At 67.1% G+C, this 57083-nt stretch carries 50 protein-coding genes and 4 tRNA genes (1 of these 54 only partly in view); 32 read left to right on the forward strand and 22 right to left on the reverse strand.

Features of this window, described 5'->3' with window-relative positions; all coding sequences use genetic code 11:
• Window positions 1-315 precede the first annotated feature (315 nt).
• Window positions 316-549: a phosphoribosylformylglycinamidine synthase subunit PurS gene (purS, locus tag ACIA76_RS23860; protein WP_062507976.1), complete on the forward strand. Its 234-nt coding sequence runs from the start codon at window positions 316-318 to the stop codon at window positions 547-549.
• Complete coding sequence (purQ, locus tag ACIA76_RS23865; RefSeq protein ID WP_397154190.1) at window positions 546-1223, forward strand: phosphoribosylformylglycinamidine synthase subunit PurQ; 678 nt, start codon at window positions 546-548, stop codon at window positions 1221-1223. The genes purS and purQ overlap by 4 nt, the downstream gene beginning before the upstream one ends.
• Before the next feature lie 18 nt (window positions 1224-1241).
• Here purQ and ACIA76_RS23870 read toward each other — a convergent pair whose 3' ends face one another.
• Complete coding sequence (locus tag ACIA76_RS23870; protein WP_397154192.1) at window positions 1242-2369, reverse strand: substrate-binding domain-containing protein; 1128 nt, start codon at window positions 2367-2369, stop codon at window positions 1242-1244.
• Between ACIA76_RS23870 and ACIA76_RS23875 the strand changes: the two genes are divergently transcribed.
• From ACIA76_RS23875 to ACIA76_RS23885, 3 genes are all read left to right on the forward strand, one after another.
• The gene (locus ACIA76_RS23875; protein ID WP_195112459.1) at window positions 2359-2796 is read left to right on the forward strand and encodes a MarR family transcriptional regulator; all 438 of its coding nucleotides are present in this window, start codon (window positions 2359-2361) and stop codon (window positions 2794-2796) included. The two genes, ACIA76_RS23870 and ACIA76_RS23875, sit on opposite strands and share 11 nt — an antisense overlap.
• A 113-nt stretch (window positions 2797-2909) precedes the next feature.
• Window positions 2910-3887 (forward strand): aliphatic amidase, encoded by a 978-nt coding sequence (locus tag ACIA76_RS23880; protein WP_397154194.1) that lies wholly within the window; start codon window positions 2910-2912, stop codon window positions 3885-3887.
• 10 nt (window positions 3888-3897) lie between these two features.
• Window positions 3898-5193 carry a M18 family aminopeptidase gene (locus tag ACIA76_RS23885; protein ID WP_397154196.1) on the forward strand — a complete coding sequence of 432 codons (1296 nt, stop codon included), beginning with the start codon at window positions 3898-3900 and terminating at the stop codon, window positions 5191-5193.
• Here ACIA76_RS23885 and ACIA76_RS23890 read toward each other — a convergent pair.
• Window positions 5142-6467, reverse strand: a complete 1326-nt coding sequence (locus ACIA76_RS23890; RefSeq protein ID WP_397154198.1) for a glycosyltransferase 87 family protein — start codon at window positions 6465-6467, stop codon at window positions 5142-5144. The genes ACIA76_RS23885 and ACIA76_RS23890 overlap by 52 nt on opposite strands.
• Before the next feature lie 69 nt (window positions 6468-6536).
• Between ACIA76_RS23890 and purL the strand changes: the two genes are divergently transcribed.
• From purL to ACIA76_RS23910, 4 genes are all read left to right on the forward strand, one after another.
• On the forward strand, window positions 6537-8819 hold the full coding sequence (gene purL, locus ACIA76_RS23895) for a phosphoribosylformylglycinamidine synthase subunit PurL (RefSeq protein WP_397154200.1): 2283 nt from the start codon (window positions 6537-6539) through the stop codon (window positions 8817-8819).
• Window positions 8820-8890: 71 nt separating this feature from the next.
• The gene (locus ACIA76_RS23900) at window positions 8891-10648 is read left to right on the forward strand and encodes an alpha/beta hydrolase (protein ID WP_397154202.1); all 1758 of its coding nucleotides are present in this window, start codon (window positions 8891-8893) and stop codon (window positions 10646-10648) included.
• A 32-nt stretch (window positions 10649-10680) separates the two neighbouring features.
• A complete protein-coding gene (locus ACIA76_RS23905; protein WP_397154204.1) occupies window positions 10681-11283 on the forward strand; it encodes a lysostaphin resistance A-like protein in 603 nt (200 codons plus the stop codon).
• Between the two features lie 10 nt (window positions 11284-11293).
• Entirely contained in the window at window positions 11294-11680 is a 387-nt protein-coding gene (locus tag ACIA76_RS23910; RefSeq protein ID WP_397154206.1) for a sterol carrier family protein, read from the forward strand.
• Here ACIA76_RS23910 and ACIA76_RS23915 read toward each other — a convergent pair.
• Window positions 11677-12957, reverse strand: a complete 1281-nt coding sequence (locus ACIA76_RS23915) for a YhgE/Pip domain-containing protein (RefSeq protein ID WP_397154520.1) — start codon at window positions 12955-12957, stop codon at window positions 11677-11679. The two genes, ACIA76_RS23910 and ACIA76_RS23915, sit on opposite strands and share 4 nt — an antisense overlap.
• A gap of 166 nt (window positions 12958-13123) precedes the next feature.
• Between ACIA76_RS23915 and purF the strand changes: the two genes are divergently transcribed.
• The 5 genes from purF to ACIA76_RS23940 all read left to right on the forward strand — a co-directional run bounded on the left by purF (window position 13124) and on the right by ACIA76_RS23940 (window position 20367).
• Window positions 13124-14725, forward strand: a complete 1602-nt coding sequence (purF, locus tag ACIA76_RS23920) for an amidophosphoribosyltransferase (RefSeq protein WP_397154208.1) — start codon at window positions 13124-13126, stop codon at window positions 14723-14725.
• Between the two features lie 183 nt (window positions 14726-14908).
• Window positions 14909-16528, forward strand: a complete 1620-nt coding sequence (locus ACIA76_RS23925; protein WP_397154210.1) for an ABC transporter substrate-binding protein — start codon at window positions 14909-14911, stop codon at window positions 16526-16528.
• An 80-nt stretch (window positions 16529-16608) separates the two neighbouring features.
• Complete coding sequence (locus ACIA76_RS23930; RefSeq protein WP_397154521.1) at window positions 16609-17622, forward strand: ABC transporter permease; 1014 nt, start codon at window positions 16609-16611, stop codon at window positions 17620-17622.
• Between the two features lie 86 nt (window positions 17623-17708).
• Window positions 17709-18614, forward strand: coding sequence for an ABC transporter permease (locus ACIA76_RS23935; protein ID WP_397154523.1), 906 nt, complete (start codon window positions 17709-17711; stop codon window positions 18612-18614).
• Complete coding sequence (locus ACIA76_RS23940; protein WP_397154212.1) at window positions 18607-20367, forward strand: ABC transporter ATP-binding protein; 1761 nt, start codon at window positions 18607-18609, stop codon at window positions 20365-20367. The genes ACIA76_RS23935 and ACIA76_RS23940 overlap by 8 nt, the downstream gene beginning before the upstream one ends.
• A gap of 162 nt (window positions 20368-20529) precedes the next feature.
• Here the strand turns inward: ACIA76_RS23940 and ACIA76_RS23945 are convergent, their stop codons facing one another.
• Window positions 20530-21135, reverse strand: coding sequence for a TetR/AcrR family transcriptional regulator (locus ACIA76_RS23945; protein ID WP_397154214.1), 606 nt, complete (start codon window positions 21133-21135; stop codon window positions 20530-20532).
• The gene (locus tag ACIA76_RS23950) at window positions 21122-21988 is read right to left on the reverse strand and encodes an alpha/beta fold hydrolase (protein WP_397154216.1); all 867 of its coding nucleotides are present in this window, start codon (window positions 21986-21988) and stop codon (window positions 21122-21124) included. The genes ACIA76_RS23945 and ACIA76_RS23950 overlap by 14 nt, the downstream gene beginning before the upstream one ends.
• 222 nt (window positions 21989-22210) lie before the next feature.
• Between ACIA76_RS23950 and purM the strand changes: the two genes are divergently transcribed.
• Entirely contained in the window at window positions 22211-23302 is a 1092-nt protein-coding gene (gene purM, locus ACIA76_RS23955; RefSeq protein ID WP_397154218.1) for a phosphoribosylformylglycinamidine cyclo-ligase, read from the forward strand.
• A 279-nt stretch (window positions 23303-23581) separates the two neighbouring features.
• Here purM and ACIA76_RS23960 read toward each other — a convergent pair whose 3' ends face one another.
• The 4 genes from ACIA76_RS23960 to ACIA76_RS23975 form a co-directional block, all read right to left on the reverse strand.
• On the reverse strand, window positions 23582-23821 hold the full coding sequence (locus ACIA76_RS23960) for a DUF3073 domain-containing protein (RefSeq protein ID WP_397154221.1): 240 nt from the start codon (window positions 23819-23821) through the stop codon (window positions 23582-23584).
• 175 nt (window positions 23822-23996) lie between these two features.
• Window positions 23997-24959, reverse strand: a complete 963-nt coding sequence (locus ACIA76_RS23965; protein WP_397154223.1) for an asparaginase — start codon at window positions 24957-24959, stop codon at window positions 23997-23999.
• Window positions 24956-25654, reverse strand: coding sequence for an MOSC domain-containing protein (locus ACIA76_RS23970; protein WP_397154226.1), 699 nt, complete (start codon window positions 25652-25654; stop codon window positions 24956-24958). Before ACIA76_RS23970 ends, ACIA76_RS23965 begins: the two co-directional genes overlap by 4 nt.
• The gene (locus tag ACIA76_RS23975) at window positions 25651-26766 is read right to left on the reverse strand and encodes a YgfZ/GcvT domain-containing protein (RefSeq protein WP_397154228.1); all 1116 of its coding nucleotides are present in this window, start codon (window positions 26764-26766) and stop codon (window positions 25651-25653) included. Before ACIA76_RS23975 ends, ACIA76_RS23970 begins: the two co-directional genes overlap by 4 nt.
• A 239-nt stretch (window positions 26767-27005) precedes the next feature.
• On the opposite strand from ACIA76_RS23975, the gene ACIA76_RS23980 reads away from it, so the two are divergent.
• The 6 genes from ACIA76_RS23980 to ACIA76_RS24005 all read left to right on the forward strand — a co-directional run bounded on the left by ACIA76_RS23980 (window position 27006) and on the right by ACIA76_RS24005 (window position 34914).
• Window positions 27006-27884 (forward strand): aminodeoxychorismate lyase, encoded by an 879-nt coding sequence (locus ACIA76_RS23980; protein WP_397154230.1) that lies wholly within the window; start codon window positions 27006-27008, stop codon window positions 27882-27884.
• Window positions 27885-27985: 101 nt separating this feature from the next.
• The gene (locus ACIA76_RS23985; protein ID WP_397154233.1) at window positions 27986-29434 is read left to right on the forward strand and encodes a cytochrome ubiquinol oxidase subunit I; all 1449 of its coding nucleotides are present in this window, start codon (window positions 27986-27988) and stop codon (window positions 29432-29434) included.
• A 12-nt stretch (window positions 29435-29446) separates the two neighbouring features.
• The gene (cydB, locus tag ACIA76_RS23990) at window positions 29447-30517 is read left to right on the forward strand and encodes a cytochrome d ubiquinol oxidase subunit II (RefSeq protein ID WP_397154235.1); all 1071 of its coding nucleotides are present in this window, start codon (window positions 29447-29449) and stop codon (window positions 30515-30517) included.
• 2 nt (window positions 30518-30519) lie between these two features.
• Window positions 30520-32244, forward strand: a complete 1725-nt coding sequence (gene cydD / locus ACIA76_RS23995; RefSeq protein ID WP_397154238.1) for a thiol reductant ABC exporter subunit CydD — start codon at window positions 30520-30522, stop codon at window positions 32242-32244.
• Window positions 32241-33926, forward strand: a complete 1686-nt coding sequence (locus ACIA76_RS24000) for an ATP-binding cassette domain-containing protein (RefSeq protein WP_397154240.1) — start codon at window positions 32241-32243, stop codon at window positions 33924-33926. The genes cydD and ACIA76_RS24000 overlap by 4 nt, the downstream gene beginning before the upstream one ends.
• Before the next feature lie 397 nt (window positions 33927-34323).
• Complete coding sequence (locus ACIA76_RS24005; RefSeq protein ID WP_397154243.1) at window positions 34324-34914, forward strand: Uma2 family endonuclease; 591 nt, start codon at window positions 34324-34326, stop codon at window positions 34912-34914.
• On the opposite strand, the gene ACIA76_RS24010 is transcribed toward ACIA76_RS24005, so the two are convergent.
• The 6 genes from ACIA76_RS24010 to ACIA76_RS24035 form a co-directional block, all read right to left on the reverse strand.
• Window positions 34902-35624, reverse strand: coding sequence for an FABP family protein (locus tag ACIA76_RS24010; RefSeq protein ID WP_397154245.1), 723 nt, complete (start codon window positions 35622-35624; stop codon window positions 34902-34904). The genes ACIA76_RS24005 and ACIA76_RS24010 overlap by 13 nt on opposite strands.
• Window positions 35625-35822: 198 nt before the next feature.
• On the reverse strand, window positions 35823-36128 hold the full coding sequence (locus ACIA76_RS24015; RefSeq protein WP_397154248.1) for a DUF1416 domain-containing protein: 306 nt from the start codon (window positions 36126-36128) through the stop codon (window positions 35823-35825).
• Between the two features lie 4 nt (window positions 36129-36132).
• Window positions 36133-36966, reverse strand: a complete 834-nt coding sequence (locus tag ACIA76_RS24020) for a sulfurtransferase (RefSeq protein ID WP_397154251.1) — start codon at window positions 36964-36966, stop codon at window positions 36133-36135.
• Between the two features lie 30 nt (window positions 36967-36996).
• Complete coding sequence (locus tag ACIA76_RS24025) at window positions 36997-37506, reverse strand: DUF4395 domain-containing protein (RefSeq protein ID WP_397154253.1); 510 nt, start codon at window positions 37504-37506, stop codon at window positions 36997-36999.
• A gap of 272 nt (window positions 37507-37778) precedes the next feature.
• Window positions 37779-38231 (reverse strand): thioredoxin family protein, encoded by a 453-nt coding sequence (locus ACIA76_RS24030; protein WP_397154255.1) that lies wholly within the window; start codon window positions 38229-38231, stop codon window positions 37779-37781.
• Window positions 38228-39028, reverse strand: a complete 801-nt coding sequence (locus ACIA76_RS24035) for an LmeA family phospholipid-binding protein (RefSeq protein ID WP_397154258.1) — start codon at window positions 39026-39028, stop codon at window positions 38228-38230. The genes ACIA76_RS24030 and ACIA76_RS24035 overlap by 4 nt, the downstream gene beginning before the upstream one ends.
• Window positions 39029-39316: 288 nt before the next feature.
• On the opposite strand from ACIA76_RS24035, the gene ACIA76_RS24040 reads away from it, so the two are divergent.
• The 7 genes from ACIA76_RS24040 to ACIA76_RS24070 all read left to right on the forward strand — a co-directional run bounded on the left by ACIA76_RS24040 (window position 39317) and on the right by ACIA76_RS24070 (window position 46999).
• A complete protein-coding gene (locus tag ACIA76_RS24040; protein WP_397154260.1) occupies window positions 39317-40087 on the forward strand; it encodes a winged-helix domain-containing protein in 771 nt (256 codons plus the stop codon).
• Window positions 40084-40989, forward strand: coding sequence for a mycothiol synthase (gene mshD / locus ACIA76_RS24045; RefSeq protein WP_397154262.1), 906 nt, complete (start codon window positions 40084-40086; stop codon window positions 40987-40989). Before ACIA76_RS24040 ends, mshD begins: the two co-directional genes overlap by 4 nt.
• Window positions 40990-41284: 295 nt before the next feature.
• The gene (pstS, locus tag ACIA76_RS24050) at window positions 41285-42415 is read left to right on the forward strand and encodes a phosphate ABC transporter substrate-binding protein PstS (protein ID WP_397154264.1); all 1131 of its coding nucleotides are present in this window, start codon (window positions 41285-41287) and stop codon (window positions 42413-42415) included.
• 162 nt (window positions 42416-42577) lie between these two features.
• Window positions 42578-43483 (forward strand): phosphate ABC transporter permease subunit PstC, encoded by a 906-nt coding sequence (gene pstC, locus ACIA76_RS24055; RefSeq protein ID WP_397154525.1) that lies wholly within the window; start codon window positions 42578-42580, stop codon window positions 43481-43483.
• A complete protein-coding gene (gene pstA / locus ACIA76_RS24060) occupies window positions 43483-44385 on the forward strand; it encodes a phosphate ABC transporter permease PstA (RefSeq protein WP_397154266.1) in 903 nt (300 codons plus the stop codon). Before pstC ends, pstA begins: the two co-directional genes overlap by 1 nt.
• Window positions 44386-44406: 21 nt before the next feature.
• Entirely contained in the window at window positions 44407-45183 is a 777-nt protein-coding gene (pstB, locus tag ACIA76_RS24065) for a phosphate ABC transporter ATP-binding protein PstB (RefSeq protein WP_397154268.1), read from the forward strand.
• Window positions 45184-45379: 196 nt separating this feature from the next.
• Window positions 45380-46999, forward strand: coding sequence for an MFS transporter (locus tag ACIA76_RS24070; RefSeq protein ID WP_397154270.1), 1620 nt, complete (start codon window positions 45380-45382; stop codon window positions 46997-46999).
• A 14-nt stretch (window positions 47000-47013) separates the two neighbouring features.
• On the opposite strand, the gene phoU is transcribed toward ACIA76_RS24070, so the two are convergent.
• From phoU to ACIA76_RS24100, 6 genes are all read right to left on the reverse strand, one after another.
• Window positions 47014-47685, reverse strand: a complete 672-nt coding sequence (phoU, locus tag ACIA76_RS24075; RefSeq protein ID WP_397154272.1) for a phosphate signaling complex protein PhoU — start codon at window positions 47683-47685, stop codon at window positions 47014-47016.
• 99 nt (window positions 47686-47784) lie between these two features.
• Window positions 47785-49791: an LCP family protein gene (locus ACIA76_RS24080; protein ID WP_397154274.1), complete on the reverse strand. Its 2007-nt coding sequence runs from the start codon at window positions 49789-49791 to the stop codon at window positions 47785-47787.
• A 205-nt stretch (window positions 49792-49996) separates the two neighbouring features.
• Window positions 49997-51145 carry a tRNA dihydrouridine synthase DusB gene (dusB, locus tag ACIA76_RS24085; RefSeq protein ID WP_397154275.1) on the reverse strand — a complete coding sequence of 383 codons (1149 nt, stop codon included), beginning with the start codon at window positions 51143-51145 and terminating at the stop codon, window positions 49997-49999.
• 126 nt (window positions 51146-51271) lie between these two features.
• Window positions 51272-52255 carry an acyl-ACP desaturase gene (locus ACIA76_RS24090; protein WP_397154277.1) on the reverse strand — a complete coding sequence of 328 codons (984 nt, stop codon included), beginning with the start codon at window positions 52253-52255 and terminating at the stop codon, window positions 51272-51274.
• 299 nt (window positions 52256-52554) lie between these two features.
• The gene (locus ACIA76_RS24095; protein ID WP_397154279.1) at window positions 52555-53151 is read right to left on the reverse strand and encodes a DUF937 domain-containing protein; all 597 of its coding nucleotides are present in this window, start codon (window positions 53149-53151) and stop codon (window positions 52555-52557) included.
• Window positions 53152-53297: 146 nt separating this feature from the next.
• Window positions 53298-53370 (reverse strand) — tRNA-Lys (locus tag ACIA76_RS24100).
• A 1197-nt stretch (window positions 53371-54567) separates the two neighbouring features.
• Between ACIA76_RS24100 and ACIA76_RS24105 the strand changes: the two genes are divergently transcribed.
• From ACIA76_RS24105 to ACIA76_RS24120, 4 genes are all read left to right on the forward strand, one after another.
• Complete coding sequence (locus tag ACIA76_RS24105; protein WP_397154281.1) at window positions 54568-55227, forward strand: TetR family transcriptional regulator; 660 nt, start codon at window positions 54568-54570, stop codon at window positions 55225-55227.
• A 103-nt stretch (window positions 55228-55330) separates the two neighbouring features.
• A tRNA-Glu gene (locus tag ACIA76_RS24110) sits at window positions 55331-55403 on the forward strand.
• A gap of 29 nt (window positions 55404-55432) precedes the next feature.
• Window positions 55433-55506 (forward strand) — tRNA-Asp (locus ACIA76_RS24115).
• 37 nt (window positions 55507-55543) lie between these two features.
• A tRNA-Phe gene (locus ACIA76_RS24120) sits at window positions 55544-55617 on the forward strand.
• Between the two features lie 783 nt (window positions 55618-56400).
• Here ACIA76_RS24120 and ACIA76_RS24125 read toward each other — a convergent pair.
• On the reverse strand, window positions 56401-57083 hold the 3' portion of the coding sequence (locus ACIA76_RS24125; protein ID WP_397154282.1) for a hypothetical protein. The gene runs 10 nt beyond the window's last position; only the last 683 of its 693 coding nucleotides appear in the window; its start codon lies off the right edge, out of view — the gene reads right to left on this strand; its stop codon occupies window positions 56401-56403.

Raw genomic sequence — 57083 nt, forward strand, 5'->3', positions numbered from 1 at the left:
GCTTGTTGTCTTGGGGCCGGGGGGGGGGGGGGGGGGGGGGCCCCCCGCCCCCCGGGGGGGGGGGGGCCCCCGGGGGGGGGGGGGGGGCGCCGCCCCCCCCCCCCCCCCCCCACGGGGCGGCCGCAAACCTGCAGTGTCGCGAGTGCGCTCTCGTCGAGCAGCGAGTAGTCCACGGCCGTGCCGATCCACTACGGATCGCGGAAGCTTGTCTCTCGCTGCGGGTGAACCGGTATCGGGTGTGACCCGGCTGGGCGTGCTCGAACCGGTCCAACTAGGCTGATCAGGTAATCCCCCAGCAGCGTGAGGAGCAAGCGCGTGGCACGAGTCGTCGTCGAGGTGATGCCGAAGGCCGAGATCCTGGATCCGCAGGGTCAGGCCATCGTCGGTGCGCTGGGGCGCCTGGGACTTCCGGGTGTCTCGGATGTCCGGCAGGGCAAGCGATTCGAACTCGATGTCGACGACAGCGTGAGCGACGCGGAGCTCGAGAAGATCGCCGAGAGCCTGTTGGCCAATACGGTCATCGAGGACTGGAAGGTCGTGCGGTTGTGACCGCGCGCATCGGTGTCATCACCTTTCCGGGCACTCTCGACGATGTCGATGCCGCCCGCGCGGTGCGGCTGGCCGGCGCCGAGGCGGTCGGCCTGTGGCATGCCGACGCCGATCTGAAGAAGGTCGACGCGGTCGTCGTGCCCGGCGGCTTCTCCTACGGCGACTATCTGCGCGCCGGCGCGATCGCCCGCTTCGCCCCGGTGATGGGCGAGGTCGTCGCGGCGGCCGGGCGGGGTATGCCGGTGCTGGGGATCTGCAACGGCTTTCAGGTGCTCTGCGAGGCCGGGTTGCTGCCGGGTGCGCTGACGCGTAACGAGGGGTTGCACTTCATCTGCCGCGACGAGTGGCTGACGGTCGAGCGCACCGATACGGCGTGGACCTCGCGCTACGAATCCGGCGCCCAGATCCTCATCCCGATCAAGAACGCGGAGGGCCGCTTTCAGGCCGCGCCGCGGGTGCTCGACGAGCTGGAGGGCGAGGGCCGGGTGGTCTTCCGCTACTCCGGGGACAACCCCAACGGTTCGCAGCGCGGCATCGCGGGCATCTGCTCGGCCGATCGCCGCATCGTGGGCCTGATGCCACATCCGGAACATGCGACCGAACCGCTCACGGGTCCGAGCGACGACGGTCTCGGCATCTTCCTGTCGGCGGTCGACTCGCTCGTCTCGGCGTAGGGGTTTTCGCGCTAGGGGCTAGCGGACGCTGTCGACTATCTGCAGGTCCACGCCCTCGGCGCGGGCGATCAGCGCGGAGAACTCCTGCGAGTGATTGCCCTGGAACGCCCGTCCTCCCGAGGGCGTCTCCAGGACCACGCCGTCGTCGAGCGCGGCCTGCATGCGCGGGACATCCAGCGAGCCGCAGTTGTGCGCGAGCGACTGCAGCGTGTACATGGCCTCGTAGCTGGTATTTCCGAAGTAGGTGAGCTGCGGCGCGAAGCGGCCGTGCAGGCGGTGATAGCGGGCCATCCGGTCCGGATCGCCGGTCCGATTGTCCGGAAAGAAGCTCGAGACGACGTAGAGGTTGTCGTTGGCCTGCGGCCCGGCCGCCAGCAGTACGCCCTCGTCGATGCCCGGGCTGACCCGGACCTGCCGCTCGGAGCGCCCGGTATGGGCGAACTGCTGGTTGAACCGCACCGCATCCGTGCCGACCAGCAGCAGCACGATGCCATCGGCCCGGTCCAGCCGCGGATCGCCCAGGAACTCGCTGAAGTCCTCGGTACCCAGCGGGAAGTACTTCTCCAGCGTGATGGAGCCCTGATGGGCCATGCGGACGGCCTTACCGGTCGCCATGGGCCAGATGTAGTCGTTGCCGATGATCGCCCAGCGCCGGGCCCCGAACTCCCGCTCCAGCCACTCCATGGCCGGCAGGATGTGCCCGGCCGGGTTCTCGCCGATCATCAGCACGCCGGGCGGCTCGTTGGGCAGATCCTCGTGGGTGGTCGCGAACAGATAGGGCACCCGCCCGTCGGCGGCCCGCGCCACCGCGCGGCGGACCGCGGAGATGTGCCAGCCCGTGATCGCGTCGACCATGCCGGTCGACAACAGGGCCGAAACCTCCGACGCGACCTCCCGCGGAGCCCGGCCGCCATCGAGGGTCGTGACACGCACCTCACGGCCGAGAATTCCTGCGCCGCTGTTGATTTCTTCGACGGCGAGTGCAATTGCCGCCTCACAGGAGGGGGCAACAATTCCCGCCGGACCCTGGAGTGGGACGATGTTGAGGACCTCGATCACGTCGTCCGGACTCTCGCTGAACGGGAACATTCGGTACCCTCTTCTTGTCCGAGCGAAAATGATGGGCGGGAAAAATATGTCGACCATTGTAAGCGGCTTTTCCACTTTGCATGGAGCGCTGCGTGCTGCCGAGCGCAGTTGGCTACGTCACCTCGACGCGGCGCTGTGCGCGCGGCAGCTGTCGGCCGACCAGTGGTCGATGCTGTCCAACCTGTCCGACCAGGCAGGTATCACGATGAGCGAGCTTGCTGCGCGTTCGCAGCTGCCGCCGTCGTCGGCCACCCGGCATGCCGATGCCCTGGCCGAACGCGGTCTGATCTTCCGGATCGCCGCCGAGGATGACCGGCGTCGAATCCTGATCGGCCTCACCAAACGCGGCGCCGAGCTGGTGGATTCGGTGCGGGCCGAGGAGCGGCGTGCGGAGGAGGATCTGCGTAAGCGCATCGGCGCCCGCAACCACACCGACCTGCTGCGGCTGCTCGAGCTCGTCGCGGAGATGCCCGTCGCCGACTGACGCTCGGCCTCGAGTGCGGTTGCTGACTGCTTGCCCCTCGGTAACTATGGATCCGGATGATCTTTCCGTCTGGGAGTGCCGGAGCCATTGGTACTTATTGCCGAGGAGCGAGCATGGGTTGGGAAAATGGTGCGTCTAATCCGGACACGGTTTCCGTTGCCGTGGTCAATCATCCCATGTCTCGATTGCACTCCCGGGGTGAAGTGCTCGCCAACTGCTATCGCATCGGACATATCGTCGACGGTTTGAAAACCGGACATCCGGAACTCGATCTCATTGTGCTGCCGGAGTTTTCGACCACCGGCGTCATGTACGACGAAACCGAGCTCTACTCGACGGCGATGGCCATTCCCGGCGACGAGACGGAGGTTTTCGCCGCCGCCTGCCGCCGCAACCGGGTGTGGGGTGTGTTCGCCCTGGGCGCGGAGTGCCAGGAGGCCCATCCGCTGCGCCCGCCGTACAACACCGCCGTGCTGATCGACGACCGCGGCGAGATCGTCCAGCGCTATCGCAAGATCGCCCCGGCGCCCGAGGGCGAGCTGTCCTGGCCGGGCGAGACCACCTTCGTCTGCGACGGCCCCAAGGGCCTGCAGATCTCGATCCTGCTGGGCGAGGACGGCAACTATCCCGAACTGTGGCGCGATTGCGCCATGAAGGGCGCCGAACTGATCGTGCGCTGTATGGCGCTGCGCGCCTGCGATGCCGAACAGCAGGTCGGTATGGCCAAGACGATGGCCTGGGCCAATAACGTCTACGTCGCCGCGGCCGGGGCGACCGGCTTCGACGGCGTCCATTCCTACAGCGGCCGTTCGGCTCTCGTCGGCTTCGACGGCCGGCTGCTGGGCGAATGCGGCGCCGAACCGCACGAGATGCGCTTCGCGGGCCTGTCGATGCGCGCCCTGCGCGACGCGCGCCGCTACGAACCCGGACGCAATCCACTACACGCCCTGCTGCACCGCGGCGCGACCGGACTGGGCAAGGTCAACGTCGGCGTGCGCGGCCTGGCCGAATGCCCGCTGGATTTCTATCGGACCTGGGTGACCGATGCGATCAAGGCGCAGGAGCAGGTCCACGAGATCAACGGTGTCTAGGATTTCCGGTATGCCGGTCTCCACCACCGCGACCGCGTCCGGGCTCTGTGCCTTCGTCGACGCCTCGCCCTCCCCGTTCCACGTCGTGCGTACCGCCGCAGCCGAATTGGCCGCGCGGGGCTTCACCGAACTGCCGGAGTCCCGGCCGTGGGCCGAGGTGGGCCCGGGGCGCTACTACGTGGTGCGCGGCGGATCGCTGGTCGCGTGGGCGAGTGGCGAGGCCGGTCCCGCGGATCCGTTCCGGGTGGTCGGCGCGCATACCGACAGCCCGAATCTGCGGGTCAAACAGCATCCGGATCTGGCCGTCGCGGGCTGGCAGCTGGTGGCGCTCGAGCCCTATGGCGGCCCGTGGCTGAACTCCTGGCTGGACCGTGAGCTCGGTATCTCCGGGCGGATCACGGTGCGCTCCGGAAACGGCATGGCGGAGAAGCTGATTCGCATCGATGAGCCGTTGCTGCGCATACCGCAGCTGGCCATCCACCTGTCCGAGGATCGGCGCGGGGTGACGCTGGATCCGCAGCGGCATGTGAATGCCGTATGGGGCGTGGGCGCCGAACCGCGCTCGTTCCTGGCCTATGTGGCCGAGCATGCCGGGGTCACGCCCCGCGAGCTGTTGGGCTGGGAACTCATGACCCACGATCTGACCCCGAGCCGATTGGTCGGCCGCGACGGCGATCTGGTGAGCGCGCCCCGGCTGGACAATCAGGGCACCTGTTATGCGGGCCTGCATGCCCTGCTGGCCGCCGCCGAACGTCCCGGCGCGGCGACGCCGGTGCTGGCAATCTTCGATCACGAGGAGGTCGGCAGCCAATCCGATCGCGGGGCGCAGTCGGATCTGCTGCCCGCGGTGCTGGAGCGGATCGTGCTGGCCCGCGGCGGTGGACGTTCGGAATACTTTGCGGCGCTGGCGGGCTCGATCTGCGCCTCCGGCGATATGGCCCATGCCACCCATCCGAACTATCCCGAGCGGCACGAGCCCAGCCATCGCATCGAGATCAACGGCGGTCCGGTACTGAAGGTGAATCCGAATCTGCGCTACGCCACAGATGCGGTGGGCACGGCCGCATTCGCGCTGGCCTGTGCGCGGGCCGAGGTGCCGTTGCAGCGATTCGTCAATCGCGCGGATCTGCCGTGCGGCAGCACGATCGGCCCGATGACCGCGGCCCGCACCGGCATGTCGACTGTGGATGTGGGCGCGCCGCAGCTGGCGATGCATTCGGCGCGCGAACTCATGGGCGCGCACGATGTGGCGGCCTATTCGGCCGCGCTGACGGCCTTCCTGAGCCCGGCCGAAGCCGGTCGGTAGACGAGCGCGCCGACCGCCAGCACCGCCAGGGTCACCAGCACGTAGCTGCTGCCGACGATCTGCTGCCACCACGACCAGCCCAGCTCGCGGTTGTCGTGGTGCGGCAGCAGCCACTGCGGGCCGACCATGAACAGCACGGCGATCGCGGCCGCGGCGGCGAGGAACCACGGTTGGCGCATACCCCGGGCGATCGCATCGGCGACGACCAGCAACGCCGGGGCGATCCACACCCAGTGATGCGACCACGACACCGGCGACACCAGCAGGATCGCGGCGGCGTTCACCAGGAAGGCCGATACATGCCGGTCCTCGCGGATCAACCGCCGCATCCAGACCGCCGCCAGCGCCAAGGCGATGAGCGACAACAGGATCCAGATCGCGGTCGCGGTCGAATCGGCGACGCCGAGACGGAAGGCGAAGCCCTTCAGCGACTGGTTGCCCGCGAACTGGGGCGGCCCGATCCGGCCGGTGTCGAACAGGGTGTGGAACCAGTAGTTGGACGAATCCCGCGGGAACAGCAGGAATCCGAGCGCGATCGCCCCGGCCGCCGAGGCGATCAGGGTGACGATCGCCTTACCCGCCTCGCCCCGCAGCACGTGTCGGTCCCGGCGCAGGATGGCCCGCCAGTCCAGGCAGAGCAGGAAGTACAGCAGATATCCGGCCGGAATCAGCTTGACCGACACCGCGACGCCGATCAGCATTCCGCGCGGCCAGAAGGGCTTGCGCACCAGGGCATCCAGGGTGACCGCCGCCATCAGCACCAGATTGATCTGCCCGAAGTTGTAGGTCTGCCGGATCGGCTCCGACAGTCCCAGGATCGCGACCGCCCCGATCACGAACGCCCACTGGGTGGTTCGGTCCAGGGTCGGGCGCAGCCGATTCAGCACCACCCACAGCGTGGCGCCCAGGCAGGTGATCGAGACCCCCAGCACCAGCCATTCGGCCCAGCACAGCGGCATGAGCGCCAGCGGCGCGAAGAACAGTGCGGCCAGCGGGGGATAGGTGAACGGCAGCCCGATCCCGCCCGATTTGGGCAGCGGGCCGTAGAGGTCACCGCCGTCGATCCATACCCGCGCGCCGTTGCGGTAGACCTGGAGATCGATATAGCCGTGCCACTGTTTGGTGAGATAGGACACGATCGCCGAGACCACCAGCAGCCCGATGGCAATCGACAGCAAACGTCGTTGGCGGGCCGCCAGACTCACGGTGGACTGCCCTGCTGAATTGGTCACGGGCAATTCGTCCGGATCCGCGACCCTGGATCGATCGTTCACGGGCTCAGCGTATCGGGTCGAGCGTAGCTCGCTGGTGGGGGCACGTTTGGTACACATTAGACTGCGCCTGTGACCGCCCACGTCGACACCGTCAGCGCCGCCGCAGCAAACCCGGATACCCCGCAGCCTTATAAGGAACTCGGGCTCAAGGACGATGAATACGCCCGCATCAGGGAGATTCTCGGCCGCCGGCCCACCGACGCCGAACTGGCGATGTATTCGGTGATGTGGAGCGAGCACTGCTCCTACAAGTCCTCCAAGGTGCATCTGCGCTACTTCGGCGAGACGACCACCGACGAGATGCGCAAGTCCATGCTGGCCGGTATCGGTGAGAACGCGGGCGTGGTCGACATCGGCGACGGCTGGGCCGTCACCTTCAAGGTCGAAAGCCATAACCACCCGTCGTATGTGGAGCCGTATCAGGGCGCGGCGACCGGCGTGGGCGGCATCGTGCGCGACATCATGGCCATGGGCGCGCGGCCGATCGCGGTGATGGATCAGCTGCGCTTCGGTGCGGCCGATCACCCCGACACCCGGCGCGTGGTGGACGGCGTGGTGCGCGGCGTCGGCGGCTACGGCAATTCGCTGGGCCTGCCGAATGTGGGCGGCGAGACCGTCTTCGACGCCTCCTACCAAGGCAATCCGCTGGTGAACGCGCTGTGCGCGGGTGTGATGCGGGTGGAGGATCTGCATCTGGCGTTCGCATCGGGCACCGGCAACAAGATCATCCTGTTCGGCGCGCGCACCGGCCTCGACGGCATCGGCGGCGTCTCCGTGCTGGCCTCGGACACCTTCTCCGGTGACGAGTCCGGCACCGGCCGCAAGAAGCTGCCGAGCGTGCAGGTGGGCGATCCGTTCGCGGAGAAGGTCCTCATCGAATGCTGCCTCGAGCTCTACCACGCGGGGCTGGTGGTCGGCATCCAGGATCTCGGCGGCGCCGGATTGTCCTGCGCCACCTCCGAACTCGCGGCGGCCGGGGATGGCGGCATGCGCGTGGAGCTGGACCTGGTGCCGCAGCGCGCGGCCAACATGACCCCCGCGGAGATCCTGTCGAGCGAATCGCAGGAGCGCATGTGCGCGGTCGTCACGCCGGAGAACGTGGACGCGTTCATGGCCGTCTGCCGTAAGTGGGATGTGCTGGCGACGGTGATCGGCGAGGTCACCGACGGCGATCGGCTCGTGATCACCTGGCACGGTGACACCGTGGTGGACGTGCCGCCGCGCACGGTGGCACATCAGGGTCCGGTGTACGAGCGGCCGGTGCGGCGCCCCGCCGAGCAGGACGCGCTGATCGCCGACACCCCGGATACCTTGGCCCGCCCCAAGACCGGTGACGAACTGCGCGCGACGCTGCTGAAGATGATCGCGAGCCCGCAGCTGTGCAGCCGCCGCTGGATCACCGAACAGTACGACCGCTATGTGCGCGGCAACACCGTGCTTGCCGAACATGCCGACGCCGGTGTGATCCGCATCGATGAGGAGTCCGGTCGCGGCATCGCGCTGGCCACCGACGCCTCGGGCCGCTACACCAAGCTCGATCCCTACACCGGCGCGCAGCTCGCGCTGGCCGAGGCGTTCCGCAACGTCGCCAGCACGGGCGCGACCCCGAAGGCCGTCACCAACTGCCTCAACTTCGGTTCGCCGGAGGATCCGGGCGTGATGTGGCAGTTCCAGCAGGCCGTGCGCGGTCTCGCGGATGGCTGTGTGGCCCTGGGCATTCCGGTGACCGGCGGCAATGTCAGCTTCTACAACCAGACCGGGCAGACGGCCATCCTGCCGACGCCGGTGGTGGGCGTACTGGGCGTGATCGACGATGTGCACCGGCGCATTCCGACCGGCTTCGGCGCCGAACCGGGCGAGACGCTGATCCTGCTCGGCGACACCCGCGACGAATTCGGCGGATCCATCTGGGCGCAGGTCGAACACGATCATCTCGGCGGCGTGCCGCCCAAGGTCGACCTCGCCCGCGAGCAGCTGCTCGCCGAGGTGCTGACCGCGGGCTCGCGCGACGGAATGATCAGCGCCGCACACGATCTCAGCGAGGGCGGGCTGGTGCAGACGGTCGTGGAATCCGCGCTGGCGGGCGAAATCGGTTGCCGCATCGTACTTCCCGAGGATGCCGATCCGTTCGTGACGCTGTTCTCCGAATCGGCCGGTCGCGTGCTGGTCGCGGTGCCGCGCTCGGAGGAGACGCGGTTCACCAAGATGTGCGATGCGCGCGAACTGCCGTGGGCGCGCATCGGTGTCGCGGATTCGGGCACCGACTCCGTCGAGGTGCAGGGCCAATTCTCGGTGCCGCTGGCGGAATTGCGCGCGGCATTCGAGGGCACCCTGCCGAAGCTGTTCGGCTGAATTCAGGGAGGAAGGTCACTCCCGCGTGGCGTGTCGCGGACGGGAGGATGGTCGCCCGCCATACTTGACGGGTGCTCGACACCGCCGAGGCCCTGACAACGCTGCGCGTGCGTGGTCGCGTCGTCGCCCGGCGCGGCGCGCGGGTGCTGAGCCGGGTCGAGACCGATGTCATCGACCTGAATTACGTCGGGCTGGTGGTCGCGACGGTGTTCTTCGCGTGGTCGGTGACGCCGTCGCTGCTGCCGCGCGATTGGCTGTTCCAGGGACTCATCAGCGGCCTGAACGCCGCGATCGGATACGGCGTCGGCTGTGTGCTGGAGTGGTTGTTCCGGCGCTGGGTGCGGCCGCGGCTGCCGATCGGAACGCCCTCGCTGCGCTGGCAATACGCCATCAAGGTGACCGTGCTGATCCTGTGCCTGCTCGCGGCGATCTGGATGCTGGTGCTGTCGGCGGACTGGCAACGGCAGATCTTCGCGCTGATGGATATGCGGGGCACGACCCGGGCGGCGTATCTGCGTACCGGCGCGTTGAGCGTGGCGGTCGGGGCGATCGTGGTGGCGGCCTATCGGACCGTGCGCGAGATCGTGCGATTCCTGGCGCGTCAGCTCAGCCGATGGGTGCGGATCCCGTCCACGCTCGCGCCGACCGTGGGCGCGATCGTGCTGGTGGTGCTGGTGGTGACGCTCTTCAACGGCGTGGCGACGCGGGCGTTCTTCGCCGTGGCCAACTCCGCGTTCAGCGTGCGCAACAACAAGATGACTTCGTACGCGGTGCAGCCGAGTGGCCCCGAACGATCCGGTAGTGCGGACTCCTTCGCCAAATGGGAGACCCTCGGCTCGGAGGGCCGCTGGTTCGTCTCGCACGGACCCGACGCCTTCCGTATCGGTGCGGTCTCGGGAGCGCCCGCGCGCGAGCCGATCCGGGTGTACGTCGGCCTGGATTCGGCGAAAAACGGTGTGACACAAGAGGATCTGGCGGTCGCCGAACTGGAGCGCACGCATGCCTTCGATCGCAAGGTCCTGGTCGTGGTGACCACCACCGGCACCGGCTGGGTCAACTCCGCGACCGCCGACGCGATCGAATACCTCTATCACGGCGATACCGCGATCGTGGCCTCGCAGTATTCGTATCTGCCCAGCGTGCTGTCGTTTCTGGCCGACCGGCAGAAGGTCGCGGTGGCCGGTAAGAAGATGTTCGACGCCATCTACGCCGCGTGGTCGCAGCGCCCGGCCGAATCCCGGCCGAAGCTGCTGGTGTACGGGGAGAGTCTGGGTTCGCAGGGTTCGGAGTCGGCCTTCGACGGGCTGGCCGATCTGCGCGGCAAGGTCGACGGGGCGCTGTGGGTCGGCCCGCCGAACTCCAATCGCCTGTGGGAGCAGTTCGTCTCGCGCCGCGATCCCGGCACCCGCGAGGTGGAACCCCTCTACGCCGACGGCCTGGTGGTCCGATTCGCCTCCACCGCACCGGATCTGAACAAACCGTCACCGGAGTGGCGGCGGCCGCGCATCGCCTATCTGCAGCACGCCTCGGATCCGATCGTGTGGTGGTCGCCGGATCTGATCTTCTCCCAACCGGATTGGCTGTCCGAGCCGCGCGGTTCGGATGTCTCCACGCAGATGCGCTGGTGGCCGTTCGTGACGTTCTGGCAGGTCGCCGCCGATCTGACCAATGCCCAGGGCGTCAGCGACGGGCACGGCCACAACTACGGCACCCTGGTCCTGGACGGCTGGTGCGCCGTCGCGCCGCCGCCGGATCTCACGCCGGAGAAGGTGGAGGCCATCCGCACCCAGATCGAACTGTCGGGGGCCTACGAACACGCCACCAAGTGAACCTGCGTCGCATCCCGATTGCCCTTGCCGCCGTGAGCATTCCGACGCTGTGGAGCAATCTGGTGCTGCCCCGCCTCGGACTCGGCATGCGCGGCCGCACGGCCGTCAACGCCGCCGTCGCCACCGCGTATGCCCGCATCTTCGGCCGGGGCGTCCCGATCGGCAGTCCGGCCCGCCGCCCGCTCGCGACCTTCGGGCCCGCGGCCGCGGTGATCGCGGGTTACGGTGTGGCCCTGGCGGTTCCGGCGCTGCGCGCTCGGCTGGCCGGATTCGGCGATCGCGCGCCGGAGGTTCCGCTCGTCGAATGGGCGGCGGTGCATATCCTGCTGGGCACCGTGTGCAGCGAGGAGCTGATCTTCCGCGCCACTCTCGATCCGCTGCTCGACCAGACCGTCGGCCCGCTCGGAACATGGCTCGGTGCCGGCGTTTTCGGCCTGTGGCATATCGCACCCGCCCGCGGCGCGGGCGATAACGTGCCCGTGGCGATCGCGGTCACGACCGTCGGCGGACTGGTGCTCGGCTGGCAGTACCGCCGCACCGGCGGCGTGCTCGCCCCGGCCCTGCTGCACCTGGCCGTCAACGTCGGCGGTGCGCTCGCGCCCGCCGTGGCCGTTCGGATCGGTCCCGGGCGCTAACCTCGAGAACGTGGCACGACATACGGCTGATGATCCCGCCGCGGTGCGCAATGCGGTTGCCGCTGTGGGCGAGTGGTTGCGGGACGAGACCGCGGCCGCACCCGCGCGCACGGAACTGGCCGCGGCGGTACGCGCGACGGCACGCTCGCTGGCGGCCGCCGCGCCCGGATCGTCGGTGGAGGTCCGGGTGCCGCCGTTCGTGGCGGTGCAGTGCATCGAGGGGCCGCGCCATACCCGCGGCACGCCACCGAATGTGATCGAGACCGATCCCCGCACCTGGCTGCTGCTGGCCACGGGCCTGCTCGAGTACGCCGCCGCCGTCGAATCCGCCGCGGTCAGCGCCTCGGGCATCCGGACCGGCGAACTGGCCCACTGGCTACCGATCGTGCGGCTCTAGGCCATCTGCTTCGCCCCGACGGGTTTGCGCTGCAACCCTCTGCGGTCGTAGTAGCGCGTGACGACCAGGCCGAGCACGATGCCGATCACCAGGCCGAGCACGGTCATCCAGACGCCGCGGCTGAGCCCGGCCGCGCCGTTGCCGTTGAAGTACAGGATCGCCCGGGTGCCGAGGAAGACCTGGTGCATCGGTTCGAAATTCGCCAGCCAGCCGAAGTACCTCGGGGTCGCCTCGATCGGCACCGTCCCGCCCGAGGACGGCAGGCCCAGCACGATGAAGATGATCAGATTCACGATCAGTCCGGCCGTGCCGATGGCGGCGAGCACCGAGGTACAGGTGAAGCCCACGGCGATGATCACGAAGGCCCCGTAGAGGAACAGCGCCAAGGGTCTATCGATCTGCATGCCCAGCGCATCGGCGATCCCGAGGTAGACCGCCGAGACGATCACGGCCAGCGTCGCCACCGCCGCCCATTTCAGGAGCAGCGTCCGCAGCCGGGAGATCTGGGTGGGCGGATTGTGCACGGTCCACGGACCCCATTCGGTCGGCAGATAGCCCAGCGCCGAATCGATCAGCTGATGGATGATCATCGCGCCGACCATGCCGACCAACAGCAGCAGCAGGCTGTAGAAGAACGCGGTCAGGCCCTCACCCGAACCACCCGGCAGCGGCCGATACTGATCCACCACGATATTCAGCGGATGCGACAGCGTGATCCGGGTGGCGCCGGACAGCTCGGGCGCGGGCGGTCCGCCCGGCGGAGGGGCCAGCTGCGCGCGCACCTGATCGGTGAGCTGCTTGCCGACCAGGGCGTCGACCTGGGTCAGGGCCTCGTTACCGAAGCGCTGCGCGATGGCCGTGGCGAAGGCGCCGGTGCGCGGATTGGTCTGCAGGGTGATGATCGGCCGCTCGATATCGCCGGGCACCACGCTGCCCACGCCGAGATTGCCCAGGCGTTTGGAGAAGTCGCCGGGGACGATGATCGTGCCGTAGACCTGCGCGGACTGCATCTGCTGCTGGGACTCGTTGAGCCCGACCACGCGCAGATCGATCTTGTCGGTCGGCACGGCCTTGCTCAGCCCGTCGACGACCTGATCGCCGAAGTTGACGTACTTCTGCTGGCCGGGCGCGCCGAGGGTATCGCCCACATCCTGATTGACCAGAGCGATCGGGAAGTTGTGCAGATTCTTCTCGGGATCGACAACGTAATCGAGGTACATGACGCCCAGCAACGACGCCAGCAGCGTCACCACGACGATCGGGAACACCCATCGGATGGGGGTCAGGCGCCGGGGGTTCGGGGTGGTTTCCGCACTCTCGGTGGTCGTCACGGTCGCACCGTAGCAGCAAACCATCTGCCATCTCCGTGATCCCGCCGTAGGTTTCGGACGGATGACCCGTAGAATGTGTTTCGCCCCCCGCCCGCCGAACAGGGAGCAAACGGTGACCAACGCCGATCTGTCCGTCGACACGCCCAACCTGCTGCTATCCGAGGCCGCCAGGACCCCGGATCAGGACGAGAACTCACCGCGCGAGGAGTGCGGCGTGTTCGGCGTCTGGGCGCCGGGTGAGGATGTGGCCAAACTCACCTATTACGGTCTCTACGCCCTGCAGCACCGCGGCCAGGAGGCCGCGGGCATCGCCGTCACCGATGGTCAGCAGATCCTGGTGTTCAAGGATCTGGGCCTGGTGAGCCAGGTCTTCGACGAGCAGACGCTGGCCGCCATGCCGGGCCACGTCGCCATCGGCCACTGCCGTTACTCCACCACCGGGTCCACCACCTGGGAGAACGCCCAGCCGATCTTCCGCACCACCGCGGTCGGCACCGGACTGGCCTTGGGCCATAACGGAAATCTGGTCAACACCGCCGAATTGGCCGCGCGCGCACGGGAATTCGGTCTGATCTCGACCCGCCTGCGGGACGGCTCGATCGCGGCCACCTCGGATTCCGATGTGATGACCGCGCTGCTGGCCCACGCCGCCACCGATAAGAGCCTCGAGCAGGCGGCGATGGAACTGCTGCCCACCCTGCGCGGCGCGTTCTGCCTGACCTTCATGGACGAGCACACCCTCTACGCCGCCCGCGACCCGCACGGGGTGCGGCCGCTGTGCCTCGGTCGGCTCGATCGTGGCTGGGTGGTAGCCAGCGAGACTGCCGCACTCGATATCGTGGGCGCCTCGTTCGTCCGCGAGATCGAACCGGGCGAACTGCTGGCGATCGACGCCGACGGCGTCCGGTCGCTGCGCTTCGCCAATCCCGAACCCAAGGGCTGCGTCTTCGAATTCGTCTATCTCGCCCGCCCCGACAGCACGATCTCCGGCCGCTCGGTGCATGCCACCCGCGTCGATATCGGCCGCCGCTTGGCCCTCGAGCATCCGGTCGACGCCGATCTGGTGATCCCGGTGCCGGAGTCGGGCACCCCGGCCGCGGTCGGCTACGCCCAGGGTTCGGGCGTGCCCTACGGCCAGGGCCTGATGAAGAACGCCTATGTCGGGCGTACCTTCATCCAGCCCAGTCAGACCATCCGTCAGCTCGGCATCCGGCTCAAACTCAATCCGCTGCGCGAGGTGATCCGCGGTAAGCGTCTGATCGTCGTGGACGATTCGATCGTGCGCGGTAACACCCAGCGCGCCCTGATCCGCATGCTGCGCGAGGCGGGCGCCTTGGAGATCCACGTCCGCATCGCCTCGCCGCCGGTGAAGTGGCCGTGCTTCTACGGCATCGACTTCGCCTCGCGCGCGGAGCTGGTCGCCAACGGGGCCGGACCCGACAACGCCGAGGACTCCTTCGACGAGATGGTCGAGAACGTGCGCCGCTCGATCGGCGCCGACACTCTCGGTTACATCTCGCGCGAGGGCATGATCGCGGCCACCGAACAGCCCGCGACGCGGCTGTGCAGCGCCTGCTTCGACGGCCAGTATCCGATTCCGCTGCCGACCGAGGCGGCCATCGGCAAGAATGTGCTCGAGGGGATCCTCGGCGGCAAGCCGGAGTCGGAACTGCTGGGCGACAACGCGAATGCGAGCGCTCTCAGTCGTCCCTGAAGGTTTTCCTGCGGAAACGCGGCCCCGCCGTCAATTTTCGCCGCGGCCTGAAACTAATTGTTGCGAAACGCAACATATCCGAAACGCACTGGCGGTACTGTCCCCGCCATAAGTGGTTCACGCGGCCGCACCCATCCTGTCAGCCAGGGTGGGTGTGTCGCGATGCGAGAAGTTGGGACAGTCATGCGGTTTTCGACACAGGGGTCGTTGACCCGGCCGGGTCGAGTCAGAGGCCTTGCGGCAGTGGGGGTTGCGAGCCTCGCCCTGCTGTCGCTCGCGGGATGCGGCTCCGGCCGGACCGGGAGCGGCGGCGACAACGGGTTGGTGATCGGCACTACCGACAAGATCTTCTCCCTGGATCCGGCCGCCGCCTACGATCAGGGTTCCTATGTGCCGGAGACACAGATCTATCAGCATCTGCTGAACTTCGCGCCGGGTGAGACCACCCCCAAGCCGGATGCGGCCGACAAGTGCGAGTTCACCACGCCGATCGTCTTCACCTGCACCCTTAAGCCGGGTTTGAAGTTCGCCAACGGTGACCCGCTGACCGCGCAGAGCGCCAAGTTCTCGTTCGACCGGATGCTCAAGATCAACGATCCGAACGGCCCCGCCTCGCTGTTGGGCAATCTGGACAAGACCGACGCCGTCAACGATACGACGGTGGCGTTCACCCTCAAGGCCGCCAACGATCAGACCTTCCCGGCGATCCTGGCCACCCAGGCCGGTCCGATCGTCGACGAGAAGGTCTTCCCGGCCGACAAGGTCATGGACGACGGCGCCATCGTGAAGGCCAAGCCGTTCTCCGGCCCCTACACGATCAGCAGCTACGACAAGAACAAACTCGTTCAGTACGAGGCGAATCCGGGCTATACCGGCATCCTCGGCAAGCCGAAGACCAGCACCGTCTCGGCCAAGTACTACGCGTCGAGCGATAACCTCAAGCTCGACATCCAGAACGGCAACATCGATGTCGCCTACCGCAGCCTGAGCCCGACCGATATGGAGTCGCTGGCCAAGGACAGCAAGGTCGCCATCCATGAGGGCCTCGGCGGCGAGCTGCGCTACATCGTGTTCAACCTGAACACCATGCCCGGCAACACCCCGGACCAGAAGCTGGCGATCCGCAAGGCGGTGGCCTCGAGCGTCGATCGCGACGCGCTGTCCAGCGAGGTGTACAAGGGCAGTTACCAGCCGGCGTATTCGGCTGTGCCGCAAGGCATGCCGGGTGCGACGACGCCGTTCAAGGATATCTACGGCGCCAAGCCCAACAAGGAGCAGGCGACCAAGTTCCTCTCCGACGCGGGTGTGCAGACCCCGGTGCAGATCAACCTGCAGTACAACCCCGACCACTACGGCTCCTCCAGCTCCGAGGAGTACGCGGCGATCAAGAATCAGCTCGAGTCGACCGGCCTGTTCAAGATCAATCTGCAGTCCACCGAATGGGTGAGTTACCAGAAGGAACGCGCCCGCGACGGCTACCCGGTCTACCAAATGGGCTGGTTCCCGGACTATCCGGATCCGGACGACTACCTGAGCCCGTTCTTCGGCCCGAACAACTTCCTGCAGAACCACTTCGACGATCCGGCTATCACCGCCCAGCTGGCCGCCGAGGTGACCCAGCCCGACAAGGACAAGCGCATCGCGATCATCCAGCAGATCCAGCAGGATATGGCGGCCAAGCACATCTCGATCCTGCCGCTGTTGTCCGGTAAGCAGGTCGCGGTCGCGGCCAAGGGCGTCCAGGGCGTCGAATCCACCCTCGACCCGTCGACCAAGTTCCGCTACAGCGTGCTGAGCAAGTGACGGCGACCGCTTTGGAGCAGGAGCCCCCTGCCCCCGCTCCCGCTCCGAAAACACCGGGCCGCGGCCGGTCTCGCTACGGCGTGCTGGCTCGCTATCTGGGTGTGCGACTGCTGCTGATCCTGCCGACGGCCTGGATCCTGGTGACGGTCGTGTTCTTCCTGATGCGGGTCGTGGGCGACCCGATCAGCGCCGCCCTGGGCGGGCGGCTCCCACCGGACCAGATCGAGGCGCGTAAGGAGGCGGCCGGATTCAACCGGCCGATCCTGTCGCAGTACTGGGACTACATCTCCGGCCTGTTGCGCGGGGATTTCGGTCACTCCCAGGACAATCGGGCGATCAGCGAGATCATCACCAACTACGGCGCCGCGACGCTGGAGCTGGTGGTGTGGGCGCTGCTCGTCGCGTTCATCGTCGGAGTTCCGTTGGGCCGGTACGCGGCCCGGCGGCGGGACAAGGCCGCCGATGTGGGCCTGCGGCTGTTCGCGATCCTGGTCTACGCCGCACCGGTGTTCTTCGTCGGCCTGCTGCTCAAGTTGGTCTTCGCGGTCAAACTGGGCTGGCTGCCGGTGGCCGGACGGGCGAGCACCAATGTGGAACTGGCGCTGCAGCACGTCTCGCCGAAGACCAACATCCTGGTGATCGACGCGATCCTCTACGGCGACAGCGGATATCTGTGGGATGTGGTCCGGCACGCGATCCTGCCCGCGATCGCACTCGGCCTGCTGACCGCGGGTGTGTTCCTGCGATTGGTGCGAATCAATCTGATCCAGACCCTGCGCAGCGATTTCGTCGACGCCGCCCGCGCCCGCGGGCTCAGTGAGCGCGTGGTGGTGGGCCGGCATGCCTTCCGCAACGCCATGATTCCGATCGTCACCGTGATGGGCATGCAGATCGCGATGATGCTGGGCGGTGCGGTGCTGACCGAGATCACCTTCGAATGGAAGGGTCTGGGCTATCAGCTCGCGCAGTATCTGCAGGCCCGCGATTTCGTTGCGGTACAAGGGATCGTGGCGTTCCTGGCGCTGATCGTCGCGGTGATGAGTTTCCTCGTCGACGTGCTGGTCGCGCTGATCGATCCGAGGGTGAGGTTCTGATGACCGCATCCGAGATGATCGCGGCCGAGCCGGCGCTCGTCCCGCCGGTGCCGCGCAAGGGAATTCCGGGTCTGCGACTGTTCACGATGACCTCGGGGCTGCAGCGGGCCACGCTGATCCTGGGTCTCGGGCTGATCGGCATGTTCGTGATCGTCGCGGTGTTCGCACCGCTGATCGCGCCGTACGGCTTCGCCCAGATCTCCGATCACGGCGTGGATTTCGTGCGGCAGCAGGCGCCGTCGGCGCAGCACTGGTTCGGTACCTCGGTGCGCGGGGAGGATGTGTTCTCCCGGGTGATCTACGGTGCGCGAACCGCATTGGTCGTCATCGCGATATCGCTGGTGCTGTCACTGTTCGTCGGCGTGCCTTTGGGTTTGGTGTCCGGTTATGTCGGGCGCTGGGTGGACCGGGTGCTGGTGTTGTTCATGGACGCCATGTACGCGTTCCCGACGCTGCTGCTGGCGATCGTGGTGTCGATCGTGGTGGCCGGCGGGCAGTCGTCGAGCTTCGGCGGTGTGCTGTCGGCGTCGGTGGCCATCACGGTGATCTATGTACCGCAGTACTTCCGGGTGGTGCGCAATGCGACGGTCGCGGTGAAGACCGAACCGTACGTCGACGCCGCGCGGGTGACGGGCGCGCCGATCGGGCGAATCCTGTTCCGCCACATCTTCCCCAACGTCACCCAGTCGCTGCCGGTGATCATCACCCTCAACGGCTCGGAGGCGATCCTGACCCTGGCGGCCCTGGGCTTCCTGGGTTACGGCATCGAGCCCACCCAGGCCGCGGAGTGGGGATACGACCTCAACAAGGCGCTGGCCGATGTGTCGAACGGGATCTGGTGGACCGGCATATTCCCCGGTGTGGCAATAGTTTTGGTGGTGCTGGGCATGACACTGGTCGGGGAGAGCCTCAACGAGGTGCTCAATCCGTTGCTCCGGACCCGGCGCGCGGTCGCCGGGCCCGCCGCGGGAGAGGGTGCCGCTGATGACTGAAACCGTTGTGGTGCAGAAGGATTCGGCACTGGCCATCCGGTCGCTCTCGGTGACCTTCGCGACCGATGCGGGGGCCGTCGACGCGGTCTCGGACGTGTCCTACGAGGTCTTCCCCGGCGAGGTGCTGGCCATCGTGGGTGAATCCGGCTCGGGTAAGTCGGTCAGCTCGCGCACGGCGATGGGCCTGCTGCCCAAGACCGCTCGTGTGCGGGGTCTGGTCACCGTCGGCACCGACACGATCACCTCGATGTCGGAGCGGCAGCTGACCGCGCTGCGCGGCGGGGAGATCTCGATGATCTTCCAGGAGCCGGGCTCGGCGCTGGATCCGCTGTTCACCGTGGGCTTCCAGATCACCGAGGCGCTGCGGGCGCACAGCCGCATGAGCCGTAAGGCGGCCAAGGCGCGGGCGATCGAGCTGCTGCGCATGGTCGGGCTGCCCGATCCGGAGCATCGTGTCGACTACTACCCGCATCAGCTCTCGGGCGGGCAGAAGCAGCGCGTGATGATCGCCATCGCCATCTCGTGTGAGCCCAAGGTGATCATCGCCGACGAGCCGACCACGGCACTGGACGTGACGGTGCAGGCCGAAATCCTGGAGCTGCTGCGGGATCTGCGCGACCGGCTGGGCTCGGCCATCGTGCTCATCACCCACAACATGGGCGTGGTCGCCGACCTCGCCGATCGCGTGGTCGTGATGAAGGCGGGCCGGGTCGTCGAAACCGCCACGGTGGACGAGCTTTTCGGCAGTCCGAAGGAGCAGTACACCCGCGACCTGCTGGCCGCGGTCCCGCATCTGGGTGCGGGACTGACCCCGACCGACGGTCCGGTGTCTCCCCTCGGGCCGCAACCGGAGACGGGCATCTCGGCGGTCGCCGAGCGCCCGGCCGACGAGGCGCCCGCCGATCCGCGGCTCGCCGCCGAGACCGTGCTCGAGGTCTCCGGTCTGGTGGTGGAATTCCCCGGCGCGCTGGGCCGCCCGGCCTTCCGGGCGGTCGACGAGGTCGGCCTGACCATCGGTCGCGGCGAAACCCTCGGACTGGTCGGCGAATCCGGATCGGGCAAGTCCACGATCGGCCGCTGCGTGGCCGGGCTGCAACGGCCGACCTCGGGTGTGATCACAGTGCACGGCCAGGAGCTGACCGGACTGTCGGAGCGGCAGCTGCGGCCGGTGCGCAAGCGACTGGGCTTCGTATTCCAGGATCCGGCGACCTCGCTCAATCCCCGCTTGACCGTGGGGCAGTGCGTGGCCGAACCACTCATGGTGCACCGCACCGCCAACGGTGAGGCGCTGCGGACGCGGGTGCGACATCTGCTCGACGATGTGCAGCTGCCCGCGGGCACCGAGAACCGTTATCCGCATGAGCTTTCCGGCGGACAGCGGCAGCGGGCGAGCCTGGCACGGGCACTGATCCTGGAACCGGATCTGCTGATCGCCGACGAGCCGACCAGTGCCCTGGACGTATCGGTCCAGGCCCGAGTGCTGGAGCTGTTCGCGCAGTTGCAGCGCGAATGCGGCTGGGCGTGCCTGTTCATCAGTCACGACCTGGCCGTGGTCGACCAGCTCGCGAATCGAATCGCGGTGCTGCGCAACGGTTCCGTGGTCGAACAGGGCACCCGCGACGAGATCCTGCGTAATCCGGCCGAGGAGTACACGCAGCGGCTCGTGGCGGCGGTCCCGGTGCCCGATCCGGTCGAGCAGCGACGGCGGCGCGCGGCGACGGCCGCGCTGTTCGCCACGGATCACACCGAGTAGAAAGCGCCTCCGCCGCATCCGCGGCGGAGGGCGGGACCGGTTGTGCCGCCGGGGATTTCGCCCCGAACGAACTTCCCGGTGTGCCCGGCACAACCGGTTTCAGGTGGACACTCGGTTCGACGGCCGGTGCCGGACGCCGTCGTCCGGGTGTTCGCCGCCTGGTCAGGCCGGGCGCAGGATGCCGCTGATGAGCAGGAGCATGCTCTGTTCGGCCTGCAGCCGGGCGGTTTCGGGATCGTCGGCGTGGGCGATGATCAGGCCCGCCTCGGTGACCGCGCTGAGGATCAGCTGGGCCAGCACATGGACGGGCGCCGGGGTGATCAGTCCGGCGCGCTCCGCGCTGTCCAGCATGTCGGTGATCAGGCCGAGCCCGTAGCGGCGCTCCAGCTCGCGCCAGCCTTGCCAGCCGAGTACGGCGAGGGCATCCGACATCGCGATACGCACGGTTTCGGGTCGGCGGCACTGCTCGAGGAAGATGCCCAGGCCGACCGCCATCGCGGTGGGCAGATCCCCGGGATCGGGCAATTGTGCGAGGGCACGGGTGATCTCGGCCGCGTTCTCGCCCTCGAGCCGTTCGAGCACGGCCAGGAACAGCCCGCGCTTATCGCCGTAGTGGTGATGCAGCGCTCCGCGGGTCACCCCGGCCGCGGTCACGATCTCCTCGGCCGAGACATGCACGTAGCCGCGCTCGGCGAACAGTCGGCGACCGACCTCCTCGAGCGCGGCACGGGTGGTGCGGGAACGATCCTCCTGACTACGGCGCGGCATGTAGCCGAGTGAACTCCACGATCAACTCGGTGAGCAACTCCGGCTGGTCCTCGGAGATGAAGGTGTAGGAATCGTCGATCACCTTCAGCGTGGCATCGGGCAGATCGCGGACCAGCCGCTCGGCGAAGGACACCTTGAACGCCTTGTCCTCCCGCGCCCAGACCAGCAGCACGGGCAACTCCAGCGTGTGGAACCGCTCGGCCGCGGCGAGGGTGTACCGCTTGTGCACGCCGCGGAGGAAGCGCACCAGATCGGCCCGAATGGCGGCGGAGTTGCGACTGGGCAGCAGATAGGAATCGGCGATCTCGGGTGGCACCGGACGCTTGGTCACCAGGCCGAAACCGACCGGCAGCCGCTGCGCCGGGCGGAACCGGAGCAGCTCCAGCATTACTCGCAGCAGACCGGGGACCGCGGCCAGCCGGGGCAGCGGCGTGAACGGCTGCGGGAGGAACTTGTCGTAGGCATCGCAGTCGGTCAGCACCACCCGGCCGACCCGGGAACGATTACGGGTCAACATGATCTGCGTGATCGCGCCGCCGGTGTCGTTGGCGACCAAGGTCACATCGTGCAGATCGAGCCGATCCAGGAATGCGGCCAGCAGATCCGCGGCTCCCGTCGGCGACAGATCCGCCTCCGGCACCGGAATCGAATGCGCGCCGAAGGGCAGATCCGGCGTGATGCAGCGATGTCCGGCCGCGGCCACTTCGGGCACCACCTTGCGCCACAGATCGGCGTTGACCAGCAATCCGTGCACGAAGATGACCGGTGCGCCGGAGCCGATCTCGTGGTAGTTGATCCGGGCGCCGGGCAGATCCACCTGCGCGGCCGGGCCGAGTGCGCTGCTGATTCCCATATTTGCCTCCGAGAGAGCGGGACGACGACTCCAGGCTCACATACATACAGAATGTATGTCAATCATCCCGCGAGTGGATCTGTCGCCGGGGCTCGACATCGATCCCCACCCGAAGTGAAGGTCCAGCTAAAGAACAGCCCATACCGGTGCAGTCTCGTTATCCCTCTCCGGTAGCGTGATCAGGCATCTATCCGCCGATTCGGTTTGGAGCTTTCCCCGAAAATGACTGAGCAGACCCCGAGTGTGGACAGCCCGGTGGGTGGCGCCTCGTACGCCGCCGCCGGCGTGGATATCGAGGCCGGCGACCGCGCGGTCGAGCTGTTCGCGCCCCTGGCGCGCAAGGCCAGCCGGCCCGAGGTGCAGGGCGGCCTCGGCGGTTTCGCCGGATTGTTCGCACTCAAGGGTGGTTATCGCGAGCCGCTATTGGCCGCCTCGACCGACGGCGTCGGCACCAAGATCGCTGTCGCGCAGGCGATGGACAAGCACGATACGGTCGGCCTGGACCTGGTCGCCATGGTCGTCGACGATCTGGTGGTCTGCGGCGCCGAACCGCTGTTCCTGCAGGACTACATCGCCGTGGGCAAGGTCGTGCCCGAGCGCGTCGCCCAGATCGTCTCCGGCATCGCCGAGGGCTGTGTGCAGGCGGGCTGCGCGCTGCTCGGCGGCGAGACGGCCGAACATCCCGGGCTGATGGGCAACGACGATTACGACATCTCCGCGACCGGTGTGGGCGTCGTCGAGGCCGATGCCGTACTCGGGCCCGATCGGGTGCGTCCGGGCGACGTCGTGATCGCCATGGGCTCCTCGGGCCTGCACTCCAATGGCTACAGCCTGGCGCGAAAGGTGTTGCTGGAGATCGACCGTATGTCGTTGTCCGGTCATGTCGAGGAGTTCGGCCGCACGCTCGGTGAGGAGCTGCTCGAGCCCACCCGCATCTACGCCAAGGACTGCCTGGCCCTGGTCGCCGAGACCGATGTGCGGACCTTCGCCCATGTCACCGGCGGCGGACTGGCCAACAACCTGGCCCGCGTGCTGCCCGCCGGCCTGGTCGCCGAACTCGACCGCGGCACCTGGAACCCCGCGCCGGTATTCAAGATGATCGCCCAGCGCGGCCGCGTGGAGCGGGTCGAGATGGAGAAGACCTTCAACATGGGCGTCGGCATGGTCGCCGTGGTCGCCCCGGAGGACGCCGACCGCGCCCTGGCCGTGCTGACCGCCCGGCACATCGCCTGCTGGACGCTGGGCACGGTGAAGAAGGCCAAGGACGCCGACGCCGATCGCGTCGTGCTGCTGGGTGAACACCCGCGTTTTTGAGCGGCATGAAGACGACTTCGCCTCCGGCGCGGCAGGTTTGGCCTGTACGTCGGAGGCGTTTGTCGTTTCTACTCGTTCCGATCCGCCAAACCCGATGTCCGGGCATGGTTTTGGAACGATGGTGATACGGCTGGCACACCGATATCCGAGGTGAGTCGGATCGGTGTGCGGCGAACCTTCAGTCGGAGAGCGGAACTGCCGACGGCAGGGACCGGATGATGTATCGACGTGCGAAAGGGGAGGCCTCCTCCGGCCTCCCCTTTCGCACGTCGATCCGAGTCAGCGGCGCCAGTCGTCGTACTTGTCGTCTTCTTCCCAGCGCGACGGCGCGTCATCCGCGTCGTGCTCGTCGGAAAGGACGTCACTCCGTTGCGACGTGTCGCGGGAATGACCCGACAACAAATCGTGCGAGTGTCCCGACAGCTCGCGCTGAAGGCTCGCGAAGTCGGTCGACGGCGAGCTGTACTTGAGCTCGCGGGCGACCTTGGTCTGCTTTGCCTTAGCCCGGCCACGGCCCATGGCTGACCCCCTCGCGTCACTGCGGGGCGGCCTGGGGTGGTTTGGCGGCCCCGTTCGAATTAATACTCTTCCTGACAGACACTTTAGCGTGTGTCCGGCGGTCGCGCTTCCAGGAGTGGGGGTTGACTCCGGAACTAGCCGAGTTTGCCCGGTTGTCGCCTCTGGGACGCGGAGCTCAGAGCACGCCCGGAATCGCCCGGATCACACCCACTCTGGCGCCGCCGCCGAGTACCGCGGGTGCCGCCAATTCCGTGTGTACGTCGGTCCATTCGATTCCCATCCGCTGGAGAATCGCCTGGGTCAGGGGCATTCGCGCGCGATCGTGCCCGTCATCGATCTTGTAGGCGAAGGCCCGTCCGTCCGGCAGCGCACCGACGTGCACGCCGTCGGCGCCGATCTTGCAGACCAGGCCCGGCGTCGCGCCCATGGTCAGCAGGTCCGGGGCATCCGTGCCCGAAATCACTCGCGGATGGGCCCGAATCGCATCGGCCACCCGGCGTTCGGGGGAGCCGGGTTCGGCCGTGGCGAAGCTCGCATAGGCGCGGGCCAGATTCACCAGCGACACCGGCACGATCGGCAGGCCGCAGCCGTCGATGCCCAGATCGGTCTCCGGTTCGCCGGTGATCTCGACGATGGTCGCGGTCACCGCCCGCTGCAGCGGATGCGCCGCATCCAGATATCCCTCGGTCGGCCAGCCGTTGATCGCGCAGGTGGCGAGCATGGCCGCGTGTTTGCCCGAGCAATTCATATAGATCCGGCGGGCGGCCGTCGCGCGATCCTTACCGGCCAGCGCCTCGGCGCGGGCCCGCTCGTCGACCGGCAGGTCGGGCGGGCATTCGAGCTGGTCCTCGGTATGGCCGAACCGGTCCAGCAGGCGTGCCACCAGCGCGACGTGATCGGGTTCGCCGAAATGCGAGGCCGTCGAGATCGCCAGCTCGGCGTCGTCGACCGGCTCGAAACCGTTGCGCAGCAGCGCGATCGCCTGCATCGGCTTATTGGTCGAGCGCGGGAAGATCGGCAGATGCACCTCGCCGAGCACGAGCGCGGGTTCGCCGTCGGAATCGAGGACGACCACCGAGCCCCGATGCACGCATTCGCGGAATCCGGACCGCACCACTTCCACCAGATCCACACTCATGCCTGCGCCCCGCTCGCCTCGATCACCTGATCCCTTTCCTGTTGCCGGCGCATATGCCGGTCCACCTGCCTGCGAATATCGTCGGAGACGGAGGGTTCGGCGGCCAGCAGCAGGCGCAGCCGATCCGGATCCGCGCCGAGGAACACCTCGCGCACGGTCACGCCGTGGCCGGGGAGGTGCTCGACCCGGACCTCGTCGCCCGCGCCGACGCTGCCCTCGGTCAGTACTCGCAGATAGGCGCCGGTATCGGCCCGCAGCGTGAAGCGCTTGACCCAGCGCTGTTCCCCGCTCCAATGTCCGAAGGTGGCGCAGGGCACGCGCGGGGCGCTCACCTCGAACAGGGCGTCGCCGATCGACCAGCGCTCGCCGATCACCGCATCGCTGACGGGCAGGCCGGCGATGCGCAGATTCTCGCCGAACCAGCCGGGCGGCAGCTCGCGATTCAGCTCCGCACCCCAGCGGCGCGCATCCTCGTCGGCATAGGCGTAGACGGCCTGGTGAATTCCGCCGTGGTCCTTGGTGTTACACACGTGATCGCCGTCCAGCCCGAGCGGCCGGGCCCGTACCCGGTCCGGCATCGGACGTTTATCGATCGCCGTGCGCCCCACCCGGCTCACGTTCGAGGGCAGCTCGAGTTCGGCATGCAGGACGCAGACCGCGAGCACCCGGCCGGTTGCTCCCCTCTGCCTGGTCATCGGCCGCGTAGCTTGTCGACCGCGACGCGGCCCGCCTGGGGCTGATCGTCGGTGGGAAGCGAATCCGGATCGATCGATGCGGCCATCGGGCCCGCCTCGAGTGCGGTATCGGCGGGAATGGTCCGCTTGACCAGCGCCAAAGCGATGGGGCCCCATTCGAAATGGTCCACGATCGTGCCGACCCGGCCGACCGTGCGGCCGCCCGCGGTGACCGGATCGCCGGTGACCGGCCGGGCGTCGGCGGAGCCGTCCAGATGCAGCAGCACCAGCTGCCGCGGCGGTTTGCCCAGATTGTGCACGCGCGCAACGGTCTCCTGACCGCGATAGCAGCCCTTGTCCAGATGCACCGCACCGAATTCGGTCACCCCGCCGATCCAGCGGGCCTCGTGCGGGATGGTCCGGTCGTCGGTGTCGACGCCGATGCGCGGGCGCAGGGCCGCCACCCGCAGCGCCTCGAAGGCCCACAGCCCGGCGGGTTCGGCTCCGGCCGCGGTCAGGCGCGACCACCACGCCGCGAGCTCCGCCCGCGGGATCACCAGATCGTAGGAATCGTCGGTGGGCCAAGGCATCCGGCGCAGGAAGCCGCCGCCGGGCAGCGGCGTCGCGGCGTACACCTCGGGCAGATCCTCGATCCCGAGCGCCGCGCGCAGTTCGCGCACCCGCGGGCCGAGCAGGCTCAGCACGGCGTGGTCGGGCTCGGCCTGCGGCTTGGCATCGGCCCAGAAGACCATCTTCCGCAGAAACTCCAGCAGCGCGGGACCGCGCTCGCCCTCGGTATCGATCCAGAGCGTGCCGTCCAGATCGGTGAGCACGAAGTGATGCAGTACGCGACCGTTGAGATCCAGATCCAGATTCTCCGCCGATCGCCCGTCGGCCAGTGCGGCGATGTGCTGGCTGGAGATGGTGTGCAACCAGGTCAGGCGCTCGCGGCCGGAGATCGATGCGACGAAACGATGCGAGCGATCGATCAACGCCACGCGCTCGGCCGCGGCCTTCTGCTCGGCGAACGGGTCACCGTAATGCCAGGCCACGGCGGCGTCGGGGGTGTCGGGCGGGCCCGCCACGGCCCCCGCAACGGTCAACAACGGACTGGACGGAGGAACCACGGACACGCTTCAACAATAGGTCCTCTGCCCGGTGCCCGGTTGGGTGCGGTGTCCGAACCCCTGCTGCTACGAGATTGCTTCGCGGCGATTACCGGACCGAATGTGATGTGTATCACGATTAATGCCTGATGATTATCATGATTGGTCAGCTTCAAGGAATGTGAATCTCAAGTTTTGGTGGACGGTTATATACCGGGAGTTCGGTACCCCCTCGCGGCGCGATCTATTCGCCTAGGCTTCCTCGCATGGTGGATCGAGTTCTGGTGACACTCGACGGTGTGGTCCGGGATCCGGGTGAGCCGTTGATTACTGCGGATGACATCGGCGTACTGCGCGGCGACGGCGTCTTCGAAACGGTCTTGGTACGCGACGGCAAGGCATGCGCGATCGAATTGCATCTGGCCCGGCTGCGGCGGTCGGCCGAGGCACTGGAGCTGCCCGTACCCGATCCGGGCCGATGGCGCACCGCGGTGGAGGCCGCGGCCAAGGAGTGGGGCACCGAGCGCGAGGGACAGCTGCGCCTGATACTGACCCGCGGCCGCGACGGCGTCGATGACGCCGAGGGCAGTGCCTACGTGCTGGTGCTGCCGGTCGCCGAGCGGGTGGGCAAGGCTCGCGCCGAAGGGGTTTCGGTGATCACCCTGACCCGCGGCGTCTCGGTCGACCTCGCCCAGAACGCGCCCTGGCTGCTGTTCGGCGCGAAAACCCTGTCCTATGCCACGAATATGGCGGCCCTGCGCTTCGCGGCGCGCATGGGCGCCGACGATGTCATCTTCACCAGCACCGAACATCGCGTCCTGGAGGGTCCGCGCTCGACCGTGGTGATCCAGCGCGATAAACAACTCATCACACCGCCCGCGCGCCAGGGCGTGCTGCCCGGCATCACCCAGCGCGCGTTGTTCGCCGAGGCCGAGAAGGCCGGGTGGGAATGTCGCTACGAGTCGTTCTTCACCGCGGATCTCATTACCGCCGAGAGTATTTGGCTGCTGTCGAGCGTGACGTTGGCCGCACGGGTCTCCTCGCTGGACGGGTTGCGCATGTCCGCGCCCGAGGGTGCCGAGGAGATCTCGGAACTGGTGGAGCGCGGTATCGCCAGGCCGTGGAAGCTCGCAGACTGGACGTGACCGTCGAATGTCCCGGAGTGTCGTGACGTAAGACTCGTTGTCCGGCGATCCATCCCGCGTAGCCTTTACTACGACATGTCGTAGTAGGGCAGGAGGGCTGGATGAACGTCGTCGACGTCTCGCGGTGGCAGTTCGGGATCACCACCGTCTATCACTTCCTCTTCGTCCCGCTCACCATCGGTCTCGCACCCCTGGTCGCCGGCATGCAGACCGCGTGGGTTATCACTGGCAACGACCGCTGGTACCGGATGACGAAGTTCTTCGGCAAGTTGTTCATGATCAACTTTGCCCTCGGCGTGGTGACGGGCATCGTGCAGGAATTCCAGTTCGGCATGAACTGGAGCGAATACTCCCGATTCGTCGGCGACGTATTCGGCGCGCCGCTGGCCATGGAGGGTCTGGTGGCCTTCTTCATGGAGTCGACATTCCTGGGGCTGTGGATCTTCGGCTGGACGCGGTTGCCGAAAGTCGTTCACCTGGCGACGATCTGGATGGTCGCCATCGGCGTGAACGCCTCGGCGTACTTCATCATCGCCGCCAATTCGTTCATGCAGCATCCGGTCGGCGCGACCTTCAATCCGCAGACCCATCGCGCCGAACTGACCAGCATCTGGCAGCTGCTGTCGAACAACACGGCGCTGGCGGCCTTTCCGCATGTGGTCGCCGGATCCTTCCTCACCGCGGGCACATTCGTGGCCGGGATCGCGGGCTGGTGGATGGTCCGGGAGGTGCGGCGCGGGAATGTCGATCTCGCCCGCACGATCTGGCGGCCGGCCGGGCGGATGGGCATGTGGGTGATCGTGGTGTCGGGTATCGCGCTGGCGCTGACCGGTGACGTGCAGGGCAAGCTGATGTTCAAGCAGCAGCCGATGAAGATGGCCTCGGCGGAATCGCTGTGCCACACCCAGGTCGATCCGAAGTTCTCGGTGCTGACTGTCGGCACGCACAACAACTGCGACAGCGTGACGCATGTGCTCGAGGTGCCGGGCGTGCTGTCGTATCTGGCCGAGGGCAAGTTCAGTGATGTGAAGCTGGCGGGCGTCAAGGATCTGCAGGCCGCCTACAACGAGCGCTACGGCGTCGGCGACTATCGGCCCAATCTGTTCGTCACCTACTGGACCTTCCGGGCCATGATCACCTGGGCGGTCGGCTCGGCGCTGATCGCCCTGGCCGGCTTCTGGGTGACCCGGCGCGGCCGGGTGCCGGGGGCGCGGTGGTTCTCGTGGCTGAGCCTGCTGGTACTCCCGACGCCGTTCCTGGGTAACAGCGCGGGCTGGGTGTTCACCGAGATGGGTCGGCAGCCGTGGGTGGTCGCGCCCAATCCGACCGGTGATCCGAATATCCGAATGACGGTGCAGCAGGGCGTATCCGGTAATACCGCGGGGCAGGTGTTGTTCTCGCTGATCGTCTTCGCATTGCTGTACGGGACGCTGGCGATCGTGTGGTTCTACCTCATGCGCCGCTATGTGATCGCGGGTCCGGAGGAGGCGTCGCATGCGGCGTCGGATTCGGAAACCGTTGCTGTCGAAAAACTTTCGTTCGCCTACTGAGGGAGTGCGAGGATGAGTCTGCCGGAATTCTGGTTCGTCCTGATCGGGGTGTTGTTCACCGGCTACTTCCTGTTGGAGGGCTTCGACTTCGGTGTCGGCATGTTGATGCCGATCATCGGCCGCGGCGACGAGACCCGAAAACGCGCCGTGCTCAACACCATCGGGCCGGTCTGGGACGGTAACGAGGTGTGGTTGATCACCGGCGCAGGGGCGATGTTCGCGGCGTTCCCGGAGTGGTACGCGAGCCTGTTCTCCGGGTTCTATCTGGCGTTGTTGCTGATTCTGGTCGCACTGATCGTGCGGGCCGTGGCCATCGAATACCGCGGCAAGATCAACGATCCGCGCTGGCGGCGCTGGTGCGATGCGGCGATCGGCTTCGGGTCGTGGGTGCCCGCGCTCGCGTGGGGCCTGGCCTTCGCCGCCATGGTGCACGGGGTGAAGATGAACGAGCGCAAGCAGATCGGCGGCAATCTGCTGGATCTGCTGACGCCCTACGCGCTGCTGGGCGCGGCGGCGATGACGCTGTTGTTCGCGCTGCACGGGGCGGTGTTCATCGGCCTCAAGACCGGCGGTGAGGTCCGCGACAGCGCCGAGCGGATCGCCAGATGGCTACTGATCCCGACCGCGGTCGTGGTGGCGGGATTCGGGATCTGGACCCAGCTCGCCCACGGCAAGGGCTGGACGTGGATGCTGTTGGCGCTGGCGGTGTTCGGGCTCGCCATGGCCGCCCTCGCGGTGTATCGCGGTCGTGACGGATGGGCGTTCACCGGTACCGCGCTGACCGTGATCGCCGCGGTGGCGTTGCTGTTCGGTGCGCTGTTCCCGTATGTGCTGCCCTCGACCATCGATGCGGCCTACGGGCTCACGATCGACGGGCGCGTGGTGGACGGGCACGCCACCGTCAGCGCCTCTTCCACGCACTACACCATGGTGGTGATGAGCTGGGTGGCGGCGGTGATGACGCCGCTGGTGGTGCTCTATCAGGGCTGGACGTACTGGGTGTTCCGGCAGCGCATCACCGTCGATCAGATTCCCGCGCCGATCGGACTGCCGTTCCGGTCGACGGAGCCGGTCCGGAACTGATCATGGCCCGCCCGATCGACCCGCGTCTGTGGCGGTACGCCCGTTCGGCCCGCCGGTATCTCGTGCTGAGTGTCGCGCTGTCGCTGGTGATCACGGGCTGCATCGTGGTCGCGGCGCTCGCGCTGGCTCGGGTGCTGGCCGGGGTGATCACCGACCCGGAGCGGCGCACGATCGGTTCGTGGGCCGTGGCGCTGGCGGTGCTGGCGATCGCGGTGGCGGTCCGGTGCGTGGCCACCTGGTGGCAGGCCCGGCTCGCGCATCGCGCCGGTGCGCGGGTGGTGGCGGAGCTGGAAGGTGCGGTGCTGGCCGCCGGCGCCGGGCTGGCGCCGCGCGAACTCGATTCGCGGCGTGCCGAGTTGGCGGTTGTGGTGGGCAGCGGTCTCGGTGGACTGCGGGCGTATCTGACCGGCTATCTGCCCGCCCTGCTGCTCGCGGCGCTGGTGCCGCCGATCGTACTGGCGGTCATCGCACTGCACGATCCGACGGCCGGAGTGATCGTGCTCGTCACGCTGCCGCTGATTCCGGTGTTCATGGTATTGATCGGGCTGATGACGCAGGGGCGGGCGGCCGCGACCCTGTCGGCCACCGCGCGGCTGTCGGATCAGCTGCTGGATCTGTTCGCCGGGATGCCGACCCTGCGGGCGCTGGGACGCGAGACCGAATCCGGGCCGACCATGCGCGATCGCGTTCGGGCGCTGGGTGATTCGCTGCATCGGCGGACGATGGCCGCGCTGCGGGTGGCGTTCCTGTCCTCGATGGTGCTCGAGCTGCTGGCGACGCTGTGCGTGGCCCTGGTGGCGGTGTCGATCGGTATGCGGCTGGTATTCGGTCATATGGAGCTGTATGCCGGGCTGGTGGGTCTGATCCTGGCGCCGGAGGTGTATCTGCCGCTGCGGGCGGTAGGGGAGCGGTTCCATGCCGCCCAGGACGGAATGGCCGCCGCGGATAAGGCTTTCGCGGTTCTGGAGCCGGACCGCGAACGCGCCGAGCCGGTCACTGGGAGCCGCCGGATACCGAACTTCCAGGGGCATATCGAGATTCGCGATCTCGGTGTGGCCGCGCGCGACGGCCTGGCTCCGGCGGACCTGTCCGCCGCGCTGCGCCCCGGCCGGATCACGATGCTCACCGGCCCGAACGGATGCGGGAAATCGACTGCTCTGCAGGCGATCCTGGGGCTCGCGACACCCGAACACGGCACGGTGACCGTCGACGGCATACCCGTCCCCGATCTCGATCCCGAGTGGTGGTGGAGCCGCCTGGCCTGGCTCCCACAGCGCCCGGTCCTCCTGCCCGGCACCCTCCGCGAAAACCTCGAACTCTTCGGCACCCGGCCCCGAATCACATCCGACCTCGAATCAGTCTGCGCCGCCACGGGATTCGACACTGTTCTGGCCGACCTCCCCGACGGCTGGAACACCCCGATAGGCCCCGGCGGCCTGGGCCTGTCCCTCGGACAACGCCAACGCCTGGCCCTCACCCGAGTCCTGGCCACCGACCGCCCCATCCTCCTACTGGACGAGCCCACCGCCCACCTCGACGACACCACCGAAGCCACGGTCCTCGAGGCCCTGACCACCCGAGCTCGAGCCGGTACCACGATCATCATCGTGGCCCACCGCCCCACCCTCCTGTCCATAGCCGACCACATAATCCCCGTCCACTCCGAAGCCTTCCCACCCGAACCCGAACCCGCCCAACAGAACCCACTGCAGGCGGCCTCCCGATGACGCATCCTCGCGGCGTGGCCGGGGATCTCCGGCGGATGTGGAGCCTGCTCGAGTTGTCGCCGCGGCGGGTGCTGTTGTCGGTGCTGTGGGGTGTGGTCGCACTGGGGAGTGGGCTCGGGCTGGCCGCGTTGGCGGCGTGGTTGATCGCGCGGGCCTGGCAGATGCCGCCGGTGCTGGATTTGAGTGTGGCGGTGGTGGCTGTTCGGGCACTGGGGATTTCGCGGGGGGTGTTTCGGTATGTGGAGCGGCTGGCCACGCATGATGTGGCGTTGCGGGCCATGACTACCGCGCGGGAGACGGTCTACGCATCGTTGGCGGCGGCGGATATCTGGACCGGAAGGCCCAGGGGAGCAACGGATTCCACGCGGTTGCGGCGGGGGGATCTGTTGACTCGGATCGGGAGCGATATCGACGATCTCGGGGCCGTGGTGGTGCGGGCGCTGATGCCGATCGCGGTGGCGGCGGTACTGGCGGTGGCGGCGATCGGGCTGCTGGCCACGATCTCGATGGCGGCCGCGGTCGTACTCGCCCTGGCATTGGCTCTCGCGGGGGTGTTCGCACCCTGGCTGTCCGCGCGGGCGGCGCGGGAGGCCGAGCTGGCGGTGCGCGCGGACCGGGCCGAATTCACCGCGGCCGCGGTGACCGTCCTCGATCACGCCGCCGAACTGCGGGTCGCCGGACGACTCGACGGCGCGCTGGCCACGGCCACCTCGGCCGGGCGTCGCGCGGTCGCGGCCGAGGATCGCGCCGCCTCGCACAGTGCCTGGTCGGCCGCCGCGACGCCGCTGGCCATCGGCGTCAGCGTGCTCGGCGCCCTGCTCATTGGAATCCTGTTGTACGGCAACGGTTCCGGCGCACCCGCCGCCGCGCCGCAGCCCGCCGCGCCGGGCGGTACCACTCCGATGGCGCTGGCCGTGCTCGTCCTACTGCCACTGTCGGCATTCGAGGCCGTCGCGGTGCTGCCCGCCGCCGCGCAGGCGCTCACGAAAGGCCGTGCGGCACTGCATCGGATCGAGGCGCTGCGGCGTGACGCGGGGGCCGATCCCTGGCACCGCCGCCGCGCACTGCCCGAACTGCCCGCCGGACGCCGCATCGCGGTGATCGGACCGAGCGGAGCGGGGAAGACCACCGCGCTGATGGCCTGGGCCGGACTGTTCGACACCGCACGCCCGGGTGCCACCTTCTTCGCCGAGGACGCGCATCTGTTCGGCACCACGGTGCTGGAGAATCTGCGCGTCGCCCGGCCGGAACTCACCGCCGCGGAGGCCGAAAAGGCCCTGCGCACGGTCGGTTTGGGTGAATGGCTCGACGGTGCACCCGAGGGCGTGCACACCGATCTGATCGGCGGCGCCGCCGCGGTGTCCGGAGGTCAGCGCCGCCGCATCCTGCTGGCCCGCGCGCTGATCTCCCCGGCCGAGGTGTTGCTGCTCGACGAACCCACCGAACATCTCGAGGACGCGGCCGGAGCCGATCTGTTGCGCGCCCTGCTCGACGTGGACAGCGGGCTGATCGCCCCGGACCGCACGGTCGTGGTCGTCACCCATCGGCTGCCGCCGGACCATCGCGCGGACACGATCGTCGACATCGACGCCTCCGGCCGCGCCGCGATCCGGAAAACCCGCTCTGAACAGGCCGTTCGCCCGGCGAGAAATTCCGTTGCCGACAGTCGGTCGGCCGACTAAATTCGTCTGTACACGGGAAAGGAGGTGGTTCGGAGAATGAGTAATTCGAGGACACGTGAGGTGGCTGTCAGCTAGCGCCACCGCTGCTGACGGATTATCGTTCGCGCGAGCGTTGAGCTAATCCCAGGCAGCCACCCGACCCCCGAGCTCCGGTGAGTCCGACCGGAATTGCGTGAGGACTTGGCCTCCGCAATCAGCTCGGGGGTCGTACTCGTCCGCCTCTCCGCGATTTTGGCCGTACCAGTTGGGTGCCATGGGGGTTGGTCACAGGGCCTGCGTTGGGAGGGTTGTGAGTTTTGGGCGTTCCCGGTGAGTTACCCATGTTCTTGCGAAATCATGGGGTGCGTTTTTCAAGTGGCCCCCAGGTGGGGGTGGGGTTCGGGATAGAGTCGGGGGCATGACGACTCTGGCGGTGCCGCAGTGGTTGATTCCTCCTGTTGGTGGGTTTACCGTGGAGCATTTTCTGCGGTTGACGGGGTTGCCCAAGCGGACCGAATTGATCGATGGCAGCCTGATTTTCGTTGCGCCGCAAAGTAAGTGGCACAGTCGGGTGGTGATGTTGCTCGAGGAGGAGCTCGATCGGCAGGCGCCCGAGGAGTTTCGGGCCGATTGGGAGATGGCCGTGCGGCTCGGCGATCGGCAGATGCCGGTGCCGGATGTGGTGGTCGTGACCGAGGAGGCGTACGAACGTGACGAGCCCTCGTCGTACTACTTCGCCGAGGACGTGCTGATCGTCGTCGAGGCGGTATCGCCGGACTCCGAGGAGCGCGACCGCGAGACCAAACCGGCCAAATACGCCAAGGCGCGAATTCCGCACTACTGGCGCGTCGAAAGCAATGGCGCCGATGCCGTCGTGCATACCTTCCAGCTGGATCCGAACGCGAATCGCTATACGGGCACGGGCATCTTCCACGATCGGCTGTATCTGACCGACCCCTTCGAAGTGGATGTCGAACTCGAAGGGATCGGGGCGCGTCAGCCGATGTAGCGCTGCAACCGGGCCGACAGGCGCGGCTTCAGGGCGCCGTCGGCCTCCACACGCTCCTCGACGTAGCCGAGGTCGCCGCCGTCGATGATGCCGTAGAGGCGCTTGGCGCCGCCCACGACCGCGCCGGACTGGCTGCGGATCACCACATCGGTGGCCAGCTCCCACGAGGATTGGGTCAGGGCCTGGCCGTAGAACAGTTCGACGATGCCGGAGCTGTGCGTGAGCAGCAGCTCGATCACCTCGTCGTCGCCGTCGATGCCGACCCGCCAGAAACCCGTCTCGCGCAGGTCCGGCCCGCCGTAACCGCCCTCGGAATCGATGATCCAGGAACGCGATTCCCAGGACAGATAGTCGCCGCCGTCGTGGGAGACGATGAGCTGCTGGCCGAAGTGATAGTCGCCGCGCTCGGCGTCGTTACCCTCGCCCTCACCGCGCCACACGCCGACCAGCGGCAGCAGGGCGAGCATGGAGGAACTCAGATCCGGGCCCAGGCGGAGATTGGCGGTGTCCTCCGGCAGCGGCAGATCGGGCAACTGTGGAATGTTGCGGGCGCCAGTGGATTTCGCGCGCTCGGATGCCTCGGCGACCGCCTGGTCGCCGCTGCGGCGCGCGCCATCGCCACTCGTATCGCTCTCGCGGCGACCGCTCGACTGATGAGCCGTCCCGTTCGCCGTCGCGCTCTCTGCGTGCTGGTTGTCCGCGTCGGTCACGACTCGGTGAACAGCCGATAGAGGACGTACAGACCGAACCAGGCGATCAGCACGGAGACGAGAACCAGCAGAATCTCGAAGGCAAGGACCACGTATCGAAGTCTAACGAAACCGGGTCCACTTCATCGAAACGGCCCCGGGATGTCCTTTCCCGGGGCCGTTTCGGTCCGTGACGCGCGACGTCTCAGTGCGGTCGCACTACTTCGCCACCGTGACATCGATGGCGTGGATGCCCGCGCCCTCCGGCTTCACCTGCGCCGAGCCGTTACCGGCCGACGACAGCGCGCGGATGGTCCAATCGCCCGGAGCGGCGAAGAAGCGGAAATCACCGGTGCCCGAGGCGACGACCTCGGCGGTGAACTCGTCACTGGAGTCCAGCAGCCGGACGAACGCGCCGCCGACGGGGTTGCCCTCGCCGTCGAGCACGCGACCGGTCAGCACGGTCTCCTTCTCCACGTCCACATTGGCGGGCAGGGTCTGGCCCTGGGTAGGTGCTGCGCACATGTGATTACGCTCCCAACTCGATCGGTGCACCGACGAGGGAGCCGTACTCGGTCCAGCTCCCGTCGTAGTTCTTGACGTTCTGATGGCCCAGCAGCTCGCGCAGCACGAACCAGGTGTGCGAGGAGCGCTCGCCGATCCGGCAGTAGGCGATGGTCTCCTTCTCGCCGTTCAGCCCGGCTTCCTTGTAGAGCGTCGCGAGATCCGCGTCGGACTTGAAGGTGCCGTCCTCGTTCGCGGCCTTGCTCCACGGCACGTTGATCGCGCTGGGGATGTGGCCGGGACGCTGGCTCTGCTCCTGCGGCAGATGGGCCGGGGCGAGGATCTTGCCGGAGAACTCGTCGGGCGAGCGCACGTCGACCAGGTTCTTGGTGCCGATGGCATCGATGACCTCGTCGCGGAAGGCGCGGATGGTCAGATCCTGATCGCCGGCCTTGTAGGTGGTGGCCTCGCGGTGCACCGCATCCTTCGACAGCGGGCGGCCGTCGAGCTCCCACTTCTTGCGGCCGCCGTCGAGCAGCTTGACGTTCTGGTGGCCGTACAGCTTGAAGTACCAGTACGCGTACGCGGCGAACCAGTTGTTGTTACCGCCGTAGAGGACCACGGTGTCGTTGTTGGCGATACCGCGCGCCGACAGCAGATCCGAGAACTGCTCGCGGTTGACGAAGTCGCGCCGCACCGAGTCCTGCAGATCCTGCTTCCAGTCGAGCTTCACGGCGCCCTCGATATGGCCCGTGTCGTAGGCGGAGGTGTCCTCGTCGACCTCGACGATCGCGACGCCGGGGGTGTTGAGGTTCTCTTCGACCCAGTCTGCGGAGACCAGGACGTCGGAGCGAGCCATGTTGTTCCTTTCGAGATGTGAACTGCCGGGCTAGGAGGGAGAGTTGGTGGGGGCCGGGGACTTCGGGAGCAACCGCTGGGCGAGGGGGTAGATCTTGCAGCCCAGGCAGATGCCGAAGGCCGCGTTCAGGAACGCCGCGAACAGGGCGAAGGCGGCGAAGATCGTCCCGGTCACGCCGCTGCCGAAGGCGAAGCCCAGGAAGCTGATCGCGGCGAAGACGAATCCGACCAGCTGCGCGAACCGCACGGGCGCCGCCGGTTCGGTTTCGGCGGGCGGGCCGATGCGCGGGGCCACGAAGGTGGCATAGAGCCATCCGTACGGGCTGCGCCGTGGACCGTACAACGCACCGAGCGCGAACACGATGGTCTGCAGGCCGATCAGCACGGCGGCGAGCGGGGTGGAGAAGGCGGCGGCGATCAGGACCAGCACGAGTACGGCGGTCGTGATCCAGGCCGAGAAGCGGGGGCCGCGAACATCCACGTGGCCGGCCGGAATGCGTTGGGGTGTTTGGGAATCGGTGATAGAGGTGTGCTCCGACATCGGATACTCCTGCGCTGTGATCAGGTTTCGGCTGTCAAAAGGTGCGGCAGATCACGAGGGGATCTACGAGATCACTCAGACGGTGGAAAAACCGGTCGGCGGCAGAAGGGTGCGAAGGGCCGACCGGCTAGATGCACAGGCAGCAACAACCGCCGAGGCGGCACAGATCAACTGTGCGGCGTCGGGTGAGCATCAGCTCTCGGCGGGTTTGCACGTAAGGGAGTTTACCCGTTTCGGGGCGGGAATTGGACCCCGGGTCCGGATCCTGGGATTCAGGCGGCTTCGGGCACGGTCAGCGGGCTGAGCGCGCTGCGCAGATCGCCCGACTTCGGGACGCCGGAGATCCGGAATCGCTCGCGGCCGCGGGCGTCGAAGACGAAGGTGGTCGGCAGCGAGAGCACGTTCAGCTCCTTGGCCAGCGCGGGTTCGGCATCGATGTCGACCTCGATATCCAGTGGGGGCTGCGGTGTTTCGGCCAGATCGGCGACCACACCGGCCACCACCCGCCGGACCGCCGCGCACGGACCGCACCAGTCGGCGGAGAAGTGCACGACCGCGGGCACCTCACCCTGCACGCCGACCGCGGCCAGCAGTTCGGTGCGGGCGTCGTCGCCGGTCATATCGGCGCCGGCCGAGGTCCGGACCCGCCCCTCGCGCAGGCGGATCGCCAGCCCCGCGGCCAGGCCGGCCAGCAGCACGACCGCCAGAATTGTGATCTGCATCATGATCGGGCAAACCTGTTCATCTCGAGCGTCATGTTCTCGCCCTCGCCCTCGACGATGATCTCGCCGCCGAGTGCCTGGACCTTGGTGGGATGTACGCCGAACGGCAGATCCCTCGTGTCGATGGTGCGCGTGAAGCGGGCCAACACCGCCGCCTTGTCCAGATCCGGACCCAATGTCGTGGCGGTCGCGGCGTCGGCCTCTTCCCCACGATAGATATCGGTGGCCACCACGCGCACCTGGTCGCCCTCGAGCATCAGATTCACCTTGACGCTGACCCGGGTGGTGCTGCGCGATTCGGGTCCGAGCTGGATGCTGCCGGTGAGCAGATAGGTATTGCCCTGGATGGTCATGCCGGTGCCGCCGGATCCGCCCGTGCCGTCGGACTTGTCGGCCGGCGGACCGGTCAGCGACAGGTTCGGGATGTTCAGCAGCCGACCGAGTCCCAGCGAGTCGATGCGCATACGCCCGGAGACGCGGTCCACCGGCACCGAACCCATCTTCCCGTCGACCAGATCGCCGATCGGGATGTGCACGCCGTTGAGGGTGGCCTCGACCTGGATCTCGCCGGGAACCTCGGGATGATTGGCGCGGGCCCGGATCTCGACGTTGCGATAATCACCCCGCCAGGCCTGCACCGCGAACGGAAACCCGTGAATGGTGACCTCGGGATCGGCACTGAGATCGCCGCCCGCCCGCAGGGCCCGCGACACCCGGTACTCGGTATAGGCCGCCGCGGTGAAGTCGGTGACCACCGCGAGCGCCACCACCAGCAGCACCCCGACGATCACCTTCCGCATGAGCGCCAGCCCTCGATTCCCGGTGTACAACGCATGCACGCACGATATCTGTTGGTACAGAGGGCGGCTCGACCCCGCATCCGGCGCTGGCGTGCCGGACGCGGGGACAGGGGGTGGAGCGGCCGCTCAGCGCCGGACGCAAGGACCCGCAACGTGCGTCGGTTGCCCGGATTGCGTGGTCACCGGTTCGAACGCGCTAATGTAGGTCCGAATTACCTGTGCGTACGAGCATGGAATCGCGAAAGACACCGAGGTTGCCCGCGGACATGCCAGATTGGGAGGAGAGCTGTGGAGCTGCTCCTGCTGACCTCCGACCCGAATCCGGAGTCGGTGCTGCCGTCGCTGTCGTTGCTGCCGCATCACATCCGACCGGCGCCGACCGAGGTTGCCTCGCTGCTCGAGGCCGGGTCGGCGGATGTGGCCCTGGTGGACGCGAGAACCGATCTGGCCGCCGCGCGCGGGCTGTGCCGATTGCTCGGTAGTACCGGATCCTCGGTACCGGTGGTGGCGGTGCTCACCGAGGGCGGTCTGGTCGCGGTCAACGCCGACTGGGGTGTGGATGACATTCTGCTGCCCGGCACCGGGCCCGCGGAACTCGATGCGCGACTGCGACTTCTGGTGGCGCGCAACGGTGGCGCCGTCAGTCCCGAGAACAGCGGCAAGATCACCCTTGGTGAGTTGGTGATCGACGAGGGCACCTACACCGCCCGCCTGCGCGGCCGCCCGCTCGACCTGACCTACAAGGAGTTCGAACTCCTCAAGTACCTCGCACAGCATGCGGGCCGGGTGTTCACCCGTGCCCAGCTGCTGCAGGAGGTGTGGGGCTACGACTTCTTCGGCGGCACCCGCACGGTCGATGTGCATGTGCGACGCCTGCGCGCCAAACTCGGCACCGAATACGAATCGCTCATCGGCACGGTCCGCAACGTCGGCTACAAGGCGGTCCGCCCGGCCCGCGCGGCCAAGGGCGACGCGGTCCCCCCATTCCCCGAGGACGACGACAACGCCGGCGGCACCGACGACGCACAGCTCACCCCGGCGACCGGAACTCTCCCGTGAGCGAACCGCATACCGGTTGGACCGACGAGGTCACCCCCGATATCGCCGCGGCCATCGTCGAACTGCTGGACCGGGCGACCGAAATCGACGGTGTCGCACCGGTTTCCGAGCAGGCAGTACTGTCGCTGACCACACCCTCGTCCGCTCGGCATCTGCTGATCGAGCGCGACGGCGCGGTGGCGGGATATGCGAATCTCGTTGTGGCACATGATGATCACCCCGCCATGGCCGAGGCCGTGGTGGATCCGCGTCAGCGCTCGCGCGGTCTCGGCGCGGAGCTGGTGGCCGGCGCGCTGGCCGTGGGCGGCCCGGATGCCCGGGTGTGGGCGCACGGCAACCTCGCGCCCGCGCGGGCGGTCGCCGGACGCCTCGGACTGACCGTGGCGCGCGAACTGTGGCAGATGCGACGCCCTCTAGCAACATCGGAGCTACCAGAACTGGCCGTGCCCGCCGAGATCGTTCTGCGCACCTACGCCGGGCCCGCGGACGATACCGAACTGTTACGGGTCAACAACGCCGCCTTCGACTGGCACCCCGAGCAGGGCGGCTGGAGCGAGGCCGAGATCACCGCGCGCCGCGACTCGTCGTGGTTCGACCCCAAGGGGTTGTTCCTCGCGGCCGATGCCGCGGATCCGTCCCGCATCCTCGGCTTCCACTGGACCAAGGTGCACGACGACGAGCAGCCGCCCGTCGGCGAGGTATACGTGGTCGCGATCGATCCGACCGCCCAGGGCCGCGGCCTCGGTCGCCTGCTCACCCTGGCGGGCCTGCATTACCTGCGCGACCGTGGTCTGGGCGAGGTGCTGCTCTACACCGAGGCCGATAACACCGCGGCCGTGCACACCTACACTCGCCTGGGGTTCGAACCGGCCCATATCGACGTGGCGTACGCCACGCCCTGATCCCCGCCGGTAAGCCCGAAGCCCCCTGTCGGTCAGGTCGAAGACCCCGGAAGGTCACTTCATGACATGTCCGCAGTAACTTTGCGGCAAATGTCACATCTATCGGGCGCAATCGCGCCGGGTTGTTCACCTTCCGTTCACTTACCCAGGTCCAACTGTCAACCGGCCGAACCTACGTTACTTGAGGGCGCCATACGGCCGCCCGGTGTGCAAGTTCTCCGCGAACCGGCCCACCACAGCACCCGCCCGGTCGTTGAGGGATCGGGCGCGCCCAGCGATTCTCGGAGGAATTCAGTTGAATCTCAAGCGCAGCAGCGCCTTTGTCGGCGTGCTCGCCGCGAGCGCCGCCCTGACCTTGTCGGCTTGTGGCAGCGATGACAACGCGGCACCGGGCAACGGCACCGGCACCGGCAGCAAGGTCAACGTCGATTGCGGCGGTAAGAAGTCTCTCAAGTCCAGTGGTTCCACCGCGCAGAAGAACGCGATGGACCGCTTCGTGGCCGCGTACCAGACCAACTGCGACGGTTACAAACTCGACTACACCGCCAGCGGTTCGGGTGCGGGCGTCAACGACTTCCTCGGCGGCCAGACCGATTTCGCCGGTTCCGACTCGCCGCTGGACCCGGCCAAGGGTGAGCCCGACAAGGCCGCGCAGCGCTGTGGCTCCCCGGCGTGGAATCTGCCGGCCGTCTTCGGCCCGATCGCCATCACCTACAACCTGAACGGCATCGATAACCTGGTGCTGGACGGCCCGACCGCCGCCGCGGTCTTCAGCGGTCAGATCAGCAAGTGGAACGACCCGCAGATCCAGAAGCTGAACACGCAGATCGCGTCCAAGCTTCCGGACCAGGACATCCACGTGGTGTTCCGCAGCGACCAGTCCGGCACCACCGACAACTTCCAGCAGTACCTGGCCGCGGCGTCGAAGGGCGGCTGGGGCACCCGGGGTGCGGGTAAGGACTTCAAGGGTGGAGTCGGCGAGGGCGCCAAGGGCAACGAGGGCACCTCGGCCGCCATCAACAACACCCCCGGCTCGGTCACCTACAACGAGTGGTCGTTCGCCAAGTCGCAGAACCTGAAGATGGCGCGCATCCTCACCGATTCGGCCGTCAAGCCGGTCGATCTGACCGTCGATTCGGCGCAGAAGGCCGTCGCGGGCGTGAAGGTCAAGGGCCAGGGCAACGATCTGGTGCTCGACACCACCTCGTTCTACAACCCGACCGATCCCGGCGCGTACCCGATCATGCTGGCCACCTACGAGATCGTGTGCTCCAAGTACGCCGACGCCGATACCGGTAAGGCCGTCAAGGCGTTCCTGACCTCGGTGGTCACCAACGGACAGAACGGTCTCGACCAGGCCGGGTACATCCCGATTCCGGACTCGTTCAAGGGCAAGCTGTCCGACGCGATCAAAGCCATCTCCTGATAGTCGCCTGAAACCATGACCGTCCACGACGAAGTCACCCCCGCGGGCCAGTCGGACTCGACCGGCCCGCGGACGGGTGGAGATACTCCCCTCATGTCCAGTGAATCCAGCACAGAACCGCCGACGACCAAGAGCCGTCGCGGCCACAACAAGACACCGGAAATGATCTTCCGGTCGCTGGCCACCGCGGCCGGCGCGACGATCGTCGCCGCCATCGCGCTCATCGCGCTGTTCCTGCTGATTCGGGCGGTGCCCTCGATCAGGGCCAATGAGGCGAACTTCTTCACCAGCACCGAATTCAGCACCGGCGATGCCAACCATCTGCGGTTCGGTATCCGCGACCTGTTCATGGTCACGGTGCTCAGCTCGGTATTCGCGCTCGCGATCGCGGTGCCGCTGGGTGTCGGAATCGCTCTGTTCCTGACCCAGTACGCACCGAAGACGCTGTCCCGGCCATTCTCGATCCTGGTGGATCTGCTGGCGGCGGTGCCTTCGATCGTGTTCGGTCTCTGGGGTTATCTGGTGTTGGCCAAGCGGTTGGTGCCGTTGGAGAACCTCCTCAACGACGACCTCGGCTGGTTCTTCCTGTTCAAGAACGGCAACGTGTCGATCGGCGGCGGTGGCACCATCTTCACCGCGGGTGTGGTGCTGGCGGTGATGATCCTGCCGATCATCACCTCGGTCAGCCGCGAGGTCTTCAATCTCACTCCGCGCGCGCATATCGAGGCCGCACAGGCACTGGGCGCCACCAAATGGGAGGTGGTGCGGATGACCGTGCTGCCGTACGGACGCAGCGGTGTCATCGCCGGATCGATGCTCGGTCTCGGCCGGGCGCTCGGCGAGACGATCGCGGTCCTCGTGGTGCTGCGCACCGCGACCAAGGCCGGACACTGGTCGCTGTTCGACGGCGGCTATACCTTCGCCTCCAAGATCGCCTCGGCCGCATCGGAATTCAGTCAGGCGCTGCCCACCGGCGCCTATATCGCGGCCGGTTTCGTGCTGTTCGTGCTGACCTTCCTGGTCAACGCGCTGGCCCGGATCGCTGCCGGAGGGAAGGTGAACGGCTGATGGCCACCCCGACGCTCGATCGTCCGGTCAAGGCGCCGGCGTTCCGTCAGGTCAGTGCGAGCCGCAAGATCCGCAACGGCGTCGCGACCGCGGTCATGTGGCTCTGCTTCGCGATCGCGCTGGTCCCGCTGGGCTGGGTGCTGATCCTGGTGCTGAACAAGGGTTTCCACGCCGTCACCCGCAACGGCTGGTGGACCAAATCGCAGAACGGCCTGCTGCCCAACCAATACGGCGGCGGTGTCTACCACGCGATCTACGGCACCATCGTGCAATCGGCCGTGGCCGCGGTGATCGCGGTGCCGCTGGGCATCATGGCCGCGGTGTTCCTGGTCGAATACGGCCGCGGCTGGCTGGCCAAGACCACCACGTTCATGGTCGACATCCTGGCCGGTGTGCCCTCGATCGTGGCGGCGCTGTTCGTCTTCGCGTTCTGGATCTCCACCTTCGGCTTCCCGCAGAGCTCGTTCGCGGTATCGCTGGCGTTGCTGCTGCTGATGTTGCCGGTGGTGGTGCGCAGCACCGAGGAGATGCTCAAACTCGTGCCCGACGAATTGCGCGAGGCCTCATACGCTCTGGGCATCCCGAAGTGGAAGACCATCCTGCGCATCGTCATTCCCACGGCGCTGCCGGGCATGATCAGCGGCATGCTGCTGGCGCTGGCCCGTGTCATGGGCGAGACCGCGCCGGTGCTGGTGCTGGTCGGCTATTCGAGGTCGATCAACTTCGACGTCTTCAACGGGAATATGGCGTCGCTGCCGCTGCTGATCTATCAGGAGCTGGCCAACCCGGAGCCCGCGGGCCGGATGCGGGTCTGGGGCGCGTCGCTGACGCTGATTCTCATGATCGCGGTGCTGTACCTCGGGGCGGCGGTCGTCAACAAGCTGCTCACGCGGAACCGATAGAAGCGAACGGAATATCGACACATGGCCAAGCGGATCGATGTCAAAGACCTCAACATCTACTACGGCAAGTTCCACGCCGTCGCGGATGTGAGGCTGACCGTGCTGCCCCGCAGCGTCACCGCCTTCATCGGACCCTCGGGCTGCGGTAAGTCCACGGTGCTGCGCTCGCTCAACCGCATGCACGAGGTAACCCCGGGCGCCCGCGTCGAGGGTGCGGTGCTGCTCGACGGCGAGGACATCTACGGCTCGACCGTGGATCCGGTCGGCGTGCGGCGCACCATCGGCATGGTGTTCCAGCGCCCGAACCCGTTCCCCACCATGTCGATTCGCGACAATGTGGTGGCCGGGCTGCGGCTGCAGGGCGTGCGCGGCAAGAAGGAACTCGACGAGGTCGCCGAGCGCTCGCTGCGCGGTGCGAACCTGTGGAACGAGGTGAAGGACCGCCTGGACAAGCCGGGCGGCGGCCTGTCGGGTGGTCAGCAGCAGCGGCTCTGCATCGCCCGCGCCATCGCGGTCTCGCCCGATGTGCTGCTGATGGATGAGCCCTGTTCGGCGCTGGACCCGATCTCCACGCTCGCGATCGAGGATCTGATCGCCGAGCTGAAGAAGGAGTTCACCATCGTCATCGTCACGCACAACATGCAGCAGGCCGCCCGTGTGAGCGACCAGACGGCCTTCTTCAATCTCGAGGCCCAGGGCAAGCCCGGTCGTCTCGTCGAGATCGACGAGACGGAGAAGATCTTCTCCAACCCGGCCCGCAAGGAGACCGAGGACTACATCTCGGGTCGTTTCGGATAGCAAACCGGCCCATCGACCGTCACGGCCCCGGGGAAATCCGGGGCCGTTTCGCGTTCTCGGCTCGATATGGTGAGGCGCGTCACATCAGCCGCCCTGTGTTAGCTATGCCATCTCCTACCCGGGTCGGTTGTTGCGACTCGACGTAACAGATAATGTCTTCCCAACTACACCGATCGTTCTAGTCGGGAGGCATCAGATGGCGGTATCGACGGCGAGCCTGCGGCTCGAGCGGCGGATTCCGGTCGCGATGCGGCTGCGCATACTCGCTCTGATCGCGATCTGTCTCGCGGAACTGCTCGTGGTGCTCGACAACACCGTGGTCAATGTGGCGCTGCCTTCGATTGCGGTGCAGTTGCAGGCGCGGATGAGCGGGCTGCAGTGGATCGTGGACGCGTTCACGCTGGCCTTCGCCGGACTGCTGCTGGCGCTCGGGCATCTCGGCGATCGGTTCGGCCGTCGCCGCGTCATGGTCATCGGCCTGGCCGGTGTGGCGGTCATGTCCGGCGCGGGTGCGTTGTCGACGAACCTCGGCCAGGTCATCGCGGCGCGCGCCGGCATGGGAGTCTTTGCGGCCGCGGTCTTTCCGGCCACGCTGGCGCTGATCATCAACCTGTTCCCCGAGGCGCGCGCCCGGGCCGCGGCGATCGCGCTGTGGACGTCCATGGCCGGGGTCGCGGTCGCCATCGGCCCGATCACCGGCGGCTATCTGCTGCAGTACTTCAGCTGGCATTCGGTGTTCTGGATCAATGTGCCGATCGCGATCATCGCGATCGCGGCCGTGCTGACGTTCGTGCCGGAATCGCGCGCCGAGCACACCGGTCGACTCGACATCGTCGGCATCGTGCTGTCGCTGATCGCGGTGGCCACGCTGGTGTGGACGATCATCGAGGCGCCCAAACAGGGCTGGCTGTCCGGGCGCAGCGTCGCCGGATACGCGATTTCGGTTGCGCTGCTGGTGATCTACGTCGCGTGGGAGCTGCGGGTGAGCTCGCCCGTGCTGGATGTGCGGCTGTTCCGGATCCGCCGGTTCTCGGTGCCCGCCGCCGCGATCACGGTGTCCTACTTCTGTGCCTTCGGCTTCCTGTTCCTGATCACCCAGTACTTCCAGGGCGTGAAGGAGTACAGCGCACTGCAATTCGGCATCCATTCGCTGCCGTTCGCGGCCGCGGTCGGCTTCGGCGCACCCATCGCGACGCTGGTGGCGCAGCGCATCGGCACCACCGCGACGGTGATCACCGGGCTGCTGATGCTGGCCACGGGCATGTACATCGCGGGTCAGGTGAAGGTCGACACCCCTTATCTGGGGCCGGTTGTCATCGCGATGGTGCTGATGGGTGTCGGCTTCGGCGTGGTGCAGGGCCCGTCCACCGAGTCGATCATGGGCTCGGTGCCACTGGAGGAGGCCGGAGCGGGATCGGCGGTCAACGACACCACGCGCGAGGTCGGCGGCACGCTCGGCGTCGCGGTGCTCGGTTCGATCATGGGTTCGATCTATACGAATCGGGTGGGTTCGCGCATCGACGCGATCCCGAACGGGATCATGAATCCGGATCAGAAGAGCCTGGCCCGCGATACCCCGATCAGCGTGATCGAGGTGGTGAAGGCGCCGGTCAGCTCATTCCTGGCCAAGCCGAAGGCCGAACTCGTCCACGCGATGAAGGTCGCGGCCCTCGAGGGCGCGCAGTCGGCCTCGTACGTGGCGGTCGGTGTGCTCCTGGTCTGCACTCTCGCCGTCGCGCTGCTACTGCCGTGGAAACCTCAGCACGGTAACTCGGTGCTGCTGGCCTGGCGCGAGAAGCCCACGCCGAGCGAATGATCCGCTCGCGCGACTCAGATCTTCTCGGCCTCGACGTCCGTATCGGGGGGCAGCACGCCGGTCACGAGGAAGACGACCCGGCGGCCGATCTCCACGGCATGGTCGGCGAAGCGCTCGTAGTAGCGGCCCAGCAGCGTGACATCCACGGCCGCGGCGACGCCGTACTTCCACTCCCGATCCATCAGCAGCGTGAACAGGTGGCGATGCAGATCGTCCATCGCCTCGTCGTCCTCGGTGAGCTGCGCGGCGCGCTCCGGGTCGCGGGTCTCGAGGACCTCCTTGGCCGCCGCGCCCATATTGACCGCGATCCGGCCCATCTCGGCGAAGTAGCCGTTGACCGCCTCGGGCAGGGCGTGATTCGGATGCCGCCGCCGTGCGACCTTGGCCACATGCAGTGCGAGCGCGCCCATCCGGTTCACATCGCCGACGATCTGAATGGCACTGACCACCTGCCGCAGATCACCGGCGACCGGCGCCTGCAGGGCCAGCAGTGCGAAGGCCTTCTCCTCGGCCAGCGTGTTCATCTCGGCGATCCGGTCGTACTCGCTGATCACCTGCTCGGCCAGCGTCAGATCGGCCTGCAGCAGCGACTGTGTCGCCTGCTCCATCGCCGAGCCCGCCAGCCCGGCCATCTCGCCGAGCAGCGTGGCGAGATCGGCCATTTGTTCGTTGTAGATGACACGCATGAAACCAAACATTAGTTCCCGGCCCTGACCAAGTCACGAACGGTGGGTGAACCGCTGGTGTTGCCAGTTACTAGCCACGTCTTCGCAGGTGAGCGTCGGTTATTTACACAGGTCGTCGGCCGCGTTGACATGCTCGAGGTCCGAGGGCAGTGTGACCGGCGTCTCGGGTGCGCCATCGGCGGCCGCGGGCATGGCGGGCAGCGGATTGCCGAAGGATATCGGGGTGCGGATCGTGCCCTGATAATCGGCGCCCAGCGCCACCTCGACGATGCTGCCCAGGCCCGAGGCCGTCTCGAGCCGCGCGCCCGGGATCGCCGAGGCGACGGTCGCCGCCTCGGCCTCGTGTCCGGACGAGTAGCGCACCTTCGTCGCCGGAATCGTTCCGCCGGAATAGTTTCCGACGTTGAAGATCTGAAAACCCTGATTGGACAGCTTGTTCGCGGCGGTGGCCGCCACGCCGGTGATCCCGGAGCCGTTGGACACCTGCACCGATACCGTGCTCGGATCGGCGGCGGTGAGCTGACGCGGTGCGGGCGGTTCGGCGGGGGTGGGCGGGGCGATCGGCTTCTTCTCCCCGGGCAGCGGCTGATCGTCGATGATCGCGGTGAAGATCGCCTTGATATCCGACTCACGCGGAATCTCGTTGCCGTAGGAGGTGGTTCCGGCCGTGGGGACGGTCAGGAATGTGATCGCGCCGGCATCCACCTTTTGCAGCGAACGACCCAGTGTCAGTAGGTCGTTGGTGTTGACATGGTCCATCATCGCATGGCTGGAGAAGGCGCCGATGAAGCTGTTCATCTTGCCGGGGTCGAACAGCGTCTTGTTCGACAGCGCGCTACGCAGCAGCGACGACATGAACCGCTGCTGACGATTGATGCGGTCGTAATCGCTGCGGAACTCGCCCGATACGTGCCGGGCCCGCACATAGTCCAGCGCGGTCGAGCCGTTGATGATCTGCTTGCCCGCCGTGGGCAGAACGGTACCGAGCTCCTCGTCGACCAGCGGTTTGGAGGTGCAGACCTCCACGCCGCCGACGGTGTCGACCATCGACTGGAATCCGCTGAAGTCCAGGCCGATGAAGTGATTGATCTTCAGGCCGGACAGCTTGGTGATCACCGAGGTCAGGCATTTGGGCCCGCCCAGGGCGTAGACGGCGTTGAGCTTGTCGCCGATCGCGGATGGGAACGAGGTGCCGGTATAGCGGCGGTTCTCGTTGTCCCAGCCCTCGCAGGACGGACGGGAGACGTCGAGATCGCGGGGGAAGGACACGGCCACGACGCGCTGCCGGCTCTCCGGGATGTTCACCAGCATGACGGTGTCGGCCCGGGCGCCCTCGGCGTCGTCGGTCGTGCCCGCGCCGAGTTGGCCGTCGGCGCCCGCGCGGGTGTCGTTGCCGATGATGAGGAAGTTCTCGTCGCCGAGCTGACCGCCGGGATTGACGACGTCGGGGGAGTTCAGGTCCACCGCGTCGACCTTGTTCTTGTCGAAGGCGTGATTGGTGGCGCGCAGATAGTTCCAGCCCGCGCCGGTGAGGACCAGGGTCAGCACCGTGACCACCGCGGCCACGCTGCGGCCGATCAGGTGCATCCGGCCCGTCCGGCGCTGCCGATTCGCGGCCAGGCGCGAGAGGGGCGGCTTACCAATGGATTTCGGCCTCGCCCGTTGCTGATCGAGCTCCAGCGGCGGGTTGTCCGGGTCCGTGGTGGGCAGGACGTCGGTGGGCTGGTCGACGAGCCTGGCCCGCTGGGCGGCGTACGGGTCGACGGGATCATCGGCGGTCGGGGCCCGGAAGTAGGCGGGCGGCAACGCGTCCGGTTCGGCCGCGGCGTGCGGTGCCGCGGCGGAAGCGGTTTCGCCCCGCGGCGCGCGCGGGGCGGCGTGCTGCGCCGGAAGCGTGGTGTCGGTGGGCAGATCGGCGACGCGTTCACTGTCGACCTTCTGCATCAGATCGTGCACGGTCACAGGCCCGTCGGCCGCTTCGTCGGCATATCGATTGCGCCGCCCGGGCCGTTCATCGTCCGCCTCGGCCTCCGCAGTGGAGTAGCGCTCCCAGGGGGCGCGACCTCCGGGCGCGGGCGTCCGCCCGCGCCGATCGTCGTCACCCACCAACGAACCTCGTTTCACTCACACTCGGGGACCGGCTTGCCCGTTCAACGGCAGTGCCCTTCGCAATGATAACGATTGAGCCACGATGGGCCACCTGACACGACGAGAGATCCCGGCGAAAAGCGCGCCGGGACCATGAGGTGGGGTGGCGACGGGACCATGAGGTGGGGTGGCGCATGCTGGGGCCACGCGGTCGAGGGGTGGATCAGCCGCCCGAATGCATGACGTCGGCGGCCGTGGGGACGGCGCGGTCTTCGGGGTCGTCGAGCCAGCCGTGCGGGAGGCTGACCTTGCCGGGGGAGCCCTGGCGACCTCGGGGGCCCTCGGCGTCCTTGGGGAAGGGGGCCGACGGGTCCAATTGGGCGATCAGATCCTGTAATTCGGTGAGGTGTGCGACGGTGGCGAAGCGGCGGCGTAGATCGGCGCCGACCGGGAAGCCCATCAGATACCAGGCCATATGTTTGCGCAGGTCGCGCATGCCCCGGTCCTCGCCGTAGTGCTCGGCCAGCAGGCTCGCGTGGCGGTAGAGGATCGCACCGACGCGGCCGAGGTTCGGACCCTCGGGGATCGGCTCACCGCGCAGCGCCGCCTGCAGTTCGGCGAACAGCCAGGGGCGGCCCAGACAGCCGCGGCCGACAACCACACCGTCGCAACCGGTTTCGGCCATCATCCGCACCGCGTCGTCGGCGCTGAAGATATCGCCGTTGCCGAGGACGGGGATGGTCGTGACCGCCTCCTTCAACCGGGCGATCGCCGACCAGTCCGCCTCGCCCGAATAGCGCTGCGCGGCCGTGCGGGCATGCAGCGCGACCGCCGCGGCGCCCTCGGCCTCGGCGATGCGGCCGGCGTTCAAGTAGGTGATGTGCTCGTCGTCGATGCCGATGCGGAACTTCACGGTGATCGGAATGCCCGCGGGCGCGGCCGCGCTCACCATCGCGCGCACGATCGCCTCGAACAGCCGCCGCTTGTACGGCAGCGCGGCGCCGCCGCCGAGCCGGGTCACCTTCGGCACCGGACAGCCCAGATTGAGATCGATGTGATCGGCCCAGCCCTCGCCCACGATGACGCGGACGGCCTCGCCGAGGGTGGCCGGGTCGACGCCGTACAGCTGCATCGAGCGGGGATTCTCGTCCGGCCCGAACGACATCATGTGCAGCGTCTTCTCGTTGCGCTCCACCACGGCCCGGGCCGTGATCATCTCGCAGACGTAGATCGATGTGGCGCTGCCGAACTCCCGGCACAACGTCCGGAAGGCGACATTGGTGATGCCGGCCATCGGTGCGAGCACAACGGGCGGATCGACCGGGTAGGGGCCGATCCGCAAGTCGTTCCTGGTCTCGAGCGCCGCGGTCATGGATTCCATTTTCTCATCCGTCCGATCGAGGCGTTCGGGCGGGGAGCGAAGCGGAGGACAGAGGGACCGAGATCACGAGGGGCGCGGCGAACCGCGCCGCGGGAGGCGGCGCAGTGGACACGACGCTCAGCGGGCCGAGGAACCCGCCAGCTGGCGTTCGCGCTTGAGGGCCTCGCGGGCGAGCATGCGGTCGCGCTGCTCCTCGAACTTCACGACGTCCTTGCTCAGCCTGTCCAGGTACAGGCCCAGGCGCTCGCGGGCCGCCTCGCCGCGGGCGGTGAAGTCGTCGCGCTCGAAGATGCGCCACTTCTTCAGGACCGGCTGGACCACCTCTTCGAGGTGCTGACGCAGGTCGTAGATGCCGTGCTTGGCCATCAGCACGCCGTTGCGACGGAAGTTCGGCATGCCCGCGCCCGGCATCTGGAAGTTCTCGAGGATCAGGGTGATCGCGTCGAGCGTCTGATCGGGCGTCAGATCCAGCGCCGCCCCGCACATGTTGCGATAGAAGATCATGTGCAGGTTCTCGTCGGCCGCGACGCGCTGCAGCATGCGGTCGGCGATCGGATCGTCGCAGACCTTACCGGTGTTGCGGTGGCTGACGCGGGTGGCCAGCTCCTGGAAGGTCACGTACGCAACCGAATACAGGAATCCGGCCTGATCCTCGGGCAGTTGATCCGCCGGGGAGGCGAAGCCGTTGGTCATATGGATCAGGCGCGCCTGTTCGAGCGCGACCGGATCGACGCCGCGGGTGACCACGAGGTAGTCGCGCATGACGATGCCGTGCCGGTTCTCCTCGGCGGTCCAACGGCCGACCCAGGTGCCCCACGCGCCGTCCTGGGAGAAATTCTCGGCGATCTCGCGGTGATACGAGGGCAGGTTGTCCTCGGTGAGCAGATTGGTGATCATCGCCGCCTTGGCGACCTCGTTCAGCTTCGACTGGGAGGGGTCCCAATCCACGCCCCCGAGCGCGGCGAAGTTGTGACCGTCGTCCCACGGCACGTAGTCATGCGGATGCCATTCCTTGGCCATGGAGAGGTGGCGGTTGACGTTCTGTTCGGCAACCGGCTCCAACTCCGACAGCAGTTCGAGTTGAGTCAGATCCTTTGCCATAAAAGTGCGCCCTTCGATGTTGTCATGCGATCTTGCTCGTCGACCCCCTGAGCCGTGTGGTCGCGACCTCATACCTTACGACACCGTAGGTGTGACGCGAAACGCATACACGCGACCCGACCGTGTCCGTGACCGAACTCATACGAGGTCGATGGCGCTTGTGTCGATCGGTTCCGAGTGTAGGCCTGTACCGGGTATCAAGGGTGTATCGGTGATCGGTGCGAAGACGTTAGCCTCCTCACGAAAAACCGCCCGTGCCAAGGGCAACGGGCGGTGGTGGGCCGACGTGCCCAGGGTCGTCAGCGTTTCCCGCCGAGCAGCCCGCCGAGGACGTTGCCGAGGACGCTACCGGCGTTCTTGCCGAGCGCGTCCGACAGTGCGCCGCCGAGCCCGCCGTTCTTCGACGCACCGCCGAGCAGGCCGCCGAGGACGTCGGCGAGCGGGCCGTTTCCGGCGCTCCCCTTCTCTTCCGCGCCCGTCCCCGACGACTCACCCTTGCCGAGCATCTGCTTGCCGAGATAGGCGAGCACGATCGGGGCCAGGATGGGCAGCACCTTGGCGACCAGATCGTTACCGCCGGAGCCGCCGGTCGCGCCGAGCGCGTTGATGACTGTGTTCTTCTCGGAACCGAAGACGTCGTCGACGATCTGCGCGCCCGCCCGCGTATCGACCTGATCGACGTCGACGCCACCGGCGAGCAGGTTCTCGTCCTGCTGATCCACCAACCCCTGCAGCGACTGTTCCTGCGCGGAGTTGCTCGTTTTTGCCTGGAGCCCGCCCAGCAACACTGGCAGGGCCTTGTTCACCGCATCCCTCGCGGTCGCCTCGTCGACGCCGAGCTTGCCGGCGATCTGTCCGATCGGAACTTGGGAGAGCAGGTCATCGAAGGAAGTCATAGCTCCGCCTCTCTCATGGGATGAGCCGGTGGCCACCGGTCGAATCCCACGGTAGGCGATCTCGGCGACGGCCGGGAGTGGGTTTGCCGGGCCACATCGATCAATGCCGACGGGCCGGAGCGAGTATCGCTCCGGCCCGTCGAAGGTGCCCCCACCAGGGCTCGAACCTGGGACCTGCGGATTAAAAGTCCGTAGCTCTACCAACTGAGCTATAGGGGCGCGGTGCGCAAGTCTAATGCGCGGTTCGCGCAAGTGGTAACCGGTATCCGTTGTGCCCGAACCATTCGATCGTTTCCGCTGGTCGATACGGATTTCCGGCCCGCCCCGGCCGCTCGGCGCACGTACTGGGTACGGCCCCTTGACTTCCCGGCCCACCCGGCCCCATGCGCCCGATATGAACCCGATGTTCTCGGCGCGTGCCACCCTTATGTCCGCGATGCGTGCCGACCTTGTGTTCGCGGTCCGTGCCAGCCTTGTGTTTCCGTGTGTGTACCAACCCCATGTTCCCGTGTGCGTACCAACCCCATGTCCCCGTGTGCGTACCAACCCCATGTCCCCGTGTGCGTACCAACCCCATGTCCCCGGCGCGCTTTTCGCCGGGGCCCGGCGAGTCGACACGCGAAGCGACCACGGAAGCGATACACAGGCGACGAGTATGGCGATAGGGGCTTCGGGTCGATGAGACGGCGGAGTAGAACAGAGGGTGGTTTCCCGCACGGCTCCGGGCAATCCCATTGGTTCCCAATTTGTTTCACGGCGGAAATATGTAAATATCTTCCAATAGTGGTGCGTGGCAACGTAATTGGTATGCGGAGGTTGGCAGTGTCGCAGTATGGGTCCGGGGGGAGACGGGCGGCGGGGTGGGGTCGGGTGGCGGACGGCGAGGTGGCCGGCCGGAGTTCGCGGGACGGTGAACGATGGTGGGGCGCCGCGGAATTCGCGAATGACGCGAATCGCCCAAGCGGTTGCGGGGTATTTGCCAAAAGGGGCGAAAGGCAATCCAGCGAACTGACTTGCCGGTACGCCACACGTTGGGCGCTGTTTCGAGGTACGGTGACCGCTTGGTGAATTCCGACGGAACCGAGAGTGCTTCGGTGAGACGGGATTCCGCCTATGGTTGATGTGCCCGAACGTGTCGCGACCGGTCTGGCCGCTCGCGACGCCCTGGAGACCGCTTCGCAGGAGGCAGATCCGAGACGAAGAAAAAGCCCGGGTGCGCACCCCCTGCAGCGCACCCGGGCGTCGAGAACTATACCACCTGGTGTGCTTCAGGTTTCTCGTCATTTTTCGTACCAAAAGTTTGGAAACCGGGCGATAGCCCGAGTGGAAGTAATTGAAAATCTCATAACTTCGCGTCGAGGACTGTTCCCCCATGGCGGTCCGCCGGCGGCAAGTAGCTTCGGAGGCGTTTCGAGCATGGCACGGCAGCAAGAGCGGGCCCGCCGGACACGTGCGGCGATCATCAGGTCCGCCGCCGTTGAATTCGGAAAGAGCGGCTATGCCGCGGCATCGCTGAACCGGATATTGGAGGGCTCGCGGGCCACCAAGGGGGCGATGTACTTCCACTTCGACTCGAAGGAGGACCTGGCCCGAGCGGTACTGGACGCCGCCGTCGAGCGCTACCGCGCGACCACCGAACGATGGCTCACCCGTACGGATCTCGGTCCGCTGGACGTGCTCCACGGGATGGTCGACGAGGTCGCGCTGCGACTGGAGAACGACATCATCATTCAGGCCGAGTTCCGGCTCATCATCGAACCGGAGTTCTATCGCGATGTTCAGGCCGGGGGCGGGCGCATCCTCAGCCGGTCCACGCGGCTGCTGGCCGTGCGCGCGATCGAACAGAAGCAGTTGCGCCCCGACTCCGACCCGGATCGGTTCACCCGCACCCTCACCGCCGCACTGGCAGGACAGCGCTACATCCTCGACCAGCTCGGCCCCGGTCTGGATCTGCGGACCCGATTCACCGAGGCGCTTGAGGTCATCATCGAATCGATGGCCACCCCCGAGTGGCTCGACGAGTTCCGTCGCGACAGTTGGCGGGCCACCGCCCGATTGGAGGACCTGGGCGTCTAGTTGGGCCCCTGACCAGCCGATTTGGGAATCCAGCTCGGGCTGTCATAAGCTAACCGGGCTCCCAACGGAAGCCGTTGCGAAACGGACCGGAGAGATCCGGCGGGCCCCCTTCGTCTAGCGGCCTAGGACGCCGCCCTTTCAAGGCGGTAGCGCGGGTTCGAATCCCGTAGGGGGTACGGTGGCAACACCGTTGAGAGCAGAGCAAGGCCCTGTGGCGCAGTTGGTTAGCGCGCCGCCCTGTCACGGCGGAGGTCGCGGGTTCGAGTCCCGTCAGGGTCGCAAGTTGTGCTTAGGCATTCGGGTTCGGGTGCCTCCCGGCCAGGTAGCTCAGTTGGTACGAGCGTCCGCCTGAAAAGCGGAAGGTCGCCGGTTCGATCCCGGCCTTGGCCACCCTCTCAGGCTCCCCCTTGTTCAGGGGGAGCCTTTACCTTTTTCGAGGGTGATATGTGGGGGGCTCGCCCCCCACGCCCCCAGACCAAGGGGCTTCGCCCCCTGGACCCCCTTTCATTTCGGCCGCGTTCTGGGGAGTGCGGTGTTTTCTTGGTGTGCTGTGGAAGTGGTTGCGTGAGTTGGGTTCGCGTGGGTGTTTCTGGATGGGAAGTTCCTCGGGGGAGTTTGGGAACGCGTGGGTTCCGGGGACGTGTCATGCAATTCTTGGGGCTGGGTTGAGCGGTTGCGGGGGCGAAAAGGTGGGGGCGATAGGGGTTTTGCTGATTGGTATCTGGGCGGGCGTGGAGGGTTCGGCTCTCGGAGCATTCGGGGGCTTGCCAATTCGCGTCTGGTGATCCGGGTGATTGCTCGGGCGGGCTTGGTGGGTGCGGTTTGCTCGGGCTTATCGGGCAGAGTTGCCTAGGCTGACTGTGCGGATTGCTCGAGTTCATCGAAGTGGGTTGCTCGGACTGCCATGGGGCGCCCAGTCTTATCGCACTGTTTCCTCGGCCTTGTCCACACTGTTTCCCCGATCTTGCCCGTGTGGTTTACCGTTGCGGCCCTTGTCCGGACGGTTCTCAACCTGTCCCTGCCCCTGCGGTTTCCGCTCCGTCCCACCCCTGTCCCTTGTCCGGACGGAGTCCGGACAAGGGTGATCTTCCTCATTTTCATAGCCGATTGCGATCGATGAGCGGCTCGAAAAGAATTGTCTCCAGAGGAATCTGAAAGACTCGAATCGAATCATCACTTCAAGACATTCACCGCGCGGGCTATCACAAGCGACATGGTGATGACCGAGATCGCCGCCTCCAGCATCATCGTCAGTTTGGCGGGGCGGGACATCGGGAGTACATCGGTGGGGCTGAAGGCGGTGGCGTTGGTGAAGGACAGGTACAGGTAGTCCGCGAACTCCGGTTCCCAGGTGGGGTCGGTGAGGTCGGGGTTCTGCATTTGGACGAACATGAAGTCGGGGAAGGGTTTTCGGGCGTGGGCGCGGGCGGCGGGGCCGCCTCGGTCGTATTGCCAGTACCAGAGGGCGAAGGCGGTCAGGTTGGTGAGCCAGATGGCGCCGCCGGAGCCGAGCAGGACGATCGGGTCGTCGCCTACGTGGCCGTTGATCAGCGCCAGCACCAGGCGGCAGACCGACCAGGCGGTGGCGATGCCGATCACGGCGGTCAGGCCCAGGCTCACCAGGCGCAGCCAGCGTCCCTCTCGATCTATCCGCACCGGATTGCCGATGAACAGGACCGCCAGCAGCATCGCCTCCAGTGCGGGCAGCAGCCACTGCGGCTGGGGCGAGAACTGTTCGGGCAGCACCAGTTGCAGCACGATGACGCCCACTATGGCCGCGGTCGCCGCCAGCCGGGATTCGCCCGTGGTTCGGCGGGCCCACGCGGGGACCTGATCGTCGGTCGTATCGTCCTTGG

It is taken from the genome of Nocardia sp. NPDC051570, from assembly GCF_044454005.1.
Taxonomy (GTDB): domain Bacteria; phylum Actinomycetota; class Actinomycetes; order Mycobacteriales; family Mycobacteriaceae; genus Nocardia.

What these genes read in the sequence shown, in the direction of transcription:
- ACIA76_RS23875 (WP_195112459.1), top strand. Translation starts at nt 2,359, where the DNA reads ATGTCGACCATTGTAAGCGGCTTTTCCACTTTGCATGGAGCGCTGCGT.
- ACIA76_RS23870 (WP_397154192.1), bottom strand. Translation starts at nt 2,369, where the DNA reads ATGGTCGACATATTTTTCCCGCCCATCATTTTCGCTCGGACAAGAAGA.
- ACIA76_RS23880 (WP_397154194.1), top strand. Translation starts at nt 2,910, where the DNA reads ATGGGTTGGGAAAATGGTGCGTCTAATCCGGACACGGTTTCCGTTGCC.
- ACIA76_RS23885 (WP_397154196.1), top strand. Translation starts at nt 3,898, where the DNA reads ATGCCGGTCTCCACCACCGCGACCGCGTCCGGGCTCTGTGCCTTCGTC.
- ACIA76_RS23925 (WP_397154210.1), top strand. Translation starts at nt 14,909, where the DNA reads ATGCGGTTTTCGACACAGGGGTCGTTGACCCGGCCGGGTCGAGTCAGA.
- ACIA76_RS23935 (WP_397154523.1), top strand. Translation starts at nt 17,709, where the DNA reads ATGACCTCGGGGCTGCAGCGGGCCACGCTGATCCTGGGTCTCGGGCTG.
- ACIA76_RS23940 (WP_397154212.1), top strand. Translation starts at nt 18,607, where the DNA reads ATGACTGAAACCGTTGTGGTGCAGAAGGATTCGGCACTGGCCATCCGG.
- ACIA76_RS23945 (WP_397154214.1), bottom strand. Translation starts at nt 21,135, where the DNA reads ATGCCGCGCCGTAGTCAGGAGGATCGTTCCCGCACCACCCGTGCCGCG.
- ACIA76_RS23950 (WP_397154216.1), bottom strand. Translation starts at nt 21,988, where the DNA reads ATGGGAATCAGCAGCGCACTCGGCCCGGCCGCGCAGGTGGATCTGCCC.
- purM (WP_397154218.1), top strand. Translation starts at nt 22,211, where the DNA reads ATGACTGAGCAGACCCCGAGTGTGGACAGCCCGGTGGGTGGCGCCTCG.
- ACIA76_RS23960 (WP_397154221.1), bottom strand. Translation starts at nt 23,821, where the DNA reads ATGGGCCGTGGCCGGGCTAAGGCAAAGCAGACCAAGGTCGCCCGCGAG.
- ACIA76_RS23965 (WP_397154223.1), bottom strand. Translation starts at nt 24,959, where the DNA reads ATGAGTGTGGATCTGGTGGAAGTGGTGCGGTCCGGATTCCGCGAATGC.
- ACIA76_RS23970 (WP_397154226.1), bottom strand. Translation starts at nt 25,654, where the DNA reads ATGACCAGGCAGAGGGGAGCAACCGGCCGGGTGCTCGCGGTCTGCGTC.
- ACIA76_RS23980 (WP_397154230.1), top strand. Translation starts at nt 27,006, where the DNA reads ATGGTGGATCGAGTTCTGGTGACACTCGACGGTGTGGTCCGGGATCCG.
- ACIA76_RS23985 (WP_397154233.1), top strand. Translation starts at nt 27,986, where the DNA reads ATGAACGTCGTCGACGTCTCGCGGTGGCAGTTCGGGATCACCACCGTC.
- cydB (WP_397154235.1), top strand. Translation starts at nt 29,447, where the DNA reads ATGAGTCTGCCGGAATTCTGGTTCGTCCTGATCGGGGTGTTGTTCACC.
- cydD (WP_397154238.1), top strand. Translation starts at nt 30,520, where the DNA reads ATGGCCCGCCCGATCGACCCGCGTCTGTGGCGGTACGCCCGTTCGGCC.
- ACIA76_RS24000 (WP_397154240.1), top strand. Translation starts at nt 32,241, where the DNA reads ATGACGCATCCTCGCGGCGTGGCCGGGGATCTCCGGCGGATGTGGAGC.
- ACIA76_RS24005 (WP_397154243.1), top strand. Translation starts at nt 34,324, where the DNA reads ATGACGACTCTGGCGGTGCCGCAGTGGTTGATTCCTCCTGTTGGTGGG.
- ACIA76_RS24015 (WP_397154248.1), bottom strand. Translation starts at nt 36,128, where the DNA reads ATGTGCGCAGCACCTACCCAGGGCCAGACCCTGCCCGCCAATGTGGAC.
- ACIA76_RS24020 (WP_397154251.1), bottom strand. Translation starts at nt 36,966, where the DNA reads ATGGCTCGCTCCGACGTCCTGGTCTCCGCAGACTGGGTCGAAGAGAAC.
- ACIA76_RS24025 (WP_397154253.1), bottom strand. Translation starts at nt 37,506, where the DNA reads ATGTCGGAGCACACCTCTATCACCGATTCCCAAACACCCCAACGCATT.
- ACIA76_RS24030 (WP_397154255.1), bottom strand. Translation starts at nt 38,231, where the DNA reads ATGATGCAGATCACAATTCTGGCGGTCGTGCTGCTGGCCGGCCTGGCC.
- ACIA76_RS24035 (WP_397154258.1), bottom strand. Translation starts at nt 39,028, where the DNA reads ATGCGGAAGGTGATCGTCGGGGTGCTGCTGGTGGTGGCGCTCGCGGTG.
- pstC (WP_397154525.1), top strand. Translation starts at nt 42,578, where the DNA reads ATGATCTTCCGGTCGCTGGCCACCGCGGCCGGCGCGACGATCGTCGCC.
- pstA (WP_397154266.1), top strand. Translation starts at nt 43,483, where the DNA reads ATGGCCACCCCGACGCTCGATCGTCCGGTCAAGGCGCCGGCGTTCCGT.
- pstB (WP_397154268.1), top strand. Translation starts at nt 44,407, where the DNA reads ATGGCCAAGCGGATCGATGTCAAAGACCTCAACATCTACTACGGCAAG.
- ACIA76_RS24070 (WP_397154270.1), top strand. Translation starts at nt 45,380, where the DNA reads ATGGCGGTATCGACGGCGAGCCTGCGGCTCGAGCGGCGGATTCCGGTC.
- phoU (WP_397154272.1), bottom strand. Translation starts at nt 47,685, where the DNA reads ATGCGTGTCATCTACAACGAACAAATGGCCGATCTCGCCACGCTGCTC.
- dusB (WP_397154275.1), bottom strand. Translation starts at nt 51,145, where the DNA reads ATGACCGCGGCGCTCGAGACCAGGAACGACTTGCGGATCGGCCCCTAC.
- ACIA76_RS24090 (WP_397154277.1), bottom strand. Translation starts at nt 52,255, where the DNA reads ATGGCAAAGGATCTGACTCAACTCGAACTGCTGTCGGAGTTGGAGCCG.
- ACIA76_RS24095 (WP_397154279.1), bottom strand. Translation starts at nt 53,151, where the DNA reads ATGACTTCCTTCGATGACCTGCTCTCCCAAGTTCCGATCGGACAGATC.
- ACIA76_RS24105 (WP_397154281.1), top strand. Translation starts at nt 54,568, where the DNA reads ATGGCACGGCAGCAAGAGCGGGCCCGCCGGACACGTGCGGCGATCATC.